49 protein-coding genes (2 of these 49 cut by a window edge) are annotated in these 57,671 nt (G+C 49.9%); 27 read left to right on the forward strand and 22 right to left on the reverse strand.

All coding sequences use genetic code 11. The features are described from left to right. Together gyrB and ACJJJB_RS19230 are read left to right on the forward strand one after the other, a co-directional pair. Positions 1-1,336, forward strand: partial view of a DNA topoisomerase (ATP-hydrolyzing) subunit B gene (gyrB, locus tag ACJJJB_RS19225; protein WP_445365327.1) — the 3' portion only. The gene continues 1,085 nt to the left of window position 1, outside the view; 1,336 of the gene's 2,421 nt are visible here — the last part of the coding sequence; its start codon lies beyond the left edge, outside the window; its stop codon occupies positions 1,334-1,336. 347 nt (positions 1,337-1,683) lie between these two features. After that, positions 1,684-3,480, forward strand: a complete 1,797-nt coding sequence (locus ACJJJB_RS19230; RefSeq protein ID WP_444945908.1) for a hypothetical protein — start codon at positions 1,684-1,686, stop codon at positions 3,478-3,480. 69 nt (positions 3,481-3,549) lie between these two features. Here ACJJJB_RS19230 and ACJJJB_RS19235 read toward each other — a convergent pair whose 3' ends face one another. Further along, positions 3,550-4,230 (reverse strand): phosphoadenosine phosphosulfate reductase domain-containing protein, encoded by a 681-nt coding sequence (locus ACJJJB_RS19235; RefSeq protein WP_020413874.1) that lies wholly within the window; start codon positions 4,228-4,230, stop codon positions 3,550-3,552. 140 nt (positions 4,231-4,370) lie between these two features. Continuing rightward, positions 4,371-4,814 carry a GNAT family N-acetyltransferase gene (locus ACJJJB_RS19240; protein WP_353375844.1) on the reverse strand — a complete coding sequence of 148 codons (444 nt, stop codon included), beginning with the start codon at positions 4,812-4,814 and terminating at the stop codon, positions 4,371-4,373. A gap of 230 nt (positions 4,815-5,044) precedes the next feature. Here ACJJJB_RS19240 and ACJJJB_RS19245 point away from each other — a divergent pair, with 230 nt between their 5' ends. Then, complete coding sequence (locus ACJJJB_RS19245) at positions 5,045-7,213, forward strand: TonB-dependent receptor family protein (protein WP_445365328.1); 2,169 nt, start codon at positions 5,045-5,047, stop codon at positions 7,211-7,213. Positions 7,214-7,296: 83 nt separating this feature from the next. On the opposite strand, the gene ACJJJB_RS19250 is transcribed toward ACJJJB_RS19245, so the two are convergent. Next, on the reverse strand, positions 7,297-8,481 hold the full coding sequence (locus tag ACJJJB_RS19250) for a class I SAM-dependent rRNA methyltransferase (protein WP_445365329.1): 1,185 nt from the start codon (positions 8,479-8,481) through the stop codon (positions 7,297-7,299). 396 nt (positions 8,482-8,877) lie between these two features. Here ACJJJB_RS19250 and ACJJJB_RS19255 point away from each other — a divergent pair, with 396 nt between their 5' ends. Together ACJJJB_RS19255 and ACJJJB_RS19260 are read left to right on the forward strand one after the other, a co-directional pair. After that, a complete protein-coding gene (locus ACJJJB_RS19255) occupies positions 8,878-9,864 on the forward strand; it encodes a GlxA family transcriptional regulator (RefSeq protein WP_020413870.1) in 987 nt (328 codons plus the stop codon). Between the two features lie 472 nt (positions 9,865-10,336). Beyond that, positions 10,337-11,668, forward strand: a complete 1,332-nt coding sequence (locus ACJJJB_RS19260; protein WP_445365330.1) for a serine hydrolase domain-containing protein — start codon at positions 10,337-10,339, stop codon at positions 11,666-11,668. A 73-nt stretch (positions 11,669-11,741) separates the two neighbouring features. On the opposite strand, the gene ACJJJB_RS19265 is transcribed toward ACJJJB_RS19260, so the two are convergent. The 5 genes from ACJJJB_RS19265 to glyQ all read right to left on the reverse strand — a co-directional run bounded on the left by ACJJJB_RS19265 (position 11,742) and on the right by glyQ (position 22,772). Next, complete coding sequence (locus ACJJJB_RS19265) at positions 11,742-14,723, reverse strand: S8 family serine peptidase (RefSeq protein WP_445365331.1); 2,982 nt, start codon at positions 14,721-14,723, stop codon at positions 11,742-11,744. A gap of 578 nt (positions 14,724-15,301) precedes the next feature. Then, the gene (locus ACJJJB_RS19270) at positions 15,302-18,283 is read right to left on the reverse strand and encodes a S8 family serine peptidase (RefSeq protein WP_445365332.1); all 2,982 of its coding nucleotides are present in this window, start codon (positions 18,281-18,283) and stop codon (positions 15,302-15,304) included. Between the two features lie 847 nt (positions 18,284-19,130). Continuing rightward, positions 19,131-19,679 (reverse strand): D-glycero-beta-D-manno-heptose 1,7-bisphosphate 7-phosphatase, encoded by a 549-nt coding sequence (gene gmhB / locus ACJJJB_RS19275; RefSeq protein ID WP_020413866.1) that lies wholly within the window; start codon positions 19,677-19,679, stop codon positions 19,131-19,133. A gap of 55 nt (positions 19,680-19,734) precedes the next feature. Then, entirely contained in the window at positions 19,735-21,816 is a 2,082-nt protein-coding gene (glyS, locus tag ACJJJB_RS19280) for a glycine--tRNA ligase subunit beta (RefSeq protein WP_444945904.1), read from the reverse strand. Then, a complete protein-coding gene (gene glyQ, locus ACJJJB_RS19285; protein WP_445365333.1) occupies positions 21,816-22,772 on the reverse strand; it encodes a glycine--tRNA ligase subunit alpha in 957 nt (318 codons plus the stop codon). Before glyQ ends, glyS begins: the two co-directional genes overlap by 1 nt. Positions 22,773-22,931: 159 nt before the next feature. Here glyQ and ACJJJB_RS19290 point away from each other — a divergent pair, with 159 nt between their 5' ends. Then, positions 22,932-23,819, forward strand: a complete 888-nt coding sequence (locus ACJJJB_RS19290) for a lysophospholipid acyltransferase family protein (RefSeq protein WP_020413863.1) — start codon at positions 22,932-22,934, stop codon at positions 23,817-23,819. Between the two features lie 44 nt (positions 23,820-23,863). Here ACJJJB_RS19290 and ACJJJB_RS19295 read toward each other — a convergent pair whose 3' ends face one another. The 9 genes from ACJJJB_RS19295 to def all read right to left on the reverse strand — a co-directional run bounded on the left by ACJJJB_RS19295 (position 23,864) and on the right by def (position 33,946). After that, positions 23,864-25,051, reverse strand: coding sequence for an ABC transporter permease (locus ACJJJB_RS19295; RefSeq protein ID WP_020413862.1), 1,188 nt, complete (start codon positions 25,049-25,051; stop codon positions 23,864-23,866). 74 nt (positions 25,052-25,125) lie between these two features. Next, the gene (locus ACJJJB_RS19300; RefSeq protein ID WP_444945903.1) at positions 25,126-26,286 is read right to left on the reverse strand and encodes an ABC transporter permease; all 1,161 of its coding nucleotides are present in this window, start codon (positions 26,284-26,286) and stop codon (positions 25,126-25,128) included. After that, positions 26,283-26,978, reverse strand: coding sequence for an ABC transporter ATP-binding protein (locus ACJJJB_RS19305; RefSeq protein ID WP_020413860.1), 696 nt, complete (start codon positions 26,976-26,978; stop codon positions 26,283-26,285). The genes ACJJJB_RS19300 and ACJJJB_RS19305 overlap by 4 nt, the downstream gene beginning before the upstream one ends. Before the next feature lie 48 nt (positions 26,979-27,026). Beyond that, positions 27,027-28,061, reverse strand: a complete 1,035-nt coding sequence (locus tag ACJJJB_RS19310) for an efflux RND transporter periplasmic adaptor subunit (RefSeq protein WP_445365334.1) — start codon at positions 28,059-28,061, stop codon at positions 27,027-27,029. A gap of 98 nt (positions 28,062-28,159) precedes the next feature. Next, positions 28,160-29,611: a TrkH family potassium uptake protein gene (locus ACJJJB_RS19315; protein ID WP_020413858.1), complete on the reverse strand. Its 1,452-nt coding sequence runs from the start codon at positions 29,609-29,611 to the stop codon at positions 28,160-28,162. 85 nt (positions 29,612-29,696) lie between these two features. Beyond that, positions 29,697-31,082, reverse strand: coding sequence for a Trk system potassium transporter TrkA (gene trkA / locus ACJJJB_RS19320; protein WP_020413857.1), 1,386 nt, complete (start codon positions 31,080-31,082; stop codon positions 29,697-29,699). Between the two features lie 30 nt (positions 31,083-31,112). Beyond that, positions 31,113-32,420: a 16S rRNA (cytosine(967)-C(5))-methyltransferase RsmB gene (rsmB, locus tag ACJJJB_RS19325; protein WP_020413856.1), complete on the reverse strand. Its 1,308-nt coding sequence runs from the start codon at positions 32,418-32,420 to the stop codon at positions 31,113-31,115. Beyond that, complete coding sequence (fmt, locus tag ACJJJB_RS19330) at positions 32,417-33,376, reverse strand: methionyl-tRNA formyltransferase (RefSeq protein WP_445365335.1); 960 nt, start codon at positions 33,374-33,376, stop codon at positions 32,417-32,419. The genes rsmB and fmt overlap by 4 nt, the downstream gene beginning before the upstream one ends. 63 nt (positions 33,377-33,439) lie before the next feature. Then, entirely contained in the window at positions 33,440-33,946 is a 507-nt protein-coding gene (gene def, locus ACJJJB_RS19335) for a peptide deformylase (protein WP_020413854.1), read from the reverse strand. A gap of 182 nt (positions 33,947-34,128) precedes the next feature. Between def and ACJJJB_RS19340 the strand changes: the two genes are divergently transcribed. The 9 genes from ACJJJB_RS19340 (at position 34,129) to ACJJJB_RS19380 (ending at position 41,799) form a co-directional block, all read left to right on the forward strand. Further along, positions 34,129-35,199: a LysM peptidoglycan-binding domain-containing protein gene (locus ACJJJB_RS19340; protein ID WP_020413853.1), complete on the forward strand. Its 1,071-nt coding sequence runs from the start codon at positions 34,129-34,131 to the stop codon at positions 35,197-35,199. 70 nt (positions 35,200-35,269) lie between these two features. Next, a complete protein-coding gene (dprA, locus tag ACJJJB_RS19345; protein ID WP_445365336.1) occupies positions 35,270-36,412 on the forward strand; it encodes a DNA-processing protein DprA in 1,143 nt (380 codons plus the stop codon). A 251-nt stretch (positions 36,413-36,663) separates the two neighbouring features. Further along, the gene (locus ACJJJB_RS19350) at positions 36,664-37,884 is read left to right on the forward strand and encodes a tetratricopeptide repeat protein (RefSeq protein ID WP_445365337.1); all 1,221 of its coding nucleotides are present in this window, start codon (positions 36,664-36,666) and stop codon (positions 37,882-37,884) included. A gap of 169 nt (positions 37,885-38,053) precedes the next feature. Beyond that, on the forward strand, positions 38,054-38,569 hold the full coding sequence (purE, locus tag ACJJJB_RS19355; RefSeq protein ID WP_020413850.1) for a 5-(carboxyamino)imidazole ribonucleotide mutase: 516 nt from the start codon (positions 38,054-38,056) through the stop codon (positions 38,567-38,569). A 9-nt stretch (positions 38,570-38,578) separates the two neighbouring features. Continuing rightward, positions 38,579-39,145, forward strand: coding sequence for an L-threonylcarbamoyladenylate synthase type 1 TsaC (gene tsaC, locus ACJJJB_RS19360; protein WP_445365338.1), 567 nt, complete (start codon positions 38,579-38,581; stop codon positions 39,143-39,145). Positions 39,146-39,173: 28 nt separating this feature from the next. Further along, a complete protein-coding gene (hemF, locus tag ACJJJB_RS19365; protein ID WP_020413848.1) occupies positions 39,174-40,079 on the forward strand; it encodes an oxygen-dependent coproporphyrinogen oxidase in 906 nt (301 codons plus the stop codon). Positions 40,080-40,109: 30 nt separating this feature from the next. Then, positions 40,110-40,559, forward strand: coding sequence for a DUF6841 family protein (locus ACJJJB_RS19370; protein ID WP_445365339.1), 450 nt, complete (start codon positions 40,110-40,112; stop codon positions 40,557-40,559). Then, entirely contained in the window at positions 40,556-41,386 is an 831-nt protein-coding gene (aroE, locus tag ACJJJB_RS19375) for a shikimate dehydrogenase (protein WP_445365340.1), read from the forward strand. Before ACJJJB_RS19370 ends, aroE begins: the two co-directional genes overlap by 4 nt. A gap of 11 nt (positions 41,387-41,397) precedes the next feature. After that, positions 41,398-41,799 carry a hypothetical protein gene (locus tag ACJJJB_RS19380; protein ID WP_020413845.1) on the forward strand — a complete coding sequence of 134 codons (402 nt, stop codon included), beginning with the start codon at positions 41,398-41,400 and terminating at the stop codon, positions 41,797-41,799. A 33-nt stretch (positions 41,800-41,832) separates the two neighbouring features. On the opposite strand, the gene ACJJJB_RS19385 is transcribed toward ACJJJB_RS19380, so the two are convergent. From ACJJJB_RS19385 to ACJJJB_RS19395, 3 genes are all read right to left on the reverse strand, one after another. Then, entirely contained in the window at positions 41,833-42,351 is a 519-nt protein-coding gene (locus ACJJJB_RS19385; protein ID WP_020413844.1) for a hypothetical protein, read from the reverse strand. A gap of 87 nt (positions 42,352-42,438) precedes the next feature. Further along, positions 42,439-43,353, reverse strand: a complete 915-nt coding sequence (locus tag ACJJJB_RS19390; protein WP_020413843.1) for a LysR family transcriptional regulator — start codon at positions 43,351-43,353, stop codon at positions 42,439-42,441. A 25-nt stretch (positions 43,354-43,378) separates the two neighbouring features. Then, a complete protein-coding gene (locus ACJJJB_RS19395; protein WP_020413842.1) occupies positions 43,379-43,933 on the reverse strand; it encodes a gamma carbonic anhydrase family protein in 555 nt (184 codons plus the stop codon). Between the two features lie 65 nt (positions 43,934-43,998). On the opposite strand from ACJJJB_RS19395, the gene ACJJJB_RS19400 reads away from it, so the two are divergent. From ACJJJB_RS19400 to ACJJJB_RS19410, 3 genes are read left to right on the forward strand one after another with little or no spacing between them, the layout of a single operon-like run. Continuing rightward, the gene (locus ACJJJB_RS19400; RefSeq protein ID WP_445365341.1) at positions 43,999-46,047 is read left to right on the forward strand and encodes a M3 family metallopeptidase; all 2,049 of its coding nucleotides are present in this window, start codon (positions 43,999-44,001) and stop codon (positions 46,045-46,047) included. Between the two features lie 35 nt (positions 46,048-46,082). Continuing rightward, complete coding sequence (locus tag ACJJJB_RS19405) at positions 46,083-46,361, forward strand: YheV family putative zinc ribbon protein (protein ID WP_445365342.1); 279 nt, start codon at positions 46,083-46,085, stop codon at positions 46,359-46,361. Then, the gene (locus ACJJJB_RS19410; protein WP_445365343.1) at positions 46,358-47,188 is read left to right on the forward strand and encodes a hypothetical protein; all 831 of its coding nucleotides are present in this window, start codon (positions 46,358-46,360) and stop codon (positions 47,186-47,188) included. Before ACJJJB_RS19405 ends, ACJJJB_RS19410 begins: the two co-directional genes overlap by 4 nt. Before the next feature lie 153 nt (positions 47,189-47,341). On the opposite strand, the gene ACJJJB_RS19415 is transcribed toward ACJJJB_RS19410, so the two are convergent. Next, positions 47,342-48,730: an MATE family efflux transporter gene (locus ACJJJB_RS19415; RefSeq protein ID WP_445365344.1), complete on the reverse strand. Its 1,389-nt coding sequence runs from the start codon at positions 48,728-48,730 to the stop codon at positions 47,342-47,344. An 875-nt stretch (positions 48,731-49,605) separates the two neighbouring features. On the opposite strand from ACJJJB_RS19415, the gene coxB reads away from it, so the two are divergent. From coxB to ACJJJB_RS19435, 4 genes are read left to right on the forward strand one after another with little or no spacing between them, the layout of a single operon-like run. After that, positions 49,606-50,751 (forward strand): cytochrome c oxidase subunit II, encoded by a 1,146-nt coding sequence (gene coxB, locus ACJJJB_RS19420; RefSeq protein WP_020413837.1) that lies wholly within the window; start codon positions 49,606-49,608, stop codon positions 50,749-50,751. A gap of 20 nt (positions 50,752-50,771) precedes the next feature. Next, positions 50,772-52,322 (forward strand): cytochrome c oxidase subunit I, encoded by a 1,551-nt coding sequence (gene ctaD / locus ACJJJB_RS19425; protein ID WP_020413836.1) that lies wholly within the window; start codon positions 50,772-50,774, stop codon positions 52,320-52,322. Between the two features lie 14 nt (positions 52,323-52,336). Next, complete coding sequence (locus ACJJJB_RS19430) at positions 52,337-52,909, forward strand: cytochrome c oxidase assembly protein (RefSeq protein WP_445365345.1); 573 nt, start codon at positions 52,337-52,339, stop codon at positions 52,907-52,909. A 4-nt stretch (positions 52,910-52,913) separates the two neighbouring features. After that, positions 52,914-53,804, forward strand: coding sequence for a cytochrome c oxidase subunit 3 (locus ACJJJB_RS19435; protein WP_020413834.1), 891 nt, complete (start codon positions 52,914-52,916; stop codon positions 53,802-53,804). A gap of 53 nt (positions 53,805-53,857) precedes the next feature. On the opposite strand, the gene ACJJJB_RS19440 is transcribed toward ACJJJB_RS19435, so the two are convergent. Then, positions 53,858-54,082 carry a DUF2909 domain-containing protein gene (locus ACJJJB_RS19440; protein ID WP_020413833.1) on the reverse strand — a complete coding sequence of 75 codons (225 nt, stop codon included), beginning with the start codon at positions 54,080-54,082 and terminating at the stop codon, positions 53,858-53,860. 32 nt (positions 54,083-54,114) lie between these two features. Here ACJJJB_RS19440 and ACJJJB_RS19445 point away from each other — a divergent pair, with 32 nt between their 5' ends. The 5 genes in view from ACJJJB_RS19445 to ACJJJB_RS19465 are tightly spaced (at most 44 nt apart) and all read left to right on the forward strand, a layout consistent with a single transcriptional unit that may run on beyond the window. Further along, positions 54,115-54,846 (forward strand): SURF1 family protein, encoded by a 732-nt coding sequence (locus ACJJJB_RS19445; protein ID WP_445365346.1) that lies wholly within the window; start codon positions 54,115-54,117, stop codon positions 54,844-54,846. Between the two features lie 22 nt (positions 54,847-54,868). After that, positions 54,869-55,510 (forward strand): redox-active disulfide-containing membrane protein, encoded by a 642-nt coding sequence (locus tag ACJJJB_RS19450; RefSeq protein ID WP_020413831.1) that lies wholly within the window; start codon positions 54,869-54,871, stop codon positions 55,508-55,510. Then, complete coding sequence (locus ACJJJB_RS19455; RefSeq protein WP_020413830.1) at positions 55,500-56,624, forward strand: COX15/CtaA family protein; 1,125 nt, start codon at positions 55,500-55,502, stop codon at positions 56,622-56,624. Before ACJJJB_RS19450 ends, ACJJJB_RS19455 begins: the two co-directional genes overlap by 11 nt. Positions 56,625-56,668: 44 nt before the next feature. After that, complete coding sequence (cyoE, locus tag ACJJJB_RS19460; RefSeq protein ID WP_353375828.1) at positions 56,669-57,562, forward strand: heme o synthase; 894 nt, start codon at positions 56,669-56,671, stop codon at positions 57,560-57,562. Between the two features lie 4 nt (positions 57,563-57,566). Continuing rightward, a protein-coding gene (locus tag ACJJJB_RS19465) for an SCO family protein (RefSeq protein WP_020413828.1) crosses the window boundary here: on the forward strand, positions 57,567-57,671 show its 5' portion. Its footprint extends 582 nt past the window's final position; only the first 105 of its 687 coding nucleotides appear in the window; its start codon is at positions 57,567-57,569; its stop codon lies beyond the right edge, outside the window.

The raw sequence follows: 57,671 nt of genomic DNA on the forward strand, positions 1-57,671 counted from the left end.
GATGGAGAACCCACAGGAAGCCAAATCTGTCGTCACCAAGATGATCGACGCGGCCAAAGCCCGTGAGGCGGCCCGCAAGGCCCGCGAAATGACTCGCCGCAAGGGAGCGTTGGATATTGCCGGCCTGCCCGGGAAACTGGCGGACTGCCAGCAAAAAGACCCGGCACTATCTGAAATTTACCTGGTGGAGGGTGACTCCGCTGGTGGTTCTGCCAAGCAGGGCCGCGATCGCCGTACCCAGGCGATCCTGCCGCTGAAGGGTAAGATCCTCAATGTGGAAAAAGCGCGCTTCGACAAGATGCTTTCCAGTGCCGAAGTGGGTACCCTGATTACCGCACTGGGCTGTGGCATCGGCAAGAGCGAATTCAACCCGGACAAGCTGCGTTACCACAGCATCATCATCATGACCGATGCTGACGTGGATGGAGCCCATATCCGCACCCTGCTGCTCACCTTTTTCTTCCGTCAGATGCCGGAGTTGATCGAGCGGGGCCACATCTACATCGCCCAGCCGCCGCTGTATAAGATCTCCAAGGGCAAACAGGAACAGTACCTGAAGGATGAGGGCGCTCTAACCCAGTTCCTCACCAACGCCGCCCTGGAAGGCGCCACGCTGTTTGTGAACCCGGACGCCCCTGGGCTTTCTGGCGCCTCCCTGGAGAGCCTGGTAGGCGAGTACCGCAGCGTACTGGCGACAATCGACCGTCTGTCGCGTCTGTACCCTGAGGAAGTGCTGCGCAGCATGATCTACCTGCCTTGCCTCACCCAGGAAGACCTGCAGTCCCAGGAAAAAGTTACGGCTTGGAGTGAGAAACTACAAGAGAAGCTGGGTGAAGAGGAGAGTGGCGGAACCCGTCGCCATGAAGTGACGGTTCAGGAGAACACCGAGCGCGGCCTGTTCCTGCCCCATATCCATATCGTGGCCCACGGTGTTGGCAGTGACTACCTGATTAACCACGAGTTCTTCGATTCCGCTGAGTACGCGTCTATTTGCGCTCTGGGTGAGAAGATGGTGGGCCTGCTGGAAGAGGGGGCTTTTATTCAGCGCGGTGAGAAGCAGCACCCTGTCAGTAGCTTCCCTGAAGTGATGGACTGGCTGATGGGCGAAAGCCGCAGAGGCTACGGTATCCAGCGCTATAAAGGACTGGGAGAAATGAACCCTGAGCAGCTTTGGGAAACCACCATGGACCCAGAGAGCCGCCGTATGCTGCAGGTAACCGTTGAAGATGCTATCGCAGCAGACCAGATCTTTACCACCCTGATGGGCGATCAGGTAGAGCCACGCCGTGACTTTATCGAGACCAACGCCTTGGCGGTAGAAAATTTAGATATTTAACTGAATTAAGATAAATGCCCATTTAATGTACAGGTTTTTCGCATAAAAGTAGCCCTACAGAAAAACCTGTGCTGTATTTTAGCATTCAGTCAAAATGGGTAAGTGGATTTTGTTACGGTAGTTCTAAAGGGATTCTCTCACTCTTAGATCTCTACTGTACAAAATCCAAATTTTTTATTAATTAAAAACTGAGTGCAAAACTATACTAAGTGGAATTGCCTCACTTCATAACGCAGTATTTAGAATTAACCCCTAAAGAAAAATACAATAAAAAATAGATAGTAGCTGTATCTCCTTCATTAATTTATTCCCCAATTAAAGCAAAAAAATACTTGGCAAAAAGATCTATGGGACGCGTCAAAAAACACTATTTTGGGAATTTTCACCTCTCTGTTTTAACCCTTATTTTTTTAGTCCTTACAGTTAGCTGCACCAGTAGCAAAAAATTAATTAATTCTAATTGGCATGAAATTGAAACAGAGCACTTCCGAATCGTTACTAATGGAAGCCCCAGACGAGTCACCAAACTGGCTGTAGATTTGGAGCGATTTCGAATTCTTACACAAAAATATTTTTATCAGACCTCGGACCAGCAAAAATTAACGATTTATGCATTAGCTGATGAGCTCAGTTTTTCAGGAATGAGTAGTGTCAACTCTAGCCAAAGATCGATAGGGCAATTTCAAAATACTCCTTATGGCAGTTTTGCGTTGTTAAATCTCAAGGGAAATCAGTACCTTCCTGGTAATCCAGCACGCCAAACCCTATTTCATGAATATACCCATTTTCTAACATACAGTGGCAGTCGTCGTAACTATCCTTATTGGTTCAGCGAAGGTATTGCGGAAGTATTTTCCACAGCAGAATTTGGAAAAAATAATGAGTTTAGTATTGGACATATACCGGTAAGCCGAGCAATTAGCCTTTCCAGATCGTCAGAGTTGCCATTGGAGAAACTGCTTACAGCCACTCCTGGCTCACTTAATGATAGAGAGACTAGTGCCCTTTATGCCAGTGGTTGGATGTTAGCTCACTGGCTGTATTTTGATCCTGAACGTATTAGAGCTAAAGGACTAGAGTTATATTTGGATGCATATCATTCTGGTGCAGACTCTGCTTCAGCACTTCCTAAAGCTCTGGGTATGACATTTGAGCAACTTAATAATTACTATAAAAAACTTCCTAAAAGCGACTTCGGCGGAGTTAAAGGAAGCTTAGATAATGACAGTATAAATATTTTACCGTCAACGAAGCTGATGAATAATAATGATGCGGTTGTTGAAATTGCCAATTTTATGGCAGTTACAGGTCGTAGCTTGAGTGAGCTTAGGGAGTTCGTGGCTTATGCTGAGAAAAAACAGATTACCAGTCCGGCGCTCAATTCCGCTTTAGCAATTGCCGCTGCCAACGAAAAAAACTTCATCCTTGCCCGGGAAATATTAGAGGCGACGCCAGATGTCTATCAGCGTGAAACCTGGTACTTGGAAGCTTCTGCAAAAACTGCACTCACAGAGATGCTTGATCAATCAGCAGAGATCAATGTTAAAGAACTTAAATATATTCGTGACCAATATATTGAGCTAGTCAATGCGAATGGGAATGTGCCCGCCTATTGGCATGGCTTGGCCATAACGATGCAAGTTTTAGGATACTCACGATCAGAATATGTGAAGATACTTCAGCAGGCATATTTGCGAGCTCCAAGGAATCCACAAATTTCGTGGTGGTATGCTAATGAACTCTATCTAAATCGCAATCGGGAGGAATTTCCTCTCGTTGTTCAACCCCTGTTAATGCAGACCGCTGATCAACAACTGCGGGCCAATCTGAAAATGATGGTTATAGAAATTGGGCAAGAGAAAGAATTGCCTGCAGAGCTGGCATCAACTTCTAATGGCTTAGGAAGATTATTGAACGGTTATCGTAAACTTTCAGGAAATAAAGCTTTAGCTATGGCAATGGACTACCGGGGGACTTTTGTAGCTGGCTATATGGAAGAGAGCGCTAATCAATTCGAAGCAAACCAACTTGCCCTACAAGCATGTGAGAAACAGAAAGAGCGTTATCAGGTAAGAGATAGATGTGCGATTTATGCCGAGGGAGAGCAGCTTGTAGACTCCACTGATAAGGTAAGTCTTTTTTAGCAGTAAATAATCATTTATTGATGCTTTTCAACTCAACCACCATTGATAGTTACTGGAAAAGTAGTAGAACTACTTTTCCAGTAACAACCCGCACTCCCGGTGCTCCTCACCTTTAGTTGGATCAAAGTAAATATCGTTATCGGGAAGGTCATTCTCGTAAACGTACTCTTCAACATCAATTTCTTTTAGGTGGAACATCGGCGCTACACGAATGGTGCCGTGATTGCCTTGAGTAAACACATCCAGATTTTTGCGATGGGCATTTTGATCGTGGCGGATACCATTCAACCAGACATCGGGTTGTAACTCCTGCATTGCGCGGTTAAAGGGTTCAAGCTTTACCGTGCGTGAGAAGAAGTCATGCTCGGGGGTATCCAACTGCGGGATACCACCATAGACCGCATTGTAGTGAGCTGCCGATATCTTGGGTGAATAGGTACGCAGATTCAGGTTCAGCGTCCTCACGACATTTTCGATATGCCGGTAGGTTTCTGGTGTGTTGTATCCGTGATCCACCCAAATAACTGGGATATCTGGCTTGGCTTTGGTGACCAGGTGCAGAAAAGCGACCGCAAGTGGGCGGAAGTTTGTAAAAACTACCGGGTTTTGTGCCTTTTCCATGGTGAACCGCATGATCTCGCTGGGCTTGGCCCCAACAAAAGACTTGTTCAGCGATGCCAAATCGGCACCGTGGTGAAAGAAGCGGTCGGAAAAAGACTGCACGGTGTTGGTGGAAGCGTGGTGTCCCATAAGAAATCAGCGCATAGGATAGTTAGGGTAGAACGCATGCTACCCGCTTAATTTGTCGCGTAGAAACAATAAAAAGAAGTGAATCAATAAGCTTCAGTTATAAGTAAAAGCTTTTGACTTGGGCTCATGGCTATAAAGAGCTAATCCAGGGGGCGATCGAAGCGCATCTGGATCAGGTGCTGGCCGTATTCAGCAATATAACGCCGCTCGGTTTCCACAAACCCTTGTTTTTGTAGGAAATAACGTGTGCGGAGGTTTTCCCTCAATACCCCAGTTTGCAGTTGGAGCCTACCTTTACCCGCTGCGGAGAGCAGGCTGGCGCCAATGCCGCAGCCCGAAAATATTGGACTGACACAGAGATAGGCTATGCGGTCCCGGTCAAGAAGAGTAATGAATGCTTCGGCTACGGCATTGTGGCGTCCTGTAAATACGAGGCAGAGACTGGCCTGGCGGCAGTCACGACGAAACTGCGCGACGTGATCGAGCCAGAATTGGCGGGACAAAGAGGGGTGAGAGTTGGCTGTCGCATGGAGCCAGAGTTGCTCCAGCCTGTCCAGTTCTTTGAGTTCTGCCTTTCGAATCATGGGCACCCCCGAGGCGGATACATGGGCCCAATGCTAGTCGGGTCAAAGGTTAGATCCTAGAAAACATCCCCTTATTAGGATAGAAACTATAAAGACAGCCATTTTTTCCTCATGAAGGCATCAAAAGGCAAGAAATAGTTCTGTTATGCCATTGGGTTTATAATGGTAAAATACAATCATTCTTATTAATAACAATAATTACAAAGCTATAACGACTCAATGGAGGGTTCATGAAGAAATTTTTCCTGTCGCCATTGGCTATCGCCCTGGCGGCTGTTACAGCTGCACCAACCTTGGCTGAACAGCGCCTGGAGACGGTTACCGTTATTGGCGATTCCGAGTCCATTTCGACGCTACCGGGTTCCGCGCACCTGGTTGATGCTGATGAGCTGGCCGAATTCGAGTATGTAGATATCAACCGCATGATGCGCTCTGTACCGGGTGTCTACATCCTCGAAGAGGATGGCTATGGTCTGCGTCCTAATATTGGTATTCGTGGCGCACAGGGTGGCCGCTCTGCCAAGATCTCACTGATGGAAGATGGCGTATTGGTAGCTCCGGCACCTTACTCGGCACCGGAGGCTTACTATTTCCCGAGTGCAGGCCGTATGGATGCCATTGAAGTGCTCAAAGGCCCCGCCGCATTGCAATACGGTCCATTTACTGTTGGTGGTGCGGTAAATATGTTGAGCACACCAATCCCAACTTCCAGCCAGGGCATGGTGCAGCTAGAAGCCGGTGAATACGGTGAGACCCGTCTGCACGCACACTATGGTACCAGCACTGAAAATACTGGCTGGCTGCTGGAGACCCAGCAACAGTATGCGGACGGCTTCCGCGAAATCGATCACGCGGACAGCGCGGATATTGCTAAAGAAGATTACCTGCTGAAAGGCCGCCTGCAGTCCGATGCGGATGCGACCTTTCGCCAGCAGTTGGATATCAAGCTGCAGTACTCCGAAGAGGAGTCAGGCATGAGTTATCTAGGACTGACGGATGCCGACTTTAACGATGATCCTAATCGTCGCTATGGTATCAGTGCCCTGGATGAAATGCAGAATCGCCACAGCACCGTTCAGCTGAACCACAGCATCGAGTTGAGTGACAGCTTTACCCTGCATACCCAGGCTTATTACAACAAGTTTAAGCGCGACTGGTTTAAGGTCAGCGAGGGTGAATTGATAGATGCTGTTAATACCGGCGGCGCTGTTGACGGAGTTATAGATCCCCAAGCGGTGTTGGATGGCACTGAGGATTACACCTTTGGTATCAAGCATAACAACCGCGAGTACGAGGCCAAGGGTCTGCAAATCAGTGCCGATTGGCGCTTTAACACTGGTGCTATTGCCCATGAGCTGACATTCGGCCTGCGTCAACATCAGGATGAAGTCGACAGATATCAACCTGTAGAAATTTACAACCAAATTGATGGCCAACTGGTATTTGATAGTGTTGAGCTGCCTAGCGCCAGCAATAACCGTGTCGAAGAAGCTGAGGCTACCTCGTTCTTTATCTACGACGATATCAAGCTGAACGAAAAGCTGACTCTCACTGCTGTTCTTCGCTACGAGGATATAGAGACCGAGCAGCAGCGTTATAACGACGCCGATCGTACTGAGAAGGGCAGCTACCGTTCCAATCAGGTGGATGAGTGGCTGCCCGGTCTGGGGGTTGTTTACCAGGCCAATGAGCAGTGGAGCCTGCTGGCAGGAGTGCACCGTGGCTTTGCTCCTCCCGGTGCAGGCGCAGCCGATGGCCAGGGCCCGGAGTTATCCACAAACTTTGAATGGGGTGCGCGCTTTGATAACGGTAGCGTAAGTGCCGAGTTAATTGCCTTCTACAGCGATTATGAAAATGCTGTGCAGAACTGTTCGGTAGCTGTGGAATGCCCCAATGGTGCCGACAGTGGTACCTACCAGCTGGGTGAGGCAGAGATCAAAGGGTTGGAAGCTACCTTCGGCAGTGAGTGGGTACTTGCAAACGGTTGGACGCTGCCAGTAAGAGCTACCTATACCTTCACCGATGCTGAAATTACTGAAGACAGTGACGATGGAGGTCTAGTTGCCGGGGATAATCTTGAATACCTGCCGGAAAATGTATTTGCTGTATCTGCTGGCCTGGATAGTGGCGCTGCCTGGCGTCTAAACCTAACCGCAGCCTATCAGGACGAGATGTGTGTTAATACTAGCTGTAATCAGGGGAATACTGACCGCTTCGATTACACAGAGTCTCTGTGGGTTGTGGATGCGGCTGCGCACTACGACTTTAGCGCCGACCTGACCGGTTACCTGAAAGTGGATAACCTGTTTGATGAGCAGGTGATTATCAGTCGCAGCCCCGATGGTGCTCGTGCTAACCGGCCGCGTACTGCCGCTTTGGGTATGAAGTACACCTTCTGATCCGAGCTTCGGCAAAATCACTGGATAAGGGAAACCCCGGCTAGAACCGGGGTTTTTTATTGGGAGGTGTGAGTAATAGCCTACTAGCGGTCCCCACCCAAGTGCGCAAAATGGGCTTTGAGATAGCTCGTTTCGGGGATTGCCGGGTGTACCGGATGGTCTGCGCCTTGGCCACCACTGGCGAGGATGCGTGCACGTCTCCCCAGCCGATGTGCGGCGCCACGGACACAGTCCAGTAACTCGTCTGATTGCAGGTGCATGGAACAGGAAGCACTTACTAACAGTCCATCTTCGCCAAGTAGCCGCATGGCCAACTCGTTGATATGGCGATAGGCTGACAGCCCGGCCTTGTGATCCTTGCGTCTCTTTATGAAGGCTGGAGGGTCCAGCACGATGACATCGAATTTTTCCCCAGCAGCAACCATAGCTTTGAGCACGTCCAAGGCCTTGCCATGGACAGTGTTGAGCTTATCCACAAGTCCATTGTGATCTGCGTTGACCTGACACCAGTCCAGGGCCTGTTGTGAGGCATCCACACAAGTTGTGCTGGCAGCACCGCTGGCCAGGGCCTGAATTCCCCAACCGCCGGCGTAGGAAAAGAGATCCAATACCCGCTTTCCCTTAACCCAGCGGTTGAGCAACCTGCGATTCTCGCGGTGATCGTAGAACCAACCCGTTTTCTGTCCCGCATGTATCGGTGCAAGTAAGGGGACGCCATTCTCCTCAAAAGGAACCATCTCGGGAACCTCTCCGAAAACAACTTCTTTGACCGGTGGCATTCCTTCTACGGCGCGCCCCTGGTGATCGTTGCGTAGCAATATGCCTCTTGGTTGGACTAACTCAATTAACTTATCCACAACCTGCTGCTGGAAGTGTTCCATTCCCCAGTTGCTCACCTGAACAGCCAAGTAATCACCAAACCTATCCACAACCAGACCTGGCAGACCATCTGAATCCCCATACACCAACCGGTAACTCGGATGCTCAAAGTAGCGTTGGCGTAGGCTCAAAGAAGATAGTAGGCGCTCACTAATATCGGAATCATCGAAACTGGATTTTTTAGTAACGAGACGTCCACAAATGAGCTGACTTGGGTTTATAAAAGCCGTGCCGAGAAGCTTCCCTTGACTGTCGAGAACCTGGCACAGACTGCCGGGTTCGATTCCCTTAAGTGGAGATCGCTTGGTGTCCACTTCATTGCTGTAGATCCACAGGTGGCCACGTTTCAAGCGGCGCTCAGCACCGCGATTCAATATTAATTCCAGCAAAGAGAATCTCCCTGGGGTTGAACAAAATTGGTGGCAATTTTGCTTGGCTAGCCCTTTAGGTCAAGTGATAGTCCGTATGGAGAAGTACCCTGCTAATTGTTAGTAAGGAAAAATTATCCACAAACGCTACGCGAGGACTCAAGAAATCATGGTGATGTGGATAATTTTCGGGAACATGGCAAGAAGAAACAGGGGGAGCTAAAAGAGCTTAAAAAATGAGTCTGTGACCACTTACATTGGGCGCTCCCCTGGCGTATGGTAATACGGGCGCCAGGCAGGCTAAGAGCCATTTGGATATCTAATGCAGATAAATGATTGGTAAATTATCAATTAGACGGCAGAATTCCCCACCAATATGTCATTTTTGCCTAATTGGTATTGTGGAACACTCCTGCAATGAAATTCCCAAAGGACCATTCTCTAAAAGTCTCCATGGTTATCTATCCCGGAGCTTCGAGTCTCGATGTTACCGGCCCCCTGGAAGTCTTCTCTCTGGCCAATCATCAACTCCGTGCAGAGGGGCGCTATACCTCTGACTTCTACGATACCCAAATTTTGGCTGACAGTGCTGGGCCTATAGTCACGGCTTCTGGAGTAAAGCTCTATGCAGATTATGGCTTCAGGGAAGTCGAGGATATCCACACCCTGTTGCTCAGCGGTGGGCCACCGAAAAGTTATGATATTTTGGGCAGCAATGTCGAGTTTATTCAGTGGCTGATCGATCAGGAGACACAGGTGGAACGACTCGGCTCCATTTGTACCGGAGCCTTGATACTGGCCAAAGCAGGCTTGTTGAATGGTCATCGAGCTACTACCCACTGGGCAAATGTGGCAGCACTACAAGAGTATGCCGACATAGAAGTGGACCCCGATGCCATTTATATACGAGATGGTAATCTCTACACCTCTGCGGGGGTTACAGCAGGTATCGATCTTGCGTTGGCACTGGTCGAGGAGGACCACGGCCGTAGCCTGGCATTGTCGATTGCGAGAATGATGGTGCTCTACTTGAAACGCGATGGCGGGCAACAGCAGTACAGCACCCACCTGATGAATCAGCTGCAAAGTGATCGATTTGCCGGGTTGGTGGAATGGATTTACCAGAATTTAAAGGAGCCACTTACCGTAGAGAGGCTTGCACAGGAGTCCGCCATGAGTCCACGTAATTTTGCTCGATGTTTTTCTCGAGAATTGGGCGTAACTCCGGCACGCTTTATTGAGAGTATCCGGGTGGAGAAGGCCTGTCAGTTGCTCTCAGAGCAAAACTTGTCTCAGGAAAGGGTGGCTTGTCTGTGTGGCTTCCAATCCCAAGAGCAGTTGAGACGAACATTCCGCAGGCACAAGGGAATTCTTCCAAGTGAATTCCGCCGCCGCTTTCATTAAGAGCCAAATTTTACGGATTAAATATTTTAGCGGTTGTGACAAAGTAAATTTTTATTATGAACCATATAATTTTTTTATAATAATTAAAAATACCTGTACTTTAATGCGCAATGATTAACTTATCCTGGATAAACATAAAAAATTTAAAAAATATAGAAAGTAAAAATAGATATATCCTAACCTAATAAAAAAGATATTTTTGTAAATCATACTGTTTTTACTTTATCAAGATGCTACTTAATCTACTCATTTTGGAACTATTGATGAATAGTACTTAGGATAGAGTATGTATGTGATTTTCAGATAAAAGATAGCAAAGGTAAAAAGCGGCTAGTGTCAGTTAAAAAGAGTGAAAGTTTACTAAATAGTACCAGCCCCCTGTCCCAAGGTATGTGGTCTTTGCAATGTCAGAATTGGTCGTAACTGAGTCTCTTGATATACGGGTGGCAATATAACATTGAGAGAACCGGGCTTGGAGAGTTTTACTACAACTGTTACAGCCCATCCTTATGAATTTTGGAATAAGCTGATGAGTCATAAAAAATTCCTGCTGGGCAGTCTCGCTATTCTGTTATGCGTTGGTTACCTACTATGGCCTGTTTATCAATTTTATGCATGGTCACTTGACTCCCTGCCACTAAGCCCTTTTGGCTGGCGAGCCTTACCTGATAAGGCACCGTCGACACAGGTACTTTATAACGATGAATATAAATCCGCCGCAGAATATTCCCTAACCGTAATCGAAAAACACCGCGAGAAAATTGGTGCTCCGGCTATTTCTGCGGCAGTTTCAGCCTGCGGCGAGGTGGTCTGGGCTGGTGCATCCGGATGGGTGGATTTAGCAAGGCAAATACCAGTCTCCACTGAGACTCGTTTTCGTATCGGCAGCACCTCCAAGGCTTTGACTGGAACGGCTCTCGCAAGGTTGGTACAGAATGGGAGAGTTGATCTTGATAAATCAATCGCAAATTATTTTGAAGTGATGCCGAACTCGGGATGGGCGGATATAACGCCGCGTCAGTTGGCCGCACATATGTCAGGTTTGCCACATTATAAGAATAATTCTGACTGGCTCGGTTTATATAAAACTCTAGCACTGCGTAGTCATTACGAAAGTATGTACCAAGCCTTGGGGGTTTTTGATGATAGTGAATTGCTTTACAAGCCAGGGACAGAGTTCTACTACAGTAGTTTCGGTACCGTTCTTTTGGGTGCAGTCTTGGCTGAAGCCGAGGGGCAAAATTATCTGGAAGTGATGAGTAGGGAGGTTTTTAGACCCGCCTCAATGAAAAATACAGAGGCATCACCGGTAAATGGAGATCCGACTCGTAATATTGCTCGCTTTTATAAAAGTAATGGTTTAAGTGGAGAGGAGCTTCGTCTACGCGAGTGGCGTCCGGTGGATTTAAGCCATCGATTGCCAGGAGGTGGTTTTATTTCTACGCCAAGTGATTTGGTTAAACTCGGCGCCCTCTATCTCGACGATCGCTACTTAAGCCCTGAAACCAGGGAAATATTTTGGACGCCACAAAAGCTTGCGAATGGAGATGTGAATGAGCAAAACTACGCTTTGGGTTGGCGTGTTCGAGAAATGGAAATTTCTGAGGTGGGTTTTTTGCGTGTTGTCAATCATGGCGGCGTCAGTCGAGGCAGCCAGAGTTGGTTAATGATAATACCGGAATACAAACTATCGATCGCGGTGAATATTAATCGCAAAACAAAAGTTTTCTGGGATTTCGGTAATGTTTCTATGGATATCGCTGCGGCATTTATTCGACAACAAGAAAAACTGGTTTGTAAATAAAAAAACTGGCCGAGGTTTTATGCTTCGGCCAGTTTCTAAAAAATGAATGCCCATTATTAATGAGAATTCATTTTTACTGGGTGTTCACCATGATCTCGGTTTCGGCAAATACCTGTTCACCGTTACCGTGGCTGAGGATACCCAGGGCTCGGGTACCGGGGGCGAGACCTATCCACTCTAGCTTGATATCGCCATTGCTGTTCATTTGTGCCTGAGACGGAGCTGTGAGCTGGGTGTTGCCACTGTCACCACTCAGGTTGAAGTTAAACAGGGTAAATGGCGTGGGGCCCTCTGCAGAGGCGTAGTCCACTACGAATACCGCATACTGACCTGCGGCGGGATTGACCAAATCGACAGATTCAGCGGAAGTCGGTGAGCCGCTGGTGCCCACTTCTGGGAAGTCGGGGCCGGGGCCATAGACTTGCAGGTCCAGATCATCGCTGCCACTCCCATCACCTACGTCAGCATCAAACAGAGCTACGCGGGCAAGCTCGGTGCCTTCAGGAATATCGAAGAAAATCAGCTGGTTATCTCCATCTTCAACGCTGCCGGGGAAAGCTACACCTTCAGCCAGGCCTTGAATACCGACTTGATAGTCACCGCTGTAACCGAATGCCACGCCCAGGTCTAAGGCACCATCAGTACCTTCAGCTGTGACCAGCTGGGATGTGGATAATGGCACCGGGCGTACGGCAATGGGGCTGCGTACGTCCTGGCGTATACCAACAGATTTCCAGGTAAGATCACCAAACGCCCACTCGTTCATAGCCGCTTCTTCGGTAACCGTGAAAGTAACCTGGAATTCGGCACTTTCTCCTTCGCCCAGGCGCAGGACTTTTGGATTAACGCTAACCTCTACACCCTCAGGAGTGTTTACTGAGGCCCAATACCACTTCTGACCACGACCAACACTGGTAACACGTCGCTTGATGGTCTGGGTACCGACCAGATCACCGATGCCGATAGATGGCAGGTTCAGGTCACTGGAATCCAGTGAGTAGCCCAGAGAGACAAGCTCAGTACAGGTAGTTTCTTCGATAACCTCCGGTTGGTTTTCCGCACCACATAGAAATGCCAGGTAGTCATTGAAACCGGCATCGTAGACTAACCCAGGTCGGAAGGCGGCGGCAGGTACAATTGCACCGGCCCCAATGTCAAATGGATCTGCAGCTTCGAGTCCGAAGGACTTCAGCAGGTCAGTTCGCGCTGTGCTCATCAGGGCAGACTTGGCCATTGCCGGGCTCCAGTCAGGGTGAGCCTGCTTCAGTAGAGCCATAATACCGGCAACATGGGGGCTGGCCATGGAGGTGCCACTCTTGGTACCAAACAGGTTGCCACCGCTCAATACTGGAGAGGTACCTGCGAGGATGCCAACGCCCGGCGCGGCCACATCCGGCTTGATAATATCCGGCGCGCCGACGTTGTGGCCCCGAGAGGAGAAGCTGGCGATGCGGTCTTCGCGAGATATTTTCAACTCTGGATCCAGAATGCCAGCGGCCCCGGTATTTTCGACCAGCATGGCGCCGTCGGCATAGCGAATCATCACTCCGGGAATTGTGGTATCGGGGGCTGACATTACGATTGGATCCATACGATCCACGGCGGTGCCGTCGTTGTATACGACAATTGCTACAGCGCCGGCATCGGCCGCATTATTGTACTTCTCTGTGAAGGAGCAGCCGCCACGTTTTACCAGGGCAATTTTCCCTGCCATCTCCTCGGGGTTAGTGAGTTGGGAACACGCTTCCAGTGGAGCACCGGCAACCAGGGCAGCAGACAGCAGACCGGTGTCCTCCATAGTTACCGGGCCACCCCCTTCACGGGCATCGTAAGTGCCGGAGACAGCTTCTGGTGCGTTTACTTGCAGGGCTGTGCCAAAACTCTGGTCATCTTCTGCGGCTGCTACCGCGGTGATCCAGGGTACGCCGGAGGGAGTTCCCATGGTCTCCGGAGCAGGTCCGCTGTTGCCAGCAGAAGTGGCGACAAATACGCCAGCGTCAGCAGCGAACAGGAAAGCGATATCGTCCGCGCCAGTGAAAACGGTACTGGAGCCGCCCACCGAGTAATTGATCACGTCGACGCCATCGGCTACGGCCTCGTCAATGGCCGCCATGGAGTCTGCTGATGAGCAGCCACTGTCATCGGGGTCTGGCGCATCCCAGCAGACTTTGTACGCCGCAACCCGGGCACGCGGTGCCATGCCGGTAAGGGTCTCACCTTCCGGTGTCACTACGCCGTAGTTACCGGCGGCAGTGGTAGCAGTGTGAGTACCGTGTCCGTCTGCATCGCGCGCAGACAGGAACTCATAATCGGCTAGGGTATTATTTGTGAGGAAGGCATCGGAGAACGATTTGGCCTTAATCAGCTTGTTGTTACAGGTAAAGGCGACGTCTTCCGGATTGAATTCGGTATTGCCAAATTCACAACCCTCGCCGATAAAGGATGCAGGTACGGGTCCATAGGCAATATTTCTGCCACGATTCCCCTGACGCGGGGTCGGGATATCGGCGAGACTTGGGTGCTCAGGGTGGATACCAGAATCAATGACACCTACTATCACATCCTCACCAGTGATACCCCACAGCCAGGGGCTGGGGATACGGGTCAGGCCGAGAAAGTCCGCGGTGGAATCCGTGTGCATCTTAAGCAGGCGGTCCTCCCAAACACCCTTCACATCTTTGTGGCTACGAAGCGCTTCAGCTTCCTTCTCGCTCATCACTGCTGCGAAGCCGTTAAAGGCGGCTTCGTACTCATGCACCCTACGCGCGTCCGGAATAGATGAGAGCACTTGCTCGCGGCGGTTTTTAAGGAAGTTGGCGTAATGACGATAACTGCTGCTGCGAGGGTCCAGCTTGTGACGCACCTCCGATTTGGTGGCAGATAGTCCTGGAATGGTTCCGCTATAGGAAGAAAGTGGCTCGCCGTCCAACTGGACGATAAACACTTTCCTTTGTTTTTCCAGGCTGGGTACGAGTGTGTGTTTGGGTGTTTCTGCAAAGCTACTGGCCGAGGCCAGTATCCCTGCCAGAAGCGTGAAAATTATTTTTCTTTTCATCGATGTGTCCCGTTTTTATTTTTAGTGGCAGGCGGGATTTAGCATGAAGTAGGGACTATCCGCAGGTATAAACAAAATATATTTTGTTATATGCGGTACTGCAAAGTATTGCCTCCAAGCAGTGTGCACTTTTGGTTTGATGGTATTCCCCCAAGCCAAGATGGACAGAACCGCCCAGCTATATGCTTTTAAAGGAATATGTCGCGTAACTCAATGAGTGAACACTGAATTTAATACTTCACTCAAATTTGAACACAAAAGGATGAGAAATAAATACAGTTAAGTCATTTATGCCTGTTGGACTCTTTAATATTTGAGCGAGCTAAACCTGTCTATGGTACCGGTTCTTTTTAAATTCAGTTTTTAAAAGAAGTTTAGAGAACTCAGATAAATTATAGAATGCTGCTGTATTCATCTGGCACGGGGGAATGGTTGATCTCTTTGTATTATGAATATCACCGGTGTTTTTATTGACCAGGTGGGGTGGATAGCTTTCGTGTCAATAAAAAACCGACCAAAGCACAAGGCTTTGACCGGCTCCTAAAAGCATAATTCTTACCGCTTCTCAGCGAAGAGAATTATTGAGTGTTAACCATAACCTCGGTCTCAGCAAAAACCTGTTCTCCGTTGCCGTAGCTAAGGATTCCCAGAGCGCGGGTACCAGATGCAAGACCCATCCACTCTAGTTTGACGTTATCATTGCTGACCACTTGTGCCTGGGAGGGAGCTGTCAACTGAGTATTGCCGTTGTCGCCGCTTAGATTGAAGTTGAACAGGGTAAATGGCGTGGGGCCCGCGGCGGAGGAATAGTCCACCACATGCACTTCATATTGACCTGGGGTAGGATTCAGCATATTGACAGACTCGTTAGAAGTCGAAGATGTGCTGTCGCCTACTTCTGGACCATTAGGGCCGGGACCGTAAACTGTTATATCAAGATCGTCGCTGCCGCTACCGTCACCAACATCCGTATCAAAGAGGGCTATACGTGCCATCTTGGTACCCTCTGGGATATCGAAATAAATCACTTGACTAGCTTGGTCTTCAATACTGCTGGCTACTGTCTCAGCCTCAGCCAAGCCGCTTATGCTGACTTGGAAGTTGCCGCTATAGCCAAACACCATTCCCAAGTCATGGGCACCATCAGTACCCTGTACATTCACTAGTTCGGAAGTAGATAGGGGGACAGGTCGCACAGCGATTGGGCTGCGTACTTCCTGGCGGGCACCTACGGATTTCCAAGTTAAATCGCCGAAGACCCACTTGTTTATAGAGGCAGTGTCAGTGGCACTAAAAGTAACCTTGAATTCTGCGCTCTCTCCTTCCCTGAGGCGTAGGATTTTTGGGTGGACATCCACTTCAATACCTTCTGGTGCATTTACCGATGCCCAGTACCATCTCTTTCCTGGGGCCACGCTGGTCACTCGGCGTTTCACTGTCTGGGTCCCGACTAATTCACCTATGCCGATTGACGGCAGATTGAGGTCGCTGGAGTCCAGGGAGTAGTCCATGGATACCAATTCCTCACAGGTTGCAGGCTCGAGAATCTGCTCCTGGAACTCGGCACCACATAGAAATGCCAAATAATCATTAAGCCCTGCATCGTAGACTAGACCGGGGCGGAAAGCTGCGTAAGGTACGATTGCGCCAGCACCAAAATCAAACGGGTCTGCGGCTTCAGGACCGAAGGACTTCAGCAGATCGGTGCGTGCAGTGGTCATCAGTGCGGACTTGGCCATTGCTGGGGACCATTCAGGCCGGGCTTGCTTAAGGAGAGCCATAATACCGGCTACATGAGGGCTGGCCATGGAGGTACCGTTTAATGATTCAAATAGGCTACCACCGCTCAATACTGGTGAGGTACCTGCGAGGATACCGACCCCCGGTGCTGCGATATCCGGTTTAATAATATCCGGTGCACCAACGTTATGGCCGCGGGAGGAGAATTCAGCAATTCGATCCTCACGGGATACCTGTTGTTCTGGATCAAGAATTCCGCTAACGCCAGAGGTAGCGGCAATAAGCTCGCCGTCTTTGTAGCGGATCATGACACCTGGAATAGTGGTATCCGGAGCAGACATCGAGAGTGGATCCATACGGCCATCGTCAGCCCCATCGTTGTACACTACGATAGCCACGGCACCCGCATCAGCGACATTGTTGTATTTACTTGTGAAGGAGCAGCTGCCGCGTTTTACCAGAGCAATTTTGCCTTCCATTGCTTCGGGGTTGTCCAGCGCGGAACAGGCTTCCAGGGGCTCGCTTACAACGATAGGTCCTGACAAAAGGCCGCTATCCTCGAGGGAGACAGGTCCTCCACCTTCCATCAGTTCATAGGTACCAGCAATAGCCTTGGGTGCATCGACTTGGAGTACAGTTGCGAAGCTTTGGTCGTCCTCAGATGCTGCTACTGCAGTGATCCAGGGAACGCCGGAGGGCGTACCCATGGTACGCGGGCCGGGGCCGTCATTGCCTGCGGAGGTTGCAACAAAGACGCCTGCATCGGCGGCAAACAGGAAGGACATATCACGACCACGAGTAAATACCGTGCTTTCTCCACCCACAGAGAAATTGATTACGTCGACTCCATCAGCTACAGCCTCGTCAATGGCCGCCATAGAATCAGATGAGTAACAGCCGCTTCTGTCTGGATCTGATGCGTCCCAGCAAACTTTATATGCAGCAATTCGTGCTCTGGGAGCCATACCGGTGAGGGTTTGGCCATCTGGAGTTGCTATCCCATAGTTACCGCCGGCGGTGGTGGCAGTATGAGTGCCGTGCCCATCAGCATCTCGGGCGGACATAAACTCATAGTCTGCCAGAGTGTTGTTGGTAAGGAAGGAGGTGTTGAAGGCTTTGGCCTTGATCAATTTATTATTACAGGTAAAGGCAGCATCGCCCGGGTTGAATTCGGTATTACCAAAGTCACAGCCTTCGCCGGTGAAGGATTCTGGAATTGGCCCGTAGGGAATATCAACTCCTCGATTGCCCCGACGTGGCGTTGGTGTATCGGCAAGACTTGGATGCTCGGGGTGAATCCCTGAGTCAATTACACCAATAACAATATCTTCACCGGTGATGCCCCAGAGCCAGGGACTGGGTATTTGGGTCAATCCGAGAAAGTCCGCAGTGGAATCTGTGTGCATCTTGAGCAACTCATCTTCCCAAACACCCTTTACATCTTTATGAGCGCGCAGAGCCTCAGCTTCTTTCTCACTCATTACTGCGGCAAATCCATTAAAGGCTGCTTCATACTCATGTACTTTGCGGGCCCTGGGAACTGCGGAGAGTACCCGTTGGCGACGTGTTTTCAAGAAATTGGCGTAGTGGCGGTAACTGCTACTACGCGGATCCAGTTTGCGCTTTAGGGCCGGCTTAGTAGCAGAGAGGCCTGGAATAGTGCCACGGTATGCAGATAGAGGCTCTCCATCCAGCTGAACAATAAAAACTTTTTTTCGTTTTTCCAGATTGGGTGAGGGTGTATCGCTAGGGGCATCAGCGAAGCTGCCAGCTGAGGCCAACATTCCCGCAAGAAGCGAAGAGATAATTTTTCTTATCATTGTAATTACCGTTTTATTTTTCTATCAGGAAGGATCTTTTTTTGAATAAAAAATTTTCTTCAGCTGCTTAATTTAAAAAATATTTTTTTAAATTGAGGTGGTGGAAGTTGCTCTTTCAAACTACGTCCATTTCTGATCTGCTGAATATTTAAAAAACCAGAAGAGAAATACCCGTCCTGCTATCAGCTTTTAAAGGAAAATGGCGTGTAATTCAATGCGGAGGTTCTGAATTTAGTACTCCAACTATATTTAAATGCGAAGTGGTGTGATAGAAAGACAGTAAAGGTATTAAGGTCCAGTAAATAACTCTAATTTTTATAATAAATAATTAGCAACAATGTTGTATTTAATATTCACTCCTAAAAATAGGAAGCAACATTAAATTTACTAACACGGCAGCTGTTATCTCACGGGAAATTGCTACACGCTTTGCATGCCATGTGAACTGGTTGCTAAAAGTATGATTCTGATCCCTTCTCAGCGAAGAGAATTATTTTCTTTTGTGTATCTGCCATAACCTCGGCCTAAAAAAACCTGTTTGCTGTCGCCAAGATGCTCAGAGCACGGGTGCAGGGGGCGGGGTCCTTGCAGTCAAGGTTACTGTGCCCAGATTGTTAATTTGAGCCCGAGAGAGAGGGGGCGGTAGGTTGGGTATTACCCTCTTTACCGGTGAGGTCCAAAGTAAATAGTTTGGAGCCTTATACTAAGCGAAATCTTCGACAAATACGGTATATTGGCTCGTTGTAGGACTGTGATGGGGTTAGCCCCCAGCTTACGAAAAACTAGTGTTTACAAAAGCGGCTGGGGAAAGCTTATAGTTAGGCAAAGCTCATAGATAGCGACACATTTAAACCAGCACAAATTGACTGAACTGTTTTAGGTCCCTGAAAACTTTAGTATCAGCCAGTCTAGGGTCCGGCTTTTCCACCAACTGTTGAAGAGTGAGTATACCTTCGCCGGATTGTACCAGTACTGGTTGGCAGCCTTTTTCCAGCGCCAACTGTAAATCCGCCAGCTTGTCGCCAATCAGATAGCAACCGTGCAGGCTGGTATCGAATTCCGCTTCGATTGCATCAAGCAGGCCCGTCAGGGGTTTGCGGCAACGACAGTTATCTTCAGGGCTGTGGGGACAGTAGAAAATCGCGGCGATCTCACCGCTGGCATCCTCTACCAGAGTACGCATTTTGGAATGCATCGCCTCTAGATCATCCAGATCAAATTGGCCCAGTGCCAAGCCGCTTTGATTAGTGGCAACTACCAGTTGATGGCCGGCCTGACTGAGCGCTGCCAGCGCCTCAATACTGCCGGGCAAGGGTTGCCATTCGTCGGCGGATTTGACGAATTTATCTGGATTTTCGTTGATCACCCCGTCGCGGCCGAGAATGATAATTGCCATATTCGTATCTCCCTAATCTGCGAGGCGGGGCTTAATGCCCCGCCTCAGCAAGTCATTACTTGGCAGGAACCAGCAGGGAAATATCGGCAACTTCGAGGAACAGTGCACGCAGCTGGGCCAGCAGCGCCAAGCGGTTGTTGCGCAGTTGCTCGTCGTCGCTCATCACCATCACATGGTCGAAGAAGTTGTCCACGGTTTCACGCAGCCCGGCCAGACCGGCGAGGCCTTCGGCGAAGAGTGCATCGCTATACAGCGGTTCAACTTCTGTGCGGGCAACCTGTACGGCGGCGAATAGGGCCCTCTCCGCTTCCTCCTGCAGTAGGGCTTCATCGACATTGCTGGGCACGGCGCCATCCAGTTTGGCGAGAATATTGGAGACGCGCTTGTTCGCTGCTGCGAGGGCACCGGACTCCGGCAGCTGGCTGAAGGCGTTGACCGCATGCACACGATTGTCGATATCCAGCGGTCGTGACAATTTTCGCGCGGCAACCGACATAAAGACCTCGGCGGCAATGCCCTGATCCTCGTAGCGGGCGCGGAAGCGCTCAAGTACATATTGCAGAGTCTGCTCTACCACCTTGTCGTATTCACCCAGGGCGGTGCGCGGATAGTTGTCACGGGCCAGTTCCAGTAACTCGCGCAGGTCCAGATCGAGGCGCTTCTCTACGAGAATGCGGATAATGCCCAGGCTGGCGCGGCGCAGGGCGAAGGGGTCGCGGGAGCCGCTGGGAGGCTGGCCAATGCCAAAGATACCCACCAAGGTATCGAGTCGGTCTGCCAGGGCGATTACAGTACCGGTGTCGCTGACGGGCAGCTCGTCACCGGCAAACTTGGGCATGTACTGCTCGTACATGGCCTTGGCTACATCCAACGGCTCGCCATCATTTTCGGCGTAGTAGTAACCGGCGATGCCCTGCATATCGGCAAACTCGAACACCATCTCGGTAACCAGGTCTGACTTACACAGGCGGCCGGCGCGCTCGGCCCAGTCGCCGTTACTACCGGTTTTCTCGGCGATAGTGCGGGCCAAAGCGGAGACCCGCTCGGTTTTGTCGTAGACGCTACCCAAATGCTGCTGGAAAACGATCTGGCGCAGTTTTTCGCGGCGTGATTCCAGGCTGGTTTTCTTGTCAGTTTCGAAGAAGAAGGCGGCATCTGCCAGGCGTGGGCGGATTACCCGCTCGTTGCCGTGGATAACCTGGGCGGCATCCTGACTCTCGATATTGGACACGGTGATAAAGAAAGGCAGCAATTGGCCGTCTTCATCCACCACGTGGAAATACTTCTGGTGCTCCTTCATGGAGGAGATCAGGGCCTCGGCGGGCACTTCCAGGAAGCGCTCTTCGAAGCGGCCAGTAAGGGCGACAGGCCATTCCACCAGTGCAGTCACTTCGTCGAGCAGATCGTCGTCGATGACCGCTTCACCATTGACGTTGTTGGCTTCGGCAATCACCTGGGCACGAATGGCTTCGCGGCGTTCGGCGAAGTCCGCCATGACGTAGCCGGGTTCGCGCAGAACCTGTCCATAGTCGTGGGCGGAGTGGATCTCCAGCTCCCGATTGCAGTGGAAGCGATGACCACGGCTGATGTTACCGGCTTTTAAGCCGAGTACTTCACCGTTTACTACCTTGTTGCCAAACAGCATAACGAGCCAGTGTACCGGGCGCACGAACTCCTCGCGGCGCGCACCCCAGCGCATACGCTTGGGAATTGGCAGTTGAGCCAATGCCTTCTCGACAATGCCCGCTAACAGGGATTCGGTTTCAGCGCCTTTTTGCTCGCTGATAAAGGCCAGGCGCTCGCCTTTGTCGGTCTCTTTGCGCCCGAGTTCTTCAATGGTTACGCCATTGCTGCGGGCGAAACCCTCAGCGGCTTTACTGGGCTTACCCTCTTTATCGAAGGCGGCTTTGACGGCCGGGCCCAGCTTTTCAATTTGCTTGTCCTGCTGTTTGTCTGCCAAGCCAAACACCGCTACTGCCAGGCGGCGGGGGGCTGCGTAGGCTTTAACTTCACCAAAAGACAACTCGGCGCCTTTGAGGCCCTGGGTAATACCATCGGCGAAAGCGCTCATTAATTTGTGTAACGCTTTTGGTGGCAGCTCTTCAGTGCCCAGCTCTACCAGAAAATCCTGAGCCATTACTGCTTCTCCTCTTGCTCGATGTCTTCCACCAAAATATCTGCCCGCAGTGCTTTATCTGCCAGGGGGAAGCCTAAGGCGCGGCGCGCATCGTAGTAAGCCTGTGCCACGGCGCGGGCCAGGGTGCGTACACGCAGGATATAGCGCTGGCGCTCGGTCACTGAGATGGCGTGGCGCGCATCCAGCAGGTTGAAGGCGTGGGAGGCCTTCATGACTTGCTCGTAAGCGGGTAGTGGCAGGCCCAGCTCGATCAGGCGCGTGCTCTCGCGTTCGCAATGATCGAAGGTAGCGAACAGGAATTCCACATCGGCGTGTTCAAAGTTGTAGTGGGACATCTCCACTTCATTCTGGTGGAAAACGTCGCCATAGGTGACGGGGCTGCCATCCGGGTTGCGGGTCCAGACCAGATCGTAGATGGACTCGACACCCTGCAGGTACATGGCGATACGCTCCAGACCATAGGTGATCTCGCCGGTAACCGGGTAGCACTCGAGGCCACCGACCTGCTGAAAGTAGGTAAACTGGGTGACTTCCATACCGTTCAGCCAGACTTCCCAGCCGAGGCCCCAGGCACCCAGGGTTGGGGATTCCCAGTTGTCTTCTACGAAGCGAATATCGTGAATAGCCGGGTCCACGCCCATGGCGCGCAGGCTGTCGAGGTACAATTCCTGAATATTGTCCGGGGACGGCTTCATTACTACCTGGTATTGGTAATAGTGCTGAAGGCGGTTGGGGTTCTCTCCATAGCGGCCATCGGTGGGGCGGCGGCAGGGCTGTACATAAGCCGCATTCCAGTTTTCCGGACCTATGGCGCGCAGGAAGGTCGCCGGATGAAAGGTGCCGGCGCCCACTTCCATATCCAGAGGCTGTAGAATGACGCACCCTTGGCGCGCCCAATAATCCTGCAGGGCAAAAATGAGTCCCTGAAAGGTACTGAGATCGTATTGCTTGGACACCGCTATCTCCGGATCAGTATCTGCTGTGGGCAAAGGGACGCAATTATAGCGGTAGCGGCTGCTGCGCTTAAAGCGTTGTGACCACGCTGATGGTTTGAACCGCCATACTTGGCTTTAGGGCCGCCAAACGGCGGTATTTTTGTATAGGAAGTTGTTGCATTGGATATTAAGGGGCACCTGGCTGCAGGTGCACTGAAACTGATTGGCAGATTACCGCTGTCCTGGTCGAGGTGCCTAGGGCGCTTGGCTGGTAAGACGGCGGTGTTGTTGCGTACCGAAGGTCTGCGCCTGAGTAGAATTAATCTGGCGCAGTGTTACCCGGCGATGAACCCTAAGCAGCGGGAGAAGCTGGCCCGGGAAAGTGTGGTTAATACCGCTGTCACTGGATTCGAGATGGCGAGTATTTGGCACCATCCCTGGGCGGTCAATGAAAAGACCATAGTGTCGGTACGCAATCAACACTTGTTGTCTTTAGGAGAAGAGGGTGGTCGCGGCACCCTGGTATTAATGCCGCACACAGGCAACTGGGAAATTTTTGGTATGTACCTGGCGGCTATGGGGCCGTCTATGGCATTGTACCAACCGCCCAAAATTGCTGAATTGGACCCGGTGATTCGCGGTGGCCGCGAGAAGACCGGCGCACAAATGGTACCCACCAATATCCATGGTGTGCGCTCCCTGCTCAAATGCTTGAAAGCCGGTCATGTCGCGATGGTATTGCCGGACCAGGAGCCCGATATGGGTGGGGATTTTGCCCCTTTCTTTGGGCGGCCGGCATTGACCATGACACTGGCTCACAATCTACTGCAACGCACTAAATGCCACGTGGTATTCGGTTTTGGCAAGCGTGTGGAAGGGGGTTTTGAATTGGTGTTTTTGCCCGCCGAGAACGCAATTTACAGTGAAGAGCAGAAGGTCTCCCTGGCGGCGATGAACCGTGGTGTTGAGGCTTGTATCGCCCAGGCACCGGAACAGTACCAGTGGGAGTACAAGCGCTTCCGCAAGCAACCGGAAGGCAAAAGCAAAATTTATCGCAAGAATAGATAGCGCTGCCGTGTGGCAGCCCTATCTAAGTGATTGTCGGACTGGTTTCAGGCAGCGTGACGAAATGCCACTATCACTGGCATACGCGCTGCGCGCCAAGCAGGGAAAAAGCCGCTGACAAAGCCGATCGCCAGAGCCAGTATAGCGCCCTGCAGGAACAGGTCCGGCGACATCTCAAAGCTGAATACCACTTGAGTGAAGCTACCACCCAAGGTTGAGGTATTCAGCCCATCGAAGAAGACAAATGCAGCTAGTGAGCCCAGAAGTCCACCCGTTACTGCCAGTACCATGGCCTCGGCGATGGTGCCGCAAAAAGCTGAAAAGTTGCTAAAACCCAAAGCGCGTAGTGTGGCAATTTCCTTTGCGCGATCTGCAACAGATGTATACATGGTATTAAGGGCCCCGGCGAGGGCACCGAGAGCCATTACCGCGCTGATAATCCAACCGAAAGTGGCTATGTACTGCAGTTGTTTGCCCTGGCTGGCAAAGTACTCCTGCTCTGTCTGCACTTCCAGATTTAAGCGAGGCTCTCGCTCAATACTATCCTGCAATGGCTTTATGTCGCTGTCATTTTGCAGCTTTGTTCGGATTGACTGGTAGCTATTTCCGCGATTGTAGTGGCTCTGAATAGTTTTTATGTCCGCCCAGAGTTCGCTCTCAAAAATATTACCTCCTGTGGAAAAAACACCAACGACTTTCCACAGGTTCTTGCCAAAACGTACTTCCTTTCCTATTTCGAAGCCATTGAACTCCCGCAGCACGCCTGCTCCCACAACCATCTCGTTGGTTCCAGGAGTAAACATGCGTCCCTCTACCAATTGCATATTCGTGCGCATATCCATGCCGGTCTTGTTGAGTCCGCGCAAAGGAATATTCGCCTCGGTACCACTGGATTTCTTAATACCATCGACAATCACATAGAGCTCTGGTGAAACCAGTGGACCATTGGCATCGCGGGCTACTCCAGCTGATTCCCCGATAAGATTGACCTGATCCTGCAAGATTACTGAATTGAGCTCGGTTGATGAGCCCTCCCGCATAAGGATAGCGATCTGGCTTGAGCCAGCTCCGCGCATGGTCTCCTCAAAGCCTTTGGCCATGGCGAGAAATGCCAGCAATATGGCTACTACAACTGCCGAGGCCAGTACCATGGCTAAAGACATCCACAGGCGCCGGCGCAGGCTGCCAAGATTCATGAGGGTCACTGAGACTATTTGTGCAATAAGAGAACCCATTATTTTCCCTCCATATAGGAGTTTTGCTGCGATTCGTAAAAAAGAAAAGACAGCGAAGCCGAGTATCAGCTGATTTATTGTTGACGGTTAAATGCCGTGACGATGTTTAGGCGCAGAGCATTAAATGCTGGCAGTAACCCGGTAATTAACCCTAGTAAAAGCATAAATACCAGCGCTTGCAGGGCGATATTTCCGTCCAGAATCAGGTTGGGTAGAAACCTGGCAAGGAAAGTTTTAACACCCTCGACCAGCAACCAGGCTGCGGCAAGACCCGAGAGTCCACCGACCAGCGCGACCAGCATGGATTCCGAAAGCACCATACGGAAAATTCTGCTACTGGAAAAACCTAAAGTTTTCAACACAGCAATCTCCCCGGTGCGTTCGCGAATAGCCAGTGCCATGGTGTTGCCGACCACAACCAGAATGGTGAAGAAAGCGGTAAATACAACTGAGAAAATGATCAGTCCAATATTTCCGATTTGTTCAATAAAAGCCTTATTAAAGGCCTTTTCAGTGCTGGTATCCGTTTCATTTTGAGAGTTGGCAAAAGTATCATCAATAGTTTTCGCCACTTTTTCATTGAGGGAAGAATCTTCAGTGGTAAGGGCCATCCAGCCGATCCAGTCACCACCAAATGTTTGGGTTTCCATAAAATACTTATAGTGGAAAAGCATCTGACGTGTATCGTATTGTTCAGTATCCCCTTTAAAAATTCCGGATACTACAAACTCCCAGGTGTAGCCACCGTCTTTATGGGTGAAAATATTGGAGGAAATTGGAATCTGATCACCAATTTTCCAACCATAAATTTGCGCGAGTTTTTCACCGACTAAAACGCCCTGACGATTGTTGAACCAGGCCCTCTTTTGGTCTTCGGGAACAACAACTTCCTTGTAAACCCTTAGGTAAGATTCTGGTTCCACTGCCATAGAGACTACTTGTCTTGCCGGTTCCTGGTAATAGCCGCCAAACCAATTAAGATGGGTAACGTCCTTTACCCCCTCTACTGCGGCAACTTTTTGGTAGTACGCAATGGGTAGTGACTTGGTAAAATTTATACGATTAAAAACCACTAAACGATTGTCTGCAGAAAGTTCCACACTGGAATTTAGTGCGGTTTTTAAACTGGTAACCGCGCCAAAAATCAGAAAGGCAATAAATATGGCAAAACATGTGAGGAAAAGCCGTAGAGGCTTTCTCGTCATGTTTTTATAAATTAAATAAAATTCGTTCATGCCACTATTTCCCTCTGCACAAATTGCCCTTTATCGAGATGCAGGGTGCGTTTGGCGTATTTGGCTGCAGCGGGGTCGTGGGTGACCATGACGATAGTTTTTCCATGGTCGCGATTTAGCAACTGCAACATTTCCAGGATTTCATCGGCAGTAGCACGGTCCAGATCTCCTGTGGGTTCGTCACACAATATCAGTTTGGGATCGGAGACAATTGCGCGGGCGATGGCCACTCGTTGCTGTTGACCACCGGACATCTCGCTAGACATGTGTTTGGCGCGATCGCTCAACCCCACAAGAGCGAGTGCTGTTTCCACATTTTTACGTCGTTGCGCTTTAGATAGCTTGGTCAGCATTAGTGGCAGCTCCACATTGCGCTGCGCATTCAGCATTGGCATTAAATTGTAGAACTGGAAAATAAAACCAATATTTTCCGCTCTCCAGCGAGTCAGGGCACCTTCGCTAAGAGAATCAATACGTGTACCGTCAAACCAGACCTCGCCACCACTGGGTTGATCAACACCGCCTAACATGTTTAGCAGAGTGGTTTTACCTGAGCCGGATGGCCCCATGATAGCGACAAAATCCCCCCGATCTATGGTCATGTTGAGGTCGTCAAAGATAGAAATTTTCTCTTTGCCTTTGACAAAATTTTTACTGACGTTCTTTAATTGAAACAACACATCTTCTGACATCTAAAAATCCCTCTTATTATAAAATGAATGGTGATGTCGCCTGTGCCGCTAGATAGCCAATTCCTCCCCGGCCAGGAACCCAACTTTGACACCCATATCCGGCAGGATACGAGGGTCTTTGTCATCAATACCAATACGTACCCGCACAGTGGCCTTGGCGCGATCGGCGGTTGGAATAATGGCAATTACTGTTGCTGGAATATTCCATTCCGGGTAGGCGTCCAGATTGGCATTTACCCGCTGTCCAGTAGATACGCGGCCGATAAATGCTTCATTAACGTCTACTTCGATCTCCAGTGAGTTCATGTCCACGATGGTACAGATGCCTGTGCGGGTGAAGCCACCGCCAGCAGAGCTGGGGGCGACAATTTCACCAGGCTGCGCATTTTTTTGTGTGACGATCCCGGTGAAGGGGGCGCGAATAGTGTGATCTTCCAGCCGTTCGCGCTGACGTTCGGCTTCGAGTTTAGCGACCTCAATGTTGGCTCGGGCACTTCTTAAGTCGGCCCTGAGGCCCTCCGCACTTGCCTGGCTCTGGGTAAGCTGCGCTTTGCTCGAATAGTTCTTATCGCGCAGTCCCGCAAAGCGCTGATACTGTCGTTCGGCTTCTTTTAGTTTGGCGCTGATACTGGCTTCCTGGGCTTGCAGCACCTCTATCTGGGCTAAGGCAAAATCCAAGCTGACCCGTGCTTTTACATCATCGAGACGTGCCAGCACCTGGCCCTCACTGACTTGCATTCCCTCCTCGACATCCACACTGCTGATCAGGCCCATCACTTCTGCAGATACTGTGGCCATGCGCCGTGCTGTAATGTAGCCGGACGCATTGAGGACGGTTTCCATCCTTGCGGGGGAATTGTGTTTAGGTGCTGATGCAGTGGAGTTTTCTGGTCGAGCTTGCACTGGTGACTCAGGGGGCTGCTCTTCCGTCAGTAAGTTACCAGCGGCAAATCCTATTACCAGGCCGGCAATGGTGCCAATAGAGGCCGCCAAAAGGGTTTTCCGCGGTGATGAAGGTATTTCTTGAGCCGCATCCCGGTCAATTTTTAACTGACCGAGCAACTCACTGGTGTTTCTGCTCATACAGCCATGTTCTTATTCGTTACTTCCTGTAGAAGATAACTTTGGCAGAAACTAAAAAATATTGCTATGCGTCAAGCGTCCAAGGAGACGGGGCAGTTTTAATGGCGCCAGAAAGCCGGAGTCAGTAGTACCAGCAAGGTGAAAATTTCCAGGCGGCCCATCAACATGGCGAGGATCAGGAACCACTTCGCCACCTCATTGACGGAGCCATAATGGGAGGCCGCATCCCCGAGCGCGGGTCCGATATTACTGAGGCAGGAGGCTACGGTGGTCACTGAGGTAACAAAATCCTCGCCGGTGGCGATCACAATAATTGAGAGAATAAAAAACGACAGCACATAGACGGCAAAGAAACCCCACACGGCATCGGTTACGCGGTCGGGTACGATTTTGCGGTTGATCTTAATGGGGATCACCGCATTGGCATGTACCAGGCGGTTTAGCTCGCGCATGCCGGATTTCATGATCAACATGCCGCGCACGGCCTTGATACCACCAGAGGTGGAGCCGGCACAGGCGCCGAGAATCCCTAGGAGTAGCAACGCATAGGGAAGAAATACCGGCCAGGCTGAGAAGTTTTCAGAGGCAAAACCCGCAGTAGTACTGATTGAGACCACCTGGAAAAAGCCGTGTAGCAGGCTGTTTCCGGGCGAGAAAATATTCAATATCCACAGGTAGCAACTGATCAGCAAGCCGGCGCCCAAAATAAGCATCACGTAAAAGCGAAATTCGGAGTCGCGCCAGTAGTGCTTAATGGTTTTGTTACGAAAGGCGTAAAAGTGCAAGCCGAAGTTGATCGCTGCGGTAAACATGAAAATGATACAGATCACCATGATCGCGCGGTTGTGGGCGTAAAAGCCCATACTGGCATCATGGGTGGAAAAGCCGCCGTTGGCTACGGTTGAAAAGGCATGGCCAACGGCGTCGAAAACGGTCATGCCGGCCCACCAGTAACCGATACCACACAGGATAGTGAGGATTACATAAATCACGATCAACGCTCGCGCCGTTTCGGCGATACGCGGTGTTAATTTGGTGTCTTTCACCGGTCCGGGAATTTCCGCTTTGTATAACTGCATGCCACCAATACCGAGCATGGGCAGGATAGCCAGCGCAATAACAATTACGCCGATGCCACCAAACCACTGCAATTGCTGGCGGTAGTAAAGGATTGCTGGAGGCAGAGTGTCCAGGCCGGTAATTACCGTGGCACCAGTGGTTGTCAGTCCGGAAATCGATTCGAAAATCGAATCGGTAATACTCAGGTCTGGCTGTGGGCTGATAATGAAGGGCAGGGAACCAAAACTACCAAGGATCAGCCAAAATAGCGAAGTCACCACAAAGCCATCCCGTGTACGTAGATCCTGGCGCAGGTCATGCACAGGTAGCCACATAAACAGACCGGTAATCAGGGTAATAGCAAAAGCGGCAATAAAGGCACTGTGGGTGTCGTCGCTATACCATAGGGACACCACGATAGGCGGCAGCAGTGTCAGGCTGAACACCGTCAGTAGAATTCCAAAAACTCGCGCAATTACCGCTATTCGCATTGGCGCCTATTAGCCTGTTATCTGTAGTTTCTTTATTTGGACGAAAGGAGTAGTGATCGCCGGAGTTATAAATCGAATTCTGGCTTTAGAAAAAGCCGAAACCCACCTGGAACAGTTGTTCCACATGGCGTGTCTGGCGGCGATCTACCAGAAACACAATTACATGATCGTCACTTTGCACAATCACATCATCATGGGCCATCAAAACTTCACTGCCATTTTCTGTCTCACGCACAATGGCTCCGATAGAAGCGCCATCGGGAAGGTCGATGTCCTCGATTTTTTTACCAACCACCTTAGAGGTGCGTTCATCACCATGGGCGACAACCTCAATGGCTTCAGCTGCACCGCGGCGCAGGGAGTGGACATTAACCATGTCACCACGACGCACATGGGTAAGCAGGCTACCGATCGTATTTTGCTGTGGTGAAATAGCAATATCGATCTCACCACCTTGTACCAGGTCGACATAAGCACGGTTATTGATGAGGGTCATTACCTTGCGCGCGCCGAGCCGTTTAGCCAGTAGTGATGACATGATGTTAGCTTCGTCATCATTGGTGAGGGCGAGGAACACATCCGTATCCTCGATATTTTCCTCCAGCAACAGTTCCTGGTCAGAGGCACTACCGTGCAAAATAATGGTGTGGGAAAGCTCTTCGGACAGGAAGATACAGCGCTCGTGGCTCTGCTCAATAATCTTGACTGAATAGCGGTTTTCCAGCTTGGTGGCGAGACGCAGGCCGATATTGCCGCCACCGGCAATGACTACGCGTTTGTAGCCGTGCTCCAGACGGCGCAATTCGCTCATTACTGCACGAATATCAGCGCGCGCAGCGATAAAGAATACTTCGTCACCGGCTTCGATAACTGTGTCACCCTGAGGAATTATGGGACGGTTGCGGCGGTAGATGGCCGCCACCCGGGTATCCACCTTCGGCATATGTTCGCGCAGGTAGCGCAATTGGTGCCCCACCAGAGGGCCGCCCTGTACCGCTAATACCGTAACAAGCTGTACTCGGCCATCGGCGAAGTCCAGCACCTGCAGTGCGCCGGGGTGTTCCATCAAGCGTGCAATATATTCTGATACCAGTTGCTCCGGACTAATCAGGACATCAATAGGAATGGCCTGGTTATCGAACAGCTCTGGGTGACGCAGGTAGGAAGAGGCGCGAACCCGTGCAATTTTAGTGGGTACGCGAAACAGTGAGTGTGCAATCTGGCAGGCCGCCATATTGGTTTCATCGTTGTTGGTCACCGCCACCAGGATATCGGCATCTTCAATACCTGCATCCATCAGTACGTCAGGATGAGAGGCGTGGCCGATAACCACGCCGATATCGATACGATCACGAAGCTCGCGCAAGGTTTTCTCGTCGCTGTCCACCAGGACAATATCGTTGCGTTCTGAGGCCAGGGCCTCCGCCAGTGAGCCGCCCACCTGGCCGGCGCCGAGAATGACAATTTTCATATCGGATGAGACTCGCGGCCCGCGCCGCTGTTATTCGGCTTTGCTCAGCAGAGCGTAGTAGAAACCGTCGCCGCCACTGTTCTGGGGCAGAAGCTGTATCCCCACAGGCTGCTTTTCTCCCCAGGACTTGCCGTTTAGCAGTTCAGGAGTATTGTCGCTCGCATCTACAGTCTCCGCAATGAAAGCCGCGACAACTTCACTATTTTCCGTTGGTAGTACTGAGCAGGTAGCATAAACCAGGCTGCCACCGGGTTTCAGCAGACCCCAGCTGGAGCGTAATATCTCACCCTGCAGCCGAGCCAGTTCGGCAATATCTTCATCGCGTCGTAATAATTTGATATCTGGGTTGCGGCGGATCACACCAGTGGCGGAGCAGGGGGCGTCGAGCAGGATACGATCAAATTGCTGCCCATCCCACCAGGCCTCTGGTGCGCTCGCATCAGCACAGATTAACTGCGCACTCAGTCCACAGCGGTCGAGGTTCTCCCGCACACGATCAAGGCGATTTTCCTCGATATCCAGTGCGCTTAGCTCAATAGTGGGCTGTTGTTCCAGCAGGTGGCAACTTTTGCCGCCCGGTGCCGCACAGGCGTCAAGCACCTTCTCGCCAGGTAGAGGATTGAGCAGTAGCGCCGCCAATTGAGCAGATTCATCCTGCACGCTAACCAGCCCTTCTGTGAAGCCCGGCAAAGCGCCCACCGATACCGGCTCAACCAGGGTGATACCAACTGGTGATACCGGGCAGGGTTCTGCGGATAGGCCGGTTTCAGCAAGCTGCTGCAAATAATCCGCACGGGAAATTTTGCACGTATTTACCCTCAGGGTCATAGGAGGGTTGGCGTTGTTGGCACGGAAAATTCCTGATGCCCGATCTGGCCAAGCGGCTTTGATACGTTGTTGTAGCCATGCAGGGTGTATGGAGCTGAATTGGGGGTTGCCGGATAGTTTGCGCTGTAGTTGTTCGCTGTTGCGTAGTGCATTGCGCAATACGCCGTTAATCACCCCGGTAGCTCGATCCAAGCCCAGACTGCGCGCGGCGTTTACCGTAGCTGAAATAGCCGCATGATCGGGAATACGAGTGTATTCCAGTTGATATAGGCCCAACAGAATCAAAGCGCTGACCAGGGTGTCTCCGGGCTTCCTGCGCAGCAGCTTGGCCGCGATTAATTGCAGTCGCGGTGCATAGCGGGCGCTGCCGTAACAGAGTTCGCGTAGGAGTGCGCGGTCGCGCTCCTCTACCTTGTCTTCGGCCTTTGGTAACAGGCGTGCCAGCGAACCCTGCTCTTCCAGTAGGGCGGCGATAATTCGAGCGGCTTCGGCGCGTACATCTCTACTCATCGTATTGTTTCACCCAGCAGCGTGCCTGGGGCGAACTGCTCTCGATAGCCTTTCAGGATTTCTGCTGCCGGCAGAGCCTTTTTGCCAGGCAGTTGCAGGAGTTGTAGGCGCAGGGCCTCGCGGCCACAGGCAACCAGGATACCTTCATCATCGCTGGCGAGGATAGTGCCGGGTACCTGATCGTGACAGCCGCGCTCTAGTGCGGCACTGTAAATACGTAACCGCTGCTCGCCTTTTTTATCGAGGTAGGTAGTCCAGGAAACCGGGAAGGGGTTAAAGGCGCGGATCTGTCGTTGCAGCTCCTCTGCGGATCGCCGCCAATCTAGACGTGCCTCTTCCTTGGAAATTTTATTAGCATAGTTGGCCTGGTTTTCATCCTGGATTTCTGGCTTGGCTGTGCCGGAAGCCATTTTTGTCAGGGCTTCAATCAGGGCAGGACCGCCGAGCTCTGCCAACTTGTCGTGCAGACTTCCGCCAGTCTCATCCTGTTCAATGGCACAATGGCGTTCCACTATAACCGGCCCTGTATCAAGGCCAGCCTCCATTTGCATAATGGCCACGCCACTCTTGAGGTCCCCAGCTTCTACCGCGCGCTGTATGGGCGCGGCACCGCGCCAACGTGGCAATAGAGAAGCGTGTACATTGACACAGCCCAAACGGGGGGTATCCAGAACCGCCTGGGGAAGAATCAGGCCATAGGCCACCACCACCATTATATCTGCGCGTAAAGATGCAAGTTCGGCCTGGGCATCTTTGTCGCGCAGGTTCGGTGGTTGGTACACTGGAATATCGTAGGAAAGGGCTAATTGCTTGACCGGGCTGGACAGCAGCTTCTTGCCCCGACCCGCCGGCCTGTCCGGTTGGGTGTATACGGCAATGACATTGTGCTCACTATCTAGTAGCGCTTGCAGATGCACGGCGGCAAAGTCCGGCGTGCCGGCAAAAATGATATTCACTGGCTGATTCTCAAATCGGAGGAAATAGCTGGCGCCGGATATGCCGGCGGCCAGCCTTCTTTATCAGGCGCGTCGGCGCTGGGATTTTTCCAGCTTGGAGCGAATGCGGTTGCGCTTGAGTGGGGAGATGTAATCCACGAACAGTTTGCCATCCAGATGGTCGACTTCATGCTGGATACATACTGCCAATAGTCCCTCTGCTTCAATGGCAAAGGGTTCACCATTGCGATCCAGGGCCTTGATCCGCACTTTACGCGGGCGCTCCACGGTCTCGTAGAAGCCTGGCACGGATAGACAACCCTCATCGTACTGGTGGATTTCCTCTTCCAGTACTTCGATTTCCGGGTTGATAAAGCCGAGTGGCTCGCTTCCATCCTCGGATATATCCACCACCACAATGCGCTCCTGCACATTGACCTGGATAGCGGCGAGGCCGATGCCGGGTGCGGCATACATGGTTTCAAACATGTCGTCCAGCAACTGGCGATGTGCATCGGTCACTTCAGCGACCGGTTTTGCGACCTCGCGTAGACGAGGATCGGGAAATTCCAGTATCTCGAGTTTAGCCATAACACCTGTGACAAACTTCTAGTATTCGTTGAACGTGCGCTGATAACATTATGATCGCGCTCAATATTTACCGAGTGGACCCCTGATTTTCGCTGGCGCTTTGCGCCCGGGTCCGGCTACTTTCCACCAGAGAGTAGCCCGGCGCTGAGAATTATAGCGATAAAGAGCATAGGAATGCTTCCATGAAAAAAATAATCCTGGCCGCTGTTTCGATGCTGGCGGTTGCCCTGGGCACTGAAGCCCAGGATCAGGTACGCCTGAACCCCAGTCATCCCGATGCTTATGTAGTGCAGAAGGGCGATACCCTGTGGGATATCTCCAGTGAGTTTCTGGTACAGCCATGGTATTGGCCCGAGATCTGGCAGGTGAATCCTCAAGTGGAAAACCCGCACTTAATTTACCCCGGCGACAGCTTGCGCCTGGTCTATGTGGATGGACAGCCTCAGTTACAGCTCCAGCGCGGTCCACGGGCTTACCAGCTGTCACCAGGAGTGGATGGCAGTCGCCTGACGCCCCAGATCCGCCGTGAAGCGGTAGAAAATGCTATCCCTGCGATTCCTCTTGATGCAATAAATGCTTTTCTCTCGCGTACCCGTATCGTTGAACCCAACGCTTTTGAAGGTACGCCCTATGTGGTGTCCGGTTCCGATAACCATATCCTGATGGGCGCTGGAGATACCATTTATGCACGCGGTGACTTCGAGGCCCCCTTGGCCTCTTATGGTCTATACCGTCCCGGACCGGTTTATGCCGATCCTGTCAGTAATGAAACCCTTGGTCGCCAAGCGTTGGGTATCGGGGAAGTTGACCTGCTGCAGTTGGACCCGGATAGCCTGCCTGGATTCTCAGTAGCCACTTTGGGAGTGGCCAATACGGCTCGCGAGATTCGCCTGGAAGATCGCTTGATGCCGGTAGAGGAACGCTCAATCGAAGCATTATTTCATCCCAGTGCTCCAGCTCTTCCCATAGATGGATTGATTGTCGGAGTGGATGAAGGAGTTACCCAGATCGGTAAGTTCGATGTGGTTATCCTCAATCTGGGAGACCGCGATGGCATAGAGCCGGGTAATGTTATGGCTGTTTACAAGCGCGGCTCCGTTGTTCGCGATCGTATTGTCGGTGACAGTGTGAAATTGCCTGATGAACGCGCTGGTGAGATGATGGTATTTCGCACCTTTGAAAAGATGAGTCTCGCCCTGGTGCTTGAGGCAGAGCGCCCCCTGGCTGTGATGGATCTGGTGCGCAACCCTTAACGTAGCCCTATTCTCTGCGGCGGATCTTGCTGTTTGGACCGCCGCTCAACCAAAAAACAGAGTAAACGGCATGGATGCGTTAACCGCAAGCATGGCCCTACTACGCCTAGAGGGCATAGGCCCCGCCCGATATTGGCAATTGCTCGAGCACTTCGGTTGCCCGCTTCAAGCCTTGCAGCAACTCCCCAATACCCTGTTATCTAAACTCCCAGCACGAGCCCGATCCCAATGGTATGAGTTCACCCGATTGCAGGCCCAGAGTGCCCTAATCAGTTGGGTTGAAGAAGAGCGTGCTCGCTGCGTAGAGAATGGGATTCATTTAATGTGTTATGGGGATACTGATTATCCAGTTCTATTAAGTGAAACTTCCCGACCACCTCCGGTACTTTATCTTCGCGGCAGGACAGAAAACCTTTGCTTGCCACAGATTGCTATTGTGGGTGCCCGCCGCGCTACCAGCGCCGGCTTGGATAATGCTCGCGCGTTTGCCGCAGAGCTCGCCACTGCCGGTTTCGCAATCACCTCTGGACTTGCCCTGGGGGTAGATGCGGCGGCGCATCTCGGAGCCCTGTATGGAGGGGGGGCAACTATTGCAGTGTTGGGAAGCGGTGTGGACCGAATCTACCCTCGTCATAACCAGAGGCTGGCAGGGGATATTCTCGAAAGGGGCGGAACGATTCTCAGTGAGCTGCCTTTGGGTAGTAGTGCCGAGGCCAAAAACTTCCCTCGCCGTAACCGTATTATTAGTGGGCTTTCTATGGGGGTGTTATTAGTTGAAGCTGCGTTGCGTTCCGGCTCCCTAATTACGGCGCGCTTGGCACTGGAGCAAAACCGAGAAGTGTTTGCCATTCCTGGCTCGATTCACAATCCGATGGCTCAAGGCTGCCACCACCTGATCAGGCAGGGCGCGACTTTGGTTGAGACCAGTGGCGACATCGCCTCCCAGTTGGGGGGGCTACTGTCAGAGCCTGTTTCAGCGGAAAAAAACCGTGAAGTATTAGAGGGGTGCCAACAGATTATTGTGGATGCCCTCGCTGGCGGCCCCCGCAGTATTGAGCAACTGGCTATGGATAGTGGGGAAGGTTCGGGGGAGTTGATGGGGTTGTTGTTACAGTTGGAACTGGAGGGGCTTTTAGAAGAATTACCCAGTGGTTATCAGCTAACTGCCCGCGGTTCTGCTTGCTGTAGGTTGGCTGAGAAAGATCTAACTTAAAATGAAGTTGCTTGCCGATGCAGTGTAGCCATTTATTCAACAGGTAAAGTGCGAAATTGAACACTTGCAATGAATACGTTGGGTGGGTGCTGGACTGTACAAATAGTCATGGTTTTTTTCTGCCGCAGGTTGGTCCAGCCGTGGTGAGTAAATGTAATTAATCTGATATTAACAATAAATTATCCTGACTTTTATGATAAAAATGTATTTCATGTTTTATGTATTTTGAAAATACGTAGAAGAACAAAACTATGAAAATACAATTTATAAGAATAATTATCCTTCTAATAATGATGCTGGGCTTGGCTGCATGTGCAGTGCAGCCCTCGATCACCGATTCTTTGCCACCACAAAACTTCACAAAAGAAAATTTACTCTCAGGTGCTGTTCTTTTGGGGCACCCGGTATCAGATACCGATCTTCCCGATATAGATATTTTGGCAGTGAATGATGAGATGCGGTTGCTTTTGGGGTCGGTCGATGGTGTAACCGATAGTGATCGCCTTAATACCCTGGTTGGAAGTTTACAAGGTAACAATTTCTCAATTTATTATGATGCTGATGCCACCCTAGAAGCTTCTAAAGTATTTGAAGAGCAGCGGGGTAACTGTATGGCGTTTAGTGCCTTTATGGTTGCTATGGCTCGAGAACTGGATATAGACATAAAATTTAATGAGGTGTTTATACCAGAAACTCGGTATTTTGAAGGTCAGCATACTTTTGTTTACCAACACATCAATGTCATTGCCGATGTTGGAAATGAGCACCGTGTCTTGGATTTCAACTTTGTTGATTACACTCCAGCCTATCGCCAAAAAACACTTGGAGATGATGAAGCATTTGCCAGATTTTATAGTAATCTGGCGATGGATTTTCTTTCTAAGCGAGATATAAATCGGGCATTTCTTTACTTACGCAAAGCCTTATCCTTGTCTCCCGATGCGTCAGACCTTTGGAATAATTTGGGTGCAATCTATCGCTCTGCGGGGTATTCAGACCAAGCTGTCGATGCCTACGGGGTATCTCTTGGACTGGATAATACTAATTTGATTGCCCTGAGTAATTTGGAGAGAGCACTCAGAAACCGCAGTGATTTTGATTTGGCGAATATTCTCTCTGAGCGGCTACAGGGGTACCGAGAACAAAATCCCTACTACTGGTATGGCATGGCCTTGGCTGCCTATAAACAAGAGCACTTTGAATTGGCACTCAAGCGGGCCAAGGACGCGATCTCTCTGGAAAGAGCCGATCACCGTTTTCATTTTCTCCTGGGGATGGCCCGCTTCAAGGTTGGTGATGGTGGCTATCGGAAGAGTTTCAGGCAAGCGCTGACCCTTTCGGTAACTGATGGGGATCAAGAGCGTTACAGGAAAAAACTGGATACTCTCGGAATAAGAGATATAAAGCCAGTATCTTCGATTGGAAGGGTCAGACATCCAGAAACCACACGCCCATGGTGGTGGAACCCGTGAGTCAGGCGTGGCTCTAACCAGGTAAAACTGGAAGAGGCTCATCTCGGCAAAACAAGGATGTTCAAATATTAACCAGAAGGAGTTGTTGGTAGCGGCAACACCTTGTGCCCAACTGCACAATCGGCTAGATTGCCGCGCTTCCCCCGCTTCGACAGTAAAGAGAGTTGAAATGAGCAAGCCTTTTGTAGCAATCCTGATGGGTTCCGACTCCGATCTGCCAGTCATGGAAGCCGCCTTTGGTGTGTTGGAAAAGTTCGATATTCCTTTTGAGGTAAAAGTCACTTCCGCCCACCGCACCCCGGAAGCCACACATAATTACGTTACCGATGCCGACAAGCGCGGCTGTGCAGCCTTTATCTGTGCCGCGGGTATGGCTGCGCACTTGGCTGGTGCAGTGTCTGCCACCACCCTGAAGCCGGTGATAGGTGTGCCGATTAACGCTTCCTTGGATGGCCTGGATGCCCTGTTATCCACCGTACAAATGCCTGGTGGCATCCCGGTGGCAACTGTGGCGATTGGCAAGGCTGGTGCCAAGAACGCAGCCTATCTGGCTGCACAGATTATCGGTTCTTCTGATGCTGAAATGCACCAGAAGCTGGTAGATGAACGTCGTGCCAATGCCGAAGCGATTATTGCCAAGGATGAGCAGCTGCAAAAAGACCTGCAGCAGCGCAAAACCAAGTAATTCGTCGCTATGTTGTATTCACCGCTCGCTGTAAAGCAGGCCGCCCGCGCCCTGGCGGCGGGCGGTGTTATTGCCCACCCTACCGAATCTGTGTGGGGGCTCGCCTGTGACCCAAATAATTTACAGGCGGTTCGGCGTTTGTTGCAATTGAAGAACCGTCCACTGGAGAAGGGCCTGATCCTGGTTTCCGGAGAGGAGGCGAGTTTTAGCGAATTACTCGACCCCCTCAGTGATGAGCAGCGCCAGCAATTGCATGCAACCTGGCCTGGTCCGGTTACCTGGTTGGTTCCCCATTTGGACCGCATCCCCTACTGGGTCTGTGGCGCCCATCCGTCAGTGGCCTTGCGTTGCACTGACCACTCATTCACCGCAGCGTTAACACGCGCTTTTGGCGGTGCTATTGTATCCACTTCTGCCAACCCGGCGGGATGTCAGCCCGCTCGCTATAAGTACCAGGTGTTGCGATATTTCGGCGATGCGCTCGACTTTGTCGGTGGAGGCTCCACCGGCGGCCGCAATTCACCAAGTGAAATCCGCGATCTGCTCAGCGGAAAATTGATGCGCGCGGGTGGTTGATTTCTGATAAGCAAAAGCAGTGTTCCCCATGAATGATATAGATACCAAGGAAGTAAAAGCCTACCTGCTGAATCTGCAGGATCGCATCTGCGATGCCCTGGGCGCCGAGGATGGGCGGAAATTTCATGAGGATGCCTGGGAGAGACCTGGCGGTGGCGGCGGGAGAACCCGAGTGCTGGAAGAGGGCAACCTGATAGAGAAGGGCGGTGTGAATTTTTCCCACGTCTACGGCGATGGCCTGCCGCCCTCTGCTACAGCGAGCCGTCCTGAACTGGCCGGTTGTTCATTTGAGGCCATGGGTGTCTCCCTAGTAATTCACCCTCGTAACCCGTATGTGCCCACCAGCCATGCCAATGTACGTCTATTTGTCGCTAAAAAGCCCGGTGCCGAACCAATATGGTGGTTCGGAGGGGGATATGACCTTACCCCTTACTACGGTTTTGAAGAGGATGTTGTGCACTGGCACAGCACAGCCAAGCAGGCATGTGCCCCGTTTGGCGAGGATACCTACCCACGCTTCAAGCAATGGTGTGACAAGTATTTTTACCTGAAGCATCGCGATGAGGCTCGCGGAGTGGGTGGCCTGTTTTTTGACGATTTTAACGAGGGGGGATTCGACAATGCTTTTGCCTTTACCCGTGCCGTGGGCGACAGCTACTTGGATGCTTATCTGCCCATAGTACAAAAGCGAAAAGACACTGATTTTGGCGAGCGCGAACGTGAATTTCAACTGTACCGTCGTGGCCGTTATGTGGAGTTCAATCTGGTGTTCGATCGCGGCACTTTGTTTGGTTTACAAAGCGGTGGGCGTACCGAGTCGATCCTGATGTCCCTGCCATCATTGGTCAGTTGGAAGTACGACTGGCACCCCGAGCCGGGCTCAGCAGAGGAAAAACTCTATACAGATTTTCTGCCACATCGGGACTGGCTATAGCCAGGGAATTTGTCACAACGGAGGTATGCCGTGCATCAATCGCGACTGGAAGGCATCAATTCACTGTTTCTTGACTACCGACGCCACTTTGAAACAGGGGATGCTGAGCAGATTGCCGACTTTTACCGTTTTCCCCTACATTACTACCATGAGGACGGCAGTAAATCGGCAATTGATCGCGAGGCTTTTGTAAAGCAAGTAAGCAAGCTACTAAACGCCTATCGTCGTTTAGAGGTTTGTCAGATCCTTGGCACAGTAACAGAGGTTATCGAGTTGAATGAATTCAGTAGCCTGGCCAGTGTGCGCTGGACATTGCTACACCCCAAGGGAGAAGAAAAAGCAGTTGAGCTTTACAGCTCCCAAACCCGCTATTTGCTCACCGAGACAGAATCGGGGCTTAAGATAGACGGTCTGATTATTGTCGATGAAAGCGCCAAAATTCGGGAAGCGGCAAGGGCGCGCAAGAGGTCACCTTCATGAGTGATCGCTATGGAGTTGTGGGCAATCCTATTGCCCATTCCCTCTCCCCAGAAATTCACATCGCTTTTGCCGAGCAAACCGGCCAGGATCTTACCTATAACAAATTGCTTGCACCTCTGGATGGATTCGCCCATAGCGTGCGTACTTTCTTTGCGGAGGGTGGCCGTGGTTTGAATGTTACGGTGCCATTTAAACTGAAGGCATGCGAGTTAGCGGATGAACTCACCGAGCGCGCTGCCGCTGCCGGAGCAGTGAATACTCTGATACTTCGACGAGATGGGCGGCTACTGGGTGACAATACCGACGGTGCCGGCTTGGTGGCCGATATCCGTGACAACCTGGGATGGCCAATTCGTGACAAGCGAGTTCTGCTGCTGGGCGCTGGCGGTGCTGCGCGCGGAGCCCTTTTACCACTGCTGGCAGAGCAGCCGGCTCATTTGCATGTGGCTAATCGCACCGCAGACCGGGCTGAACAATTGGCAGATGAATTCTCCCATTATGGCGCCCTCAGCGGAGGTGGTTTGCAGGGGTTGTGTGGTAGTTTTGACCTGGTGATCAATGCCAGCTCCGCCAGCCTGGACAATGAGCTGCCGCCATTGCCGGATCACCTGTTCGCTCAGGGGGGCAAAGCCTACGACATGGTGTATGCCACCGGAGCCACTCCTTTTGTGCATTGGGCTCATGGTTTGGGTATCGAGGCTGCAGATGGGTTAGGTATGTTGGTGGGGCAGGCAGCGGAATCATTTTTCTTATGGCGTGGTGTACGCCCACTGGTGACCCCCGTGATGGCCAGGCTGCGCCGGGAATTGAATAACAACAATAATTAGAGGAACTGGCTGTGCGTGAGTTGGTACGCAAATTATCCGTGTGTTTTGCTGTTGGTTGTTTTGGCGGGCTTTGTTATGCGCTTGGCCTTTGGGCTATGGGGCAATACGGTTTTACTCAGTGGCTGGGAGTGGATCTGGCTCCTCGGCTAAGCAACGCCTATTTATACCAGCGTATTGTTTGGGGTGGCCTTTGTGGGCTGTTGTTCCTGTTACCCTGGCGAAATACCTGGCTTTTGCGTGGCGCACTGCTCTCATTGGTGCCAGCTGGCTTAATGTTGCTCTACCTGCTGCCCCAGCGCGGTTACGACTACGGCGCCTTTATGCTGGGGCAACTGACTCCGTTAGTTATAATCCTGGCTTGTGCCATTGGCGGTATAGCTGCTTCCGGCTTACTGCGACTCCAGGGCAAGTAAAAAAATTGCCGGCAGACATGGCCGGCAATGTATTCAGGCTTCGAATTCGATCTCGATAAGACTGCAACTTTGGGTGTGGCCCATGGCGCGTTTGATGGTTGGATAGACTGAAGCAGTTGCCACGCTCACGCCCAGCTCAATCCGCTGTTTCTTATCGAGCTGGACACCGATGCGCTCATCCAGCACCGGATCGATATTCTTGTAACTCGCCAGTGCGGTGGAGAAGTCATAAATATCTTTTAGCGCTTCAGGCAGGTTGCTGCCGCCCTGGATACAGGCTTTGACCACTGCCGGATCTATTTCCGCTTCCAGCGCCATACGCACATTGAGCTGCAGGCAGGCACCGCAGTCGGCCACCTGCATGGCTGCCAGTTTGCTGACCCAGAATATATCCAGTGGCAGGAATTCCCTATGCATGGATAGCGGTTGGAAATTGGCGAACTTTTCATAACCCTGCGGAGAGCTTCGCAAAAACTCCCTGAGGTAGTCCATGTCGTAGCGGTATCTACGGGAGAAAGTGTCCATTTCCTCTAGACGCTGCTGTTCATTCATATCGTAGGCTCCTGGTTGCCGATACTAGAAAGTTGGGCTCAATAGGCCCTGCAGCTAAGTTTTATTGTTGTTTCCGTTAGGAAGAAATTAGCTTCTATCGGTAATTTCGATAGGTGGGCTGTAGTAGTTGCCGTATAGGCGCCTAGCCTCGCGTGCGAACCAAAGTCCAGCCTGGCCCTGGGCTGTTCTGGCCGACCAGAGCAGGTCGACATCCAGGCTCCAGGCACTGAGCGCGCTGGTTAAGTTTAGCTCTACTAATTTTCCGCTCTTTAGGAAGGGGCGTGCCAGCTCATATGGAGCGTTTACCCAGCCGACGCCTTTACAAGCTAGATCCAGAGCTTGCAGTAGGGAGTCACAGATCCAGATTTGAGCCGAGAGTTGCCAGCGGTGCTGGCTGGTCACTGATGCGGTGATAATCTGCCGGTACTGGGCAGCCTCACTGAGGCTGGCACTACTCTCTTGCGCCAGGGCGTGATCAGGGCTGGCGAGACAGAGCACAGGCTGTCGACCGAGGGTACTGAAATCCAATGCATCAGGGTAATTTTCCCGAGCATTTACAAAGGCGAAGTCTACGGTACCTTGGGCCACACTGCCCACAGCATGCTCGCCGTCGGCGCTGCTCAACTGCAATGTAGTGTGGGGAAAATGCTTACTGAATGTCGCCAGCATGTCGTTGAGGCGGTCAGGCATAACCAGCTCTTCAAACTGGACTCGCAACAGTGGCTCCTCTCCGCATTGGTAGGAGTCCGCAGCCTGCTGGAAACGATGCAGCTGTCCCAGGGCCTGACGGGCCAGAGGCAGCAGGGCCTGGGCTGCTGCAGTGGGCTGGGGATACTTTCCACTGCGATCGAACAGAACTAGCCCCAGGTCGAGTTCCAGATTTTGAATGGAGCTACTCACTGAAGACTGTGCGCGGCCCATTCCCCTGGCGACAGCAGAAAAGGATTTCTCTTCGCACGCGCGCACGAAAGTGTGCAGTTGATCGGTATTGAGGTTGAGCATGGGCACTCTTTAAATCAGTGAGTGTTTAGTACTGTTCCTGCAACAGGTACTGTTCTTTGAGCTTCACATAGTTCTCAGCAGAATAACGGAAGAAAGCCCTTTCTTTTTCCGATAGAGGGCGAGCTTTCTTGCAAGGGGCACCTACATAGAGGTAGCCACTTTCCAGGGTTTTGCCCGGTGGCACCAAGGCTCCTGCAGCTAGTACCACTTCATCCTCAATCGTTGCACCATCCAACACAATGGCACCGATACCGATGAGCACTCGATTGCCAATGGTGCAGCCGTGCAGGCAGGCCTTATGTCCGATAGTGACATCTTCGCCAATCGTCAGGGGCCAGCCGTCAGTATTGAAAGGGCCGGCATGAGTGATATGTAATACAGCCCCATCCTGTACACTGGTCCGCGCACCTATTTGAATACGGTGCATATCGCCGCGTACCACGGCCATTGGCCATACGGAGCAATCATCCCCTAGAGTGACATCGCCGATCACAGCCGACTGTGGATCGATATAAACACCATTACCGATTTGCGGGACTTTCTCGCCGGCAGAGTCGTTGTGGCTGCGCAGTGGGGACATAAAGAAGCTCCTGTACAATGAATCCTCTATCATAGCTGTATCCTATTTCGAGCACAGGGTCCTGTATGTCCAATCCATTACTGAATATCCCGCTACTTCCGGCATTTGACCAATTGCAGCCGACACAGGTTGAGCCGGCAATCTCCGAGCTGATCGCCCATTGTCAGCAACAGTTACAGCAGGGCTTGGATAATCCGGGCTGGGAAAATACGCTGGTACCCCTAGAGCAGGCCCAGGACGAACTGAACCGCGCCTTCTCTCCGGTGAGCCACCTAAACAGTGTATTGAGTGGTGAGTGGCGCTCGCCCTATGAAGCTGCACTAGCGCAAGTGACTGCTTATTGGACCGAACTGGGTCAAAATCGTGAGCTGTATGAGGTTTACCAAGAGCTGGCTGCCGCTCAGGGATTCGATAGTTGGCAACAAGCTCGTAAAAAGTCGGTGGAATTGGGCCTGCGGGATTTCGAGCTCAGTGGTGTTGGGTTACAGGGGGGTGCCCGTGAACAATTCGCAGCCAACAGTCGCCGTTTGGCAGAGCTTTCCAGCCAGTTTGCCAATAACGTGCTGGATGCCACAAATGCCTGGACCTGGCACACTGAAGATGAAGCAGAGTTAGCGGGCTTGCCGCAGACTGCGTTAGCGGCTGCAAGCAGCGCCGCGCAGGGCAAAGGTAAAAACGGTTGGTTGGTCACACTGGAGGGCCCCTGCTATCTGGCAGTAATGACCCATGCGGATAATCGCGAATTACGTCGTCAGGTGCACTTGGCTTTTGTCAGTAGGGCTTCTGAAGTTGGTCCGAATGCTGGTGAATTTGATAATTCCGAGGTGATGGAATCCATTTTGGCTCTGCGTGCGGACCAGGCTCGACTATTGGGTTTGGACAATTATTCCCAGCTATCCCTGGCCAGCAAAATGGCACCAAATACTGAGCGTGTACTGGAATTTCTTAACGACTTGGCAAAGCGGGCAAGGCCGGCTGCTGAGCAGGAGATGAAGGAACTCAGTGAATTCGCCAAAATAGAATTCGAATTGGATGAATTACAACCCTGGGATATTGCCTGGGTAGCGGAGAAGCTTAAGCAAAAACGCTATGCCATCAGCCAGGAAGAACTACGCCCCTATTTCCCCTACGCAAAAGTCGTCGATGGATTGTTTGCGGTCGTTGAGAAGCTTTTTGGAATTACTGTCGAGGAGGATGCCTCAGTTGCTACCTGGCATGACGATGTGCAATTTTTCTGGCTACTGAGGGGCGGTGAACGTATTGCCGGCTTCTACCTGGACGCGTTCGCCAGGGAGAAAAAGCGTGGCGGCGCCTGGATGGATACCGTGGCAACCCGTCGCCAGACTGAGCAAGGAATACAGTTGCCCATTGCATATCTCGTTTGTAATTTCAGTCCAGCTGCTGGTGATATGCCCTCTCTATTAACACATTACGAGGTGACCACGCTGTTCCATGAGTTTGGTCATGGTTTGCACCACATGCTCACGAAAATTGATGTGGCAGCTGTTTCCGGGATTAATGGTGTTGCCTGGGATGCTGTTGAGATGCCCAGCCAATTCCTGGAGAACTGGTGTTGGCAACCACAGGCGATAACCATGCTCTCTGCACATTTTGAAACCAGTGATCCTCTGCCGAAGGAACTGCTGGATAAGATGCTTGCGGCAAAGAACTTCCAGTCCGCCATGTTTACTGTGCGTCAGCTGGAATTTGCATTATTTGACTTCCGCTTGCATTGCTGTGAAGAGGAATTGTCCGCCGAGAAGATCCAGCATCTGCTTACTGAGGTACGCTCTGAAGTTGCCGTGGTGCCTGTGTCGGCACAAAATCGTTTCCAGCATGCATTTAGCCATATTTTTGCCGGCGGCTATGCGGCAGGGTATTACAGTTATAAGTGGGCGGAGGTGCTGTCTGCTGATGCTTTTTCCCTGTTTGAGGAGAAAGGCATTTTTGATGAAACCACTGGCAAGCGATTCTTGCATAGCATTCTAGAGCAGGGAGGTAGTCGTGATGCACTTGAACTGTTTACTGAGTTCCGTGGTCGAGAACCCCAGATTGATGCACTGTTGCGCCACTCTGGTATCGAGCAGCAAGAACTGAACATCAGCCCGGCTTGAGAAGCCTCCATATCATGAAAGATTGAGCAGTAGTCATGATCAGTACAGAAAAGCCTGATGGGAAAAAGAAATCGCAGAAAAAACGTTTCATTGCAGGTGCAGTCTGTCCGCGCTGCAGTGAAATGGATCGGATTGTAAATTACCTGGAGGAGGGTAAAAATTATCGGGAATGTGTTTCCTGTGGGTTTAAAGATGAAATCCGCTTGCAATCTGCGCCAACGGAATTGCTAACAAGAGTCAGTTCCACACAAAGGAAAGAAGTACGTGAGGAACCTGTCAAACTTATTCAGCCGCCCCAAAAAAATAAAAAGTGAAAAAGATATATTTGTTATTGACCCTATTGGTGGTCGTTTTTGTAGTAGGTTTGTACGGCCTTGATCGTTACCGTGAGATCAAGAGGCATCAGCAAGAGCAGACAGCTCACTTGCTGGCCAGCTGTGTTAACCAGGGAATTCTGAGCTTATTTCGCTTGCAGGCAAATGACTGGAAAAAACACCCGAATTTCTATCGTGAGCAGCAGCAAGTACTGAATGCAGATATTGAAGCATTGCCAAAAAAAATTTTGGACGGAAAACCGTTTGAATCCTGGCGGTATGCTGTGGAGATCTGTGAGAAATTGACCAGGAATACCAATCTGCAACATATCACTATTTTTCGGCCTCTCGGCGAACTGGCTTCCGCAGAAATGTCAGATGCCAGAACTTTCAAGAGAAAGGAATCGCTGCGTAAGCGTAAAAAGATCATCGGAGGGCTTAAGGAATCCGCCCGTGCTGCAGACAGATACCTGAGAGATCTGCAGAGTGATATTAATATTAAGCTGCAGGCCTACCGGTTCTCAGATCAAGAGAAGGAGAACATCTGGAACCGAATTAATTCTGAAGTGCTCGATTATTATCAGAAGGGTAGTTTCTCCCTTAAAAGAGCAGAGATCTATCTTGAGCGGGTTTCTAGTTTCTATCGGCTGATGGCTGAAAATACCAGAGGGTATACTGTGCGAAATGGTAGCCTGTATTTTTACGACTCCAAACTCCGGTCAGAGGTAGAAGGACTGAATCGTGCGATGCTACAGGGGGAGGGTGAGTTTTTTGTCAACTATACCCAGATAGTTGCCCGGAAGCAGATACCGGTAGCTGTCCACTAAAAAAATGGTGAGCGGGTTTTAATGCATTATTATGCCCGCTCAGTATTTACCATCCTGAAATTATAGTTTTTATAGTTTTCATTTCTCTGCATTGATTCGTTCACTCACTCTGTACTAATTTCTTTTTGAGGATAACCGGAATGAATATTCCGCTTATTCTGAATAGTTTGTTGTATCGGTGTATTTATTTTGTTGGCATGCTCCTTTTTGTATCCAGGAGTCGGTTACAGTGTAGTATCGATAATAAACTATGAGCCCCACAGAACGTGCACTAATCCACAAAAATAAGCTGAACCATATGCCATGGTTGCCCCAACTCTGGGTTAACCACCAACTAGGGAAGAAAACTACAATAGTGGCAATAAACATTGTATCGCGCATTTTTCGACTTCTACCGGCACCAATAAAAACTCCATCGAGTTGATAACTCCATACCGCTATTAGCGGTAAGGCACAAAGCCACCAGTACACGTGGTTGGCCTGTTCTATAACAGTACCGATATCAGTAAACAGAGAGAGAATAACTGGCTGTCCCACAACCAGAAGTATGGTAAGGCCTATAGCGCTGCCGAGAGCCCAGATTCCAGCACTGTGAACGGTTGCCTGGAAGAGCTTGCTTGATTTTTTAGCAATGGACTCTCCTACCAGCGCCTCAGTGGCATGTGCAAAGCCATCAAGGGCATAAGAAGTAATCATCAAAAGCTGGAGCAGAATTGCGTTGGCAGCCAAAACAGAGTCGCCTTGAGACGCCCCCTGGGCCGTGAAAAAAGTCAGTGTCAAAAGTAAAAGACATGTTCTAATAAATAGGTCTGTATTAATGTGGAGTAATTCGATCCAGGGCTTTGGATTTGCCCAGGGAAGAAGCTGACGCTTACATAACTGGTTAACGATGTCAGACCAGATATCGCCATCTATCCGGCGAAGTAAATAAAAACCGAGTACAAAGGCAAATAGATCAGCGCTTACGGTAGCAACTGCGGCACCCTTTGCGCCAAGGCCAAGGCCGAGTATCAGTAGAAAATCCAGGCCAATATTAAGAATATTGGCGGCGAGTAATATATATAAAGGAGCGCGGCTATCCTGCCTGCCAATAAAAAATCCGAGTATGGCAAAGTTGGCTAGCGCGATAGGGGCGCTTATCAGGCGTATTTGTAAGTAAGATAATGCATGAGGGCCAGCTTCAACACTGGCATTCATCCAACCGACTATGTGGCTTAGTAAGGGAAAGGCAATTATTTGAAGTAAAATCCCGAGGCAGAGAGCCAGTAGCAGTGCGCGTAATAGCCAATCAACTCCTCCCTTATCACTTCGGGCTACTAGGCCGGTAGTGCCCATGCGAAGAAAACCGAAGGCCCAAAGTAGCATGGACATGACGCTCGCACCTACAGCCACTCCAGATAGATACTCTGGCGAGGGTAGGTGTCCCAGAATTGCGGTATCCACAGCCCCCAATAAAGGGACAGAGATATTGCTCAGAATCATGGGCCAAGCAAGGTTCCATACCCTTCGCAGTGGTTGTTTGTCGAGTTGTGAATGCTGCATAGGAAAAACCACAGAAAATATATTTTTGCCGGCTAGGCATAAGTATCGGACTGAGGTGTACTAACTCAGTTGAAGTAAGTCGATTGCATAGTGCAGTTAACAGACTTTCGGCATGATTTGTTAGAGCTTGAAATAATCACACGGCATAAATGAAGAGATTGGTACCAGTTTTACCTGTGGTGCCAATGCCAACCCGTCGGCTAGATGGCGGATTGATGATATCGCAGATTATCCTGGCGTAAAAATCTTTTGTTGCTAAGCTGTCGATTATGCCATATCTGCATGGTAAATCTTGGCCGAAAAAATATTGAAATATTTATCTTTGATTTAAACAGAGGTTGATTGGATTTTGCTTAATGAACCTCGGTATATGGGACTTTAAAATAGTAGTCATATTTATCCAAAAAAATCGTCTTGTTACAAAGTATCTGTAAATAAGCTCATATTTAGTAAGAGCATCTCAAAATAGTGATGAAATTTATTTGTAATTCCCTAACAAGTTGGAGCACACGAGCATAATTTTTCGCTATAAGCGTCGATTGACTTTTCGGTAGCAATATGTTCCCGTTGTACCTGCAGTAGTTGCGACAAATAAGAAACACAGGTTGTTGGTTGTACCTTCCGGACGACGACATCTGAAGTAAAAAAATCTTTTACTAAGAATAACAAGTTGCACTGACGGCAGTAATGCGGAGTTATCTCTCCGCCCAGTGTATGTAGTCTTGTGTTACTACAGTATGTCCACAATTTTTGTGTGGAATTAACCCTGTATCGCCATATGGTACTGGGAGATTTCAGTTATCCGTGAAGGCCAGCGGCCAAAATAAAATTTCGGGTTTCCCTGTGAAGCCCGCAACCACGGAGATCTGTAGGCGATGTTGAGAGGCTTCGATCGGCTGTTCGCCTTGCTGGCTGCTTCGCTGACCGCCCACTCTACAGTGGCGGAAGAGCAAGCTGTTGAGCGCTGGGGGGTCAATATGCCCAAAGGGGTAACGGAAGTTGCCCAAACCACCTATGAACTGCACATGCTCATTTTTTGGATTTGTGTGGCCATAGGTGTCCTGGTTTTTGGCGTCATGTTCTATAGCATGTGGCGTCATAGAAAGAGTAAAGGGCACCAGGCTGCACAATTCCATGAGAGCACCGCAGTCGAGTTGGTGTGGACAATTATTCCCACCGTTATCCTGATCCTGATGGCAATCCCTGCCACAAAAACGCTGTACGATATCTACGACACAGACAAGGCTGATCTGGATATCATGATTACCGGGTATCAGTGGAAGTGGAAGTACGAATACCTGGGCTCTGATGTTTCCTTCTTCTCTAACCTCTCCACGCCCCGGGCACAGATTAATAATCAACAGCCCAAAGGGCCCAACTACTTGCTGGAAGTGGATGAACCCTTAGTTGTTCCTATTAAGAAAAAAATTCGCTTCCTGATTACAGCCAATGATGTAATCCATGCCTGGTGGGTACCGGATCTCGCTGTTAAAAAAGATGCAATACCGGGTTTTATAAACGAATCCTGGACACGCATTGAGGAGCCTGGAATTTACCGCGGTCAGTGCGCAGAACTTTGTGGCAAAGACCACGGGTTCATGCCAATTGTTATCAAGGCGGTCCCAGAAGAAGAATATACTGCCTGGTTGGGTGGCCGGGCTGAATCCGCTGCGAAGATACGCAAATTGACTGAGAAAAATTTTACCTTTGATGAGCTTTTCGCCCAGGGGGAAAAAGTTTACAACCGTGCTTGTGCTGCCTGCCATCAAGCAAATGGCAAAGGTGTACCCGGGGTTTTCCCGGCTATAGCTGGATCGAAAATAGCCACCGGGCCACTGGATACTCACCTGGATATCGTCATTGATGGCTCCCAGGTAAACCCTGCCATGCAGGCATTTGGAGAGCAATTGTCTGAAGTAGATCTCGCTGCGGTAATTACCTACCAACGCAATGCCTTCGGCAACGAAATGGGCGACACAGTTCAGCCTATTGATATCCTCAATTTCAAGAATAAGCAGTAAATGCCCGGAGGAAATTTAGCATGGCACATGGTCCTCAAGCTGGATTAAAGCGGTGGCTTTACACCACAAATCATAAAGACATAGGTACCCTTTACCTATGGTTTAGTTTTGCAATGTTTTTCTTGGGCGGGTGTATGGCGCTGGTGATTCGCGCCGAGCTGTTTGAACCGGGCCTGCAGATTGTGCAACCCGAGTTTTTTAACCAAATGACCACGATGCATGGGCTTATCATGGTATTCGGTGCAGTTATGCCGGCTTTTGTTGGCCTTGCCAACTGGATGATCCCGATGATGATCGGCGCTCCGGATATGGCTTTGCCACGTATGAATAACTGGAGCTTCTGGATATTACCTTTTGGGTTCGCGATGCTCGCATCCACACTCTTTATGGAGGGCGGTGCCCCTAATTTTGGCTGGACTTTTTATGCGCCTCTCTCCACTGAGTACGCACCACCCAGCGTAACCTTCTTTATTTTTTCTGTGCATATCCTTGGTGCCTCCTCGATCATGGGAGCTATTAATATTATTGCCACCATCTTGAATATGCGCGCACCGGGCATGACATTGATGAAAATGCCGCTATTTGTTTGGACTTGGCTGATCACTGCATACCTTTTAATTGCCGTGATGCCTGTTCTCGCAGGTGTGGTAACTATGATGTTGATGGATATTCACTTTGGAACCAGCTTTTTTAGTGCTGCTGGCGGTGGAGATCCTGTGTTATTCCAGCATGTATTCTGGTTCTTTGGGCATCCTGAGGTTTACATTATGATTTTGCCGGCATTCGGCATTATCTCGGCAATTATCCCTACTTTTGCCCGCAAGCCGCTATTTGGCTATAGCTCCATGGTATACGCCACTGCGGCGATCGCTTTTCTGAGCCTGATTGTATGGGCGCATCATATGTTCACTGTGGGTATGCCAATCGCCGGTGAACTTTTCTTTATGTACGCAACGATGCTGATCTCAGTACCTACTGGTGTAAAGATATTTAACTGGGTATCCACTATGTTCCGTGGATCAATGACTTTTGAGACCCCGATGCTGTTTGCAATCGCATTTATTATCCTGTTTGCGATTGGTGGATTTTCAGGATTGATGTTGGCGATCGCTCCAGCAGATTTTCAGTATCACGACACCTACTTTGTAGTAGCTCACTTCCACTATGTTCTTGTCCCAGGAGCTATATTCTCCATTACCGCGGCTGTTTATTATTGGCTGCCTAAGTGGACGGGCAATATGTACAACGAGACCATGGGTAAAGTGCACTTCTGGCTGGCTTTTATCGGTTTGAACCTCACGTTTTTCCCTATGCACTTTGTTGGTCTCGCCGGTATGCCAAGACGAATCCCGGATTACGCATTGCAATTTGCCGACTTTAACCAGATGGCCAGTATAGGAGCCTTCCTCTTTGGTGCGGCACAGGTGGTATTTCTGTTTAATGTGGTACGCACTGTAATGGGGGGTAAAAAGGCTACCGAGCAAGTTTGGGATAACCCACAGGGGTTGGAATGGACTGTACCTTCACCGGCTCCATACCATACTTTCAGTACGCCGCCGGTTGTTCGTTAATCTTTGGATAGCTAATGAGAATCAGCAAAAATAGCAAAGTTACTGCGAAACTGCTGGCGCTAGCCGCCAGCATGCTGGTATTCGCTATATTTGTTATGCCGCCTCTCTACGACGCTTTTTGTGAAATTACTGGTTTAAACGGTAAAACAGGAGGGCGTTACGAGGCCGTGCCTGCAGCCATAGATACCAGCAGGTCAATCACAGTCCAGTTTGTAGCGAGTAATAATGACAATATGCCATGGAAATTCTCTCCCAGTGTTATGTCGATAGAAGTACACCCGGGTGAGATCATGGATACTGTTTTTCTCGCATTTAACCCTACCAAAGTGGATATGATCGGCCAGGCTATTCCAAGCTTGGTACCGTTTAAGGCAGCGCAATATTTCCATAAAACCGAGTGCTTCTGTTTTAATCAGCAAAAGCTAAAAGCAGGGGAGAAAGCGGAGCTACCTCTTAGATTTATTGTCGATCCAGATATACCTAAAAATGTGAAAACCATAACCCTTTCCTACACGCTGTTCGATGTTACGGAAAGAATTTCTAAAAATGTCGATAAAAGTAATACCAAGTCCGCGCGAGAGGGATAAAAATATGGCTACTGAAAGCAGTTACTATGTACCCGAACAGTCTAGGCTGCCAATATTTGCCACCATTGGTTTGTTTTTGATTGCTTTTGGTGCTGCAAATTGGATCAATGGTGGCAGTTCTTATGTTTTCTTTACTGGTGCGCTTACCCTGGCGACTGTGCTGTGGTTCTGGTTTGCTGCTGTCATTAAGGAAAATATGGCAGGTTTGAATAGTGAACAATTGAAGCGATCTTATGTATGGGGGATGGGTTGGTTTATTTTCTCTGAAGTTATGTTCTTTGCGGCATTTTTTGGAGCATTGTATTACATAAGAAATTTTTCTGTCCCCTGGCTCGCAGGAGAGGGAGAAAATGGTATTTCCAATATGTTGTGGGAAGGTTTTGAAAATACCTGGCCACTCTATGTGACTCCAGATGCAGCAGCCCATGGTGATACTGCAAAATTTATAGGGCCAAAAGATGTTATTGATCCTTGGCACCTTCCATTGTGGAATACACTCATTCTGCTGACTTCCAGTGTCACAGTTCACTTCGCTCATGTTTTTCTTAAAAAAGGTGAGCGTGGAAAGTTCAATGCATGGTTGGGAATTACAGTAATTCTTGGAGCCGTATTTTTGTACCTACAGGCGAAAGAATACTATGAAGCATATCAGCACTTAGGGCTTACGTTAGAATCCGGAATTTATGGCACTACATTTTTTATGTTGACCGGATTTCATGGTGCCCATGTGACCCTGGGGACCATCATGTTATTAATTATGTTGTTGCGATCTGTAATTGCTCAGCACTTTAAACCTAATGATCACTTTGGTTTTGAAGCAGCGAGCTGGTACTGGCATTTTGTAGATGTTGTTTGGGTTGGCCTCTTTATCTTTGTCTATGTTCTTGGAGCTTAGAATCGTTGTATCTTTGATTCCCCCTTTACAGAAGTAGAAGGGGAATCAAAGAATTAATATTTGTCTGCCCAAGGTGCGCTCTTAGCGAGAATTCCACTCTCGAAACCGTACCAAATAGCTAATAAGAGTAAAGCGGCAAGGGAAATTCTGATTCCCAATGCATACAGCGTACGCTTTGATTGGGGGGCTCCCATATCCCGTAGTAGAAAAAACAAAGCACTGGAAAGGCTGACCAGTACCGCAAGAAATAGAACCACAATAACTATCTTCAGCCACATATTATTATTTTCCATCAGTGATGTAGTAACGTATGAGAGTAGAGATACCATCAGTTCCTACGAAAAATACCAGTGTAACACTGATTCGTAACTGGCCTATAACCCTCTTCTCAATAGGCTTGTTTCCAATTTTAGTCTCATTGGGATTTTGGCAATTGGAGCGAGCAGAATATAAAGAAACCATTCGCGAAGAGATTGATGCGAGGTTGTCCTTACAACCGGTAAGACCTGATGCAAATTTAGTTTTAAGAAGATTTACTCCAGTAAGTTTGTCGGGGCAGTACACCGGAGAATACTTCTTATTGGATAACCGGACTCGAAGTGGACGGGCAGGTTATGAAGTCTTACAGATTTTTATATCCGCCGACCAAAGGTGGTTGATAAACCGTGGATGGATACCCTTATCAATGAACCGAGATGTACTTCCAAAAGTTTTTTATCCAAAGAACCCTATAAAAATTATAGGTTTTCTCTATCCTGTTGCAAAAAAAACTTCAAATAATCTGTCTGCTCAAGAAAAAAATCGGCGAATACAGTTGCTCGATAAAAATCTGGTGAAAGAACTAGATCTATATGATGCATCTTGGGTGATCAGACTTAGTGCTGATTCAAATTCTGCGTTAGTAACTGACTGGAATTTCATTAAAAATAGTGCAGAGCGTCATAGAGCATACTCCGTACAATGGTTCTGTATGGCAATAGCTTTGGTAATTTTATGGGTGTTCGCGGCTACCAATTTTGGTAGGCTCTATGGATATAAATAGAAATAAATGAAGGGTTGCTGGAGTGGAAAATAAAGAACAAGTCTCTACCTCTGAATATGCTAGTAAAACTACCAGCTATTTTTCTTCCAGAAAGTTGCAAGGGATATCAATTGTTGCATCTGTCCTGTTGCCCATGATTGCAGCATATATTGTTTTCTATACCGGACTTGGTATACCCAACAAAACTACTAATCAGGGAGAATTAATTCAACCTCCAATAAAAATTAATAATCTCAAAGTGTCTTATCAAGGTGAAGAAGAGATATTTCCATTAGATGCGTCTCCAAAATGGCGGTACCTGATTATTGGAGGCTCAAAGTGTAGCAATGAGTGTGAACAACTTCTGTATACCAGTCGTCAGGTGCATATACGCCTTGGCGAAAAAGCACACCGAGTGGAGCGGCTTCTAGTAACTGGTGCACCAATGTCTCTTGAAAAACAAGAATATTTTAGGGTTGAACATCCACGTCTGAAAATTCTGCAATTGAACGAGAATAGCATCCGAACATTACAGGAATTGGCAGCCCTTCAGAATGTAGATGAAGTCAAAGCGCTTCTCATTGACCAGGAAGGCTTCGCTATGATGGCTTATGACAACCATCATAGCGGCAATCAGTTGTTGAAAGATATTAAACGATTATTGAAGTACTCCTATGAGAAATAAAAAGGATCAGGGGATGGAGTCGACAACTAATAGGAATAGTAATGCACGTCCGAATTTTGGGTTACGTTCAAAAGTGGCGTTGGCGGGCTGTATTTTGGCAGTAGTAGTGGTCGTTTTAGGTGCATTTACTAGATTGGTTGATGCTGGCTTAGGTTGCCCCGATTGGCCTGGTTGTTATGGACACCTCACTTGGCCAGATGAGGCTCATGAAATTCAGTCTGCCAATAAAGCCTTTCCAGATGCTCCTGTGGATGGCAGCAAAACCTGGCCAGAGATGGTTCACCGCTACTTTGCAGGGATACTTTTATTGGTGGTTGCTACTTTGACTTACTTGAGTTGGCGTAGCCCAAATAAACGCACGCTTAAGCAAACTAATTTGTTGATGGCTCTTATTGTTTTGCAAGCAATATTTGGGATGTGGACTGTAACGTTAAAACTCTGGCCGCAAGTGGTTACCGCTCACCTATTGGGAGGCATGGCCACATTGTCTATGTTATGGCTTTTGATAGAACGTATGAGAAAAACCCCCATTTATATTCCGGTGGATAAATACCGTGCTCTACAGAGGTTACGTCCGCTAGCGTTTTTGGCCGTTTTAGTTATCGTATTGCAGATCGCTTTGGGTGGATGGACAAGCTCCAATTACGCAGCACTCGCATGTCCGGACTTTCCTACCTGCCATGGAGAGTGGTGGCCACAGGCTGACTTCCAAGAGGGATTTAATATTACTCAACAAATAGGGCCGAACTATTTGGGGGGGGCTTTGGAGAGTGATGCACGTACGGCTATCCATCTTAGTCATCGGATCGGCGCTCTACTGGTGACCTTGGTAGTGTTCACGTTGGCGATACTGAATTGGAGAGTAGGTCTACATCGTTGGGCACTGATTCTAAGTGGACTTCTTTTATTTCAGTTAGGTCTGGGTATAGCAAATGTCATTATGTTTTTACCTTTACCTATTGCAGTTGCACATAACGCGGGTGCGGCCTTACTACTGTTAGTCACTTTGACTTTTTATTATCGTATTCAGATTGTTCAACCATCGGGTATAGAAGATAGTGAAGCTCAAACTAATTTAGTATTACCAAGGTCTGCTCTGACTGGCGAACTTTAACAAGAATAGGTTCATATCAGGGAAGTTAGGGGATCAATAATATTATGACCATACAAACTGCTAAATTAAATTCAACAAACTGGCGTGACTACTACGAGCTGACTAAACCTCGAGTAGTTATGCTAATGATACTAACTTCAGTAATTGGTATGTTACTTGCGGTGCCAGGTATGGTGCCATTGCATACTTTGATATTGGGGAATATTGGGATTGCACTATGTGCTGGGAGTGCTGCAACAATTAATCATTTAGTTGATCGGTATATCGATACTAAAATGGCGCGCACCAGTAACAGACCAGTAGCGAAGGGGAGGGTTGAGCCACATAAGGCACTGGTTTTCTCCCTGGCACTTGGACTTCTTGGTATGGTTGTGCTTTTGGTTTTTATAAACGCTTTAACTGCCTGGCTCACACTCATATCGCTATTGGGTTATGCAGTTATTTATACTATGTTCCTTAAGCATGCCACTCCACAAAATATTGTAATTGGCGGCCTTGCCGGGGCTGCGCCGCCTTTACTTGGTTGGACGGCGGTTACTGGTGAAATCCATGGCCATGCCTTGTTGCTTGTGCTGATAATTTTTGCCTGGACCCCACCACATTTCTGGGCGTTGGCAGTACATAGGAAGGATGATTATGCCAGAGCTAATGTTCCTATGCTTCCTGTTACCCATGGTGTGCCATATACCAATTTGCATATTTTGTTGTATACATTCATCTTATTCGCAGTAAGTCTTTTACCCTTTGCCACTGCTATGCTGGGTTGGCTTTACCTCTTGGGTGCGATTGTACTTGGCTTGGGATTTATTTATTGGAGCCTGGTAATGTTGCGTGGCAGAGATCCCAATGCAGGCATAGAGACATTTAGGTATTCCATTATTTATTTGATGGCACTTTTTGGCATTATGTTGCTAGATCACTACTTAATAGCGGTGTAAGAATATGAATCATAGCGGATTAAATAATAATGATATGCTAACTGAGCAACGTCAGAAACGTGGTATTCGTGTCACAATTGCTATTTTACTGTTATTCATAGTAGCAGTA

The sequence above is a fragment of the Microbulbifer variabilis genome, from assembly GCF_052468405.1.

Bases quoted from the DNA above. Each gene is read 5' to 3' on its own strand.
- coxB (WP_020413837.1), top strand. From the start codon at position 49,606: ATGTTGAGAGGCTTCGATCGGCTGTTCGCCTTGCTGGCTGCTTCGCTG.
- dprA (WP_445365336.1), top strand. From the start codon at position 35,270: ATGGATGCGTTAACCGCAAGCATGGCCCTACTACGCCTAGAGGGCATA.
- ACJJJB_RS19440 (WP_020413833.1), bottom strand. From the start codon at position 54,082: ATGTGGCTGAAGATAGTTATTGTGGTTCTATTTCTTGCGGTACTGGTC.
- glyS (WP_444945904.1), bottom strand. From the start codon at position 21,816: ATGGCTCAGGATTTTCTGGTAGAGCTGGGCACTGAAGAGCTGCCACCA.
- ACJJJB_RS19405 (WP_445365342.1), top strand. From the start codon at position 46,083: ATGATCAGTACAGAAAAGCCTGATGGGAAAAAGAAATCGCAGAAAAAA.
- ACJJJB_RS19305 (WP_020413860.1), bottom strand. From the start codon at position 26,978: ATGTCAGAAGATGTGTTGTTTCAATTAAAGAACGTCAGTAAAAATTTT.
- ACJJJB_RS19300 (WP_444945903.1), bottom strand. From the start codon at position 26,286: ATGAACGAATTTTATTTAATTTATAAAAACATGACGAGAAAGCCTCTA.
- gmhB (WP_020413866.1), bottom strand. From the start codon at position 19,679: ATGGCAATTATCATTCTCGGCCGCGACGGGGTGATCAACGAAAATCCA.
- tsaC (WP_445365338.1), top strand. From the start codon at position 38,579: ATGTTGTATTCACCGCTCGCTGTAAAGCAGGCCGCCCGCGCCCTGGCG.
- ACJJJB_RS19415 (WP_445365344.1), bottom strand. From the start codon at position 48,730: ATGCAGCATTCACAACTCGACAAACAACCACTGCGAAGGGTATGGAAC.
- ACJJJB_RS19265 (WP_445365331.1), bottom strand. From the start codon at position 14,723: ATGAAAAGAAAAATAATTTTCACGCTTCTGGCAGGGATACTGGCCTCG.
- ACJJJB_RS19400 (WP_445365341.1), top strand. From the start codon at position 43,999: ATGTCCAATCCATTACTGAATATCCCGCTACTTCCGGCATTTGACCAA.
- trkA (WP_020413857.1), bottom strand. From the start codon at position 31,082: ATGAAAATTGTCATTCTCGGCGCCGGCCAGGTGGGCGGCTCACTGGCG.
- ACJJJB_RS19230 (WP_444945908.1), top strand. From the start codon at position 1,684: ATGGGACGCGTCAAAAAACACTATTTTGGGAATTTTCACCTCTCTGTT.
- ACJJJB_RS19310 (WP_445365334.1), bottom strand. From the start codon at position 28,061: ATGAGCAGAAACACCAGTGAGTTGCTCGGTCAGTTAAAAATTGACCGG.
- ctaD (WP_020413836.1), top strand. From the start codon at position 50,772: ATGGCACATGGTCCTCAAGCTGGATTAAAGCGGTGGCTTTACACCACA.
- ACJJJB_RS19395 (WP_020413842.1), bottom strand. From the start codon at position 43,933: ATGTCCCCACTGCGCAGCCACAACGACTCTGCCGGCGAGAAAGTCCCG.
- ACJJJB_RS19430 (WP_445365345.1), top strand. From the start codon at position 52,337: ATGAGAATCAGCAAAAATAGCAAAGTTACTGCGAAACTGCTGGCGCTA.
- ACJJJB_RS19255 (WP_020413870.1), top strand. From the start codon at position 8,878: ATGAAATTCCCAAAGGACCATTCTCTAAAAGTCTCCATGGTTATCTAT.
- hemF (WP_020413848.1), top strand. From the start codon at position 39,174: ATGAATGATATAGATACCAAGGAAGTAAAAGCCTACCTGCTGAATCTG.
- ACJJJB_RS19240 (WP_353375844.1), bottom strand. From the start codon at position 4,814: ATGATTCGAAAGGCAGAACTCAAAGAACTGGACAGGCTGGAGCAACTC.
- ACJJJB_RS19340 (WP_020413853.1), top strand. From the start codon at position 34,129: ATGAAAAAAATAATCCTGGCCGCTGTTTCGATGCTGGCGGTTGCCCTG.
- ACJJJB_RS19385 (WP_020413844.1), bottom strand. From the start codon at position 42,351: ATGAATGAACAGCAGCGTCTAGAGGAAATGGACACTTTCTCCCGTAGA.
- ACJJJB_RS19295 (WP_020413862.1), bottom strand. From the start codon at position 25,051: ATGGGTTCTCTTATTGCACAAATAGTCTCAGTGACCCTCATGAATCTT.
- purE (WP_020413850.1), top strand. From the start codon at position 38,054: ATGAGCAAGCCTTTTGTAGCAATCCTGATGGGTTCCGACTCCGATCTG.
- ACJJJB_RS19245 (WP_445365328.1), top strand. From the start codon at position 5,045: ATGAAGAAATTTTTCCTGTCGCCATTGGCTATCGCCCTGGCGGCTGTT.
- rsmB (WP_020413856.1), bottom strand. From the start codon at position 32,420: ATGAGTAGAGATGTACGCGCCGAAGCCGCTCGAATTATCGCCGCCCTA.
- ACJJJB_RS19235 (WP_020413874.1), bottom strand. From the start codon at position 4,230: ATGGGACACCACGCTTCCACCAACACCGTGCAGTCTTTTTCCGACCGC.
- def (WP_020413854.1), bottom strand. From the start codon at position 33,946: ATGGCTAAACTCGAGATACTGGAATTTCCCGATCCTCGTCTACGCGAG.
- ACJJJB_RS19350 (WP_445365337.1), top strand. From the start codon at position 36,664: ATGAAAATACAATTTATAAGAATAATTATCCTTCTAATAATGATGCTG.
- aroE (WP_445365340.1), top strand. From the start codon at position 40,556: ATGAGTGATCGCTATGGAGTTGTGGGCAATCCTATTGCCCATTCCCTC.
- ACJJJB_RS19455 (WP_020413830.1), top strand. From the start codon at position 55,500: ATGAGAAATAAAAAGGATCAGGGGATGGAGTCGACAACTAATAGGAAT.
- ACJJJB_RS19445 (WP_445365346.1), top strand. From the start codon at position 54,115: ATGAGAGTAGAGATACCATCAGTTCCTACGAAAAATACCAGTGTAACA.
- ACJJJB_RS19270 (WP_445365332.1), bottom strand. From the start codon at position 18,283: ATGATAAGAAAAATTATCTCTTCGCTTCTTGCGGGAATGTTGGCCTCA.
- cyoE (WP_353375828.1), top strand. From the start codon at position 56,669: ATGACCATACAAACTGCTAAATTAAATTCAACAAACTGGCGTGACTAC.
- ACJJJB_RS19390 (WP_020413843.1), bottom strand. From the start codon at position 43,353: ATGCTCAACCTCAATACCGATCAACTGCACACTTTCGTGCGCGCGTGC.
- ACJJJB_RS19435 (WP_020413834.1), top strand. From the start codon at position 52,914: ATGGCTACTGAAAGCAGTTACTATGTACCCGAACAGTCTAGGCTGCCA.
- ACJJJB_RS19315 (WP_020413858.1), bottom strand. From the start codon at position 29,611: ATGCGAATAGCGGTAATTGCGCGAGTTTTTGGAATTCTACTGACGGTG.